Consider the following 56,865-nt stretch of genomic DNA (forward strand, 5'->3'; position numbering starts at 1 on the left):
AGCTATCCGGAGCTCGGGGCGCTGAACGTCATGCGCCTGACCTCGCCGGAAAGTGCCATCCTCTCGGCGGTGATCTTCAATGCGCTGATCATCGTGGCGCTGGTGCCGCTCGCTCTGCGCGGCGTGCGCTACGTGCCGATGGGCGCGGCGGCGCTGCTGCGGCGGAACCTGCTGATTTACGGCCTGGGCGGCATCGTCGCGCCCTTCATCGGCATCAAGCTGATCGACCTCCTGCTCACCTTCATCGGAATCGCCTGACCATGCGCGCCATCCTTCGCCCCGCTTTCGCGGTGGTGGGCCTCTTCACCCTGCTGCTCGGCCTCGCCGTGCCGCTCGGCTTCACAGGCCTGGCGCAACTGGCCTTCCCGGCGCAGGCGAATGGCAGCCTGATCGAGCGCAACGGCCATGTCATCGGCTCGGCGCTGCTCGGGCAGGATTTCGCCGCCGCTCGCTACTTCCACCCGCGCCCCTCGGCCACCACCGAGGCCGACCCGGACCATCCGGGCCAGACCCGCGCCGCACCCTACAACGCCGCCGCCTCCGCCGCCTCGCAGCTCGGCCCGACCAGCGCCGCCCTGCTCGCCGCGGTGCGGGAGCGCGTGGCGGCGCTCGGCGGAGGGCGGGTTCCGGCCGATGCGGCCACCGCCTCCGGCTCGGGGCTCGACCCGCATATCAGCCCGGCCAATGCGGTGGCGCAGATGGCCCGTGTGGCGGCGGCGCGCGGCCTGCCGGAGGCGCGGATCGCCGTCCTGCTGCAGGCGCATACGGAAGGCCGGGAATTCGGCCTGCTTGGCGAGCCGCGCGTCAATGTGCTGCGGCTGAACCTGGCGCTCGACGCCCTGCGCTGAACGGGGAGGGGCGGCACGTCGCCGCCGCCGCGACCAGAGGCTATACTCGCCCGATGCCGCTCCCCAACCAGCCTGCCGGCCGCGAGCCAGGCCGCCCCGACCCCGAGGCGCTGCTCGCGCTGGCGCGGCAGGAGGGGCGCGGGCGGCTGAAGGTCTTCCTCGGTGCCGCACCGGGTGTCGGCAAGACCTTCGAGATGCTGGGCGAGGCGCGCCGCCGCCAGGCAGGGGGCGCCGATATCCTGGTCGGCATCGTCGAGACCCATGGCCGGGCCGAGACGGCGGCGCAACTCGGGGATCTCCCCATCCTGCCGCGGGCCCGCATCGCCTATCGCGGCCAGGTGCTGGAGGAGTTCGACCTCGACGCCGCCCTGGTCCGCCGCCCGGAGATCCTGCTGCTGGACGAGCTGGCCCATGCCAATGCGCCCGGCGCCCGCCACCCCCGGCGCTGGCAGGACGTGGAGGAACTGCGCGAGGCCGGCATCGAGGTCTGGACGACGATGAACGTCCAGCATCTCGAAGGGCTTTCCGAGGCGGTGGCACGGATCACCGGCGTGCGCGTCGCCGAGACGGTGCCCGACCGTGTGCTGGCCGAGGCCGATGCCGTCGAGCTGATCGACCTGCCGCCTGCTGAGCTGATCGAGCGGCTGCGGCAGGGCAAGGTCTATCGCCCGGACCAGGCGCAGCGGGCGCTGCGCGGCTTCTTCCGGGAGGGCAATCTGGCGGCGCTGCGCGAGCTGGCCTTGCGGCGCACCGCCGAGCGGGTGGATGCCGACGTCACCGGCTACATGCGGGCGAATGCCATCGCCGGGCCCTGGCCCTCGGGCGAGCGCGTGCTGGCGCTGGTCGGCGGTGACCCGGGGGCGGAGGCCGTGGTGCGCCATGCCCGCCGCATCGCCGAGGTGTTGCGCGCACCGCTGCTGGCGCTGCATGTCGAGCGCCCCTCCGCGCCGGATGATCGTGGCACCTCCGCCGCCGCGCTGCGCCTGGCCGAGACGCTCGGCGCCCAGGCCGAGACGGTGGTCGCCACCGACCTGCCCGGCGCCATCCTCGCCTTCGCACGCGCGCGCAACGTGAGTCACCTGGTCATCGGCCGGGGCCATACCTCCGCCCTGCGGCGGCTCGCCGGGCGCACCCTCTCGGCGGCGCTGCTGCGGCGGGGGAGCGACTTCGCGCTCCACCTCGTCCCCGGTCCGGTGGGCCCGGAGCGCCGGGAGCGCAGGCCGCCCCGGTGGTCCGAATGGCTGGGCTGGGCGGCCGCGCCGGGGCTGGTCGCCGCGGCGACGCTGATTGCCCATGGCACGGATGGCATCGTGCCCGAGGGGGCCATGGGGATGGTCTATCTGGCCGCCATCGTCGCGGCGGCAGTGGGCTTTGGTGCCCTGCAGGGTCTGCTGGCCGCGGTGCTGTCCTTCCTGTGCTGGAACTTCCTCTTCCTGCCGCCGCGCTACACCTTCGTCATCGCTGGCGCGCAGGATGTCGTCGGCGTCGTCGTCTTCAGCCTGGTGGCGCTGCTGCTGGCGGGGACTACCGGCGGCCTCGGCCGCTCGGTGCGGACGGCGCGGGCGCGGCTGCGCGGGCTGCGGCGGCTGGTGGAGTTCAGCCGCCGCCTCGGTGCGCCCGGCACGCGCGGCGACCTGCTCGACGCGGTGGCGCGCGAGGCCGAGCGGCTCACGCATCACCCCGCCTGCGTGCTGATGCCCCTGCCGCCGGCGCCGGGCGAGACGGCGCCCGAGCCGGTGCTGCGCGCCTCCGTGCCGGTCTCGGCGGAGCCGGACGAGACTGGCATGGCCGCCGCCCGCTGGGCCATGGCGCATGGCCGCGCCACCGGACGCGGCACCGACACGCTCCCCGCCGGCACCGCCTGGCAGTTCCGCCCCATGCGCACGGCGCATTCGGTGGTCGGGCTGGTCGGCATCCGGCTTGACGACCGCACGGCACTGGAGACCGAGACCGACCGCGCGCTGGACGCCATGCTCGACCAGGCGGCGGTGGCCATCGAGCGGCTGGACCTGATGGAGGAGCGCGCGCGCGACACCGCGCGCGCCGAGGCGGAGCGGCTGCGCACCGCGCTGCTCACCTCGCTCGGGCATGACCTGAAGACGCCGCTGACCTCCATCCGCGGCGCCATCGGCACGCTGCGCGCCGCGGGAGGCACGCTCTCCGAGGCGGCACGCGCCGACCTGCTGGCAACGGCGGAGGAGGAGGCTGCGCGCCTCTCCCGCTGGATCGGCAACATCCTCGACATCGTCCGCATCGAAAGCGGCGCGGTGCGGATGCGGCGCGAGCCGGTGGACCTCGCCGAGGCGGCGGAGGCGGCGGCCGGACGCATCGGCCGCGCCACCGGGCAGGCGATCCAGGTCGCCGTAGAGGGAAACCTGCCGCAGCCGAGTCTTGATCCGCTGCTGCTGGACCAGATCCTGGGCAATCTGCTCGACAATGCGGTGAAGTTTGCCGGGCCGGAGGGGAAGGTCACGGTCCGCCTGCGGCGGGAGGGCTATGAAGTGGCGATCCTGGTGGAAGATGATGGGCCGGGAATTCCGCCCGAGGACCTGCGGCGGATCTTCGATCCCTTCTTCCGGGCCACGCGGGCCGACCGGGTCGCCGCCGGAAGCGGCCTCGGGCTCTCCATCTGCAATGGGCTGGTGCATGCCATGGGCGGCCGCATCCAGGCCGAGAGCCCGCTGGCGGCCGGCTGTGGCGCCCGGCTGGCCGTGAGGTTCCCGGCATGAACGACGCCGCCGCGGCACGCATCCTGGTCGTGGATGACGAGCCACAGATCCACCGCTTCCTTGGCCCGGCGCTGGAGGCTGCGGGCTACCTGCCGCTGCGGGCGGAGACGGCGGCCGAGGCCCTGCGGCTGGCCGCCACCCGCAGCCCGGCGCTGGTGCTGCTCGACCTCGGCCTGCCCGATCTCGACGGCAAGGCGGCGCTGGCGCGGCTGCGGGCCTTTTCCTCGGCGCCGGTCATCGTCGTCTCGGCCCGGGACATGGAGGATGAGAAGGTCGCCGCCCTCGACGCCGGTGCCGATGACTACGTGGAGAAGCCTTTCGCCCTGGCCGAGCTGCTGGCCCGCATCCGCGCCGCGCTGCGCCGGGCGGCTGGAGCGGGGCAGGGGGAAGCCGGCGGACGGGTGACGGTGGGGTCCCTTGATGTGGACTTCGCAGGCCGGGTGGCGCGGGTGGAAGGCGGCGAGCCGCTGCATCTGACACCCCGTGAGTGGGACCTGCTGGCGGCCCTGGCGCGCGCCGGGGCCGGGCGGATCGTCACCCAGAGGCAACTCCTGATGGCGGTCTGGGGTCCCGCCCATGCGGAGGATGCGCAGTATCTCCGGGTCTATATCGGGCATCTCCGCCAGAAGCTCGGCCCGGCGGGAGCGCTGATCCGCACCGAGCCGGGCGTGGGCTACCGGCTGGGCGAGCCCTAGAGCAGATCCCGTTCCGATGACATCATCGGAATGGGTGAAGATGCTCGTAAAAGCAAACAGTTAGAGCGTTTTCCGTGAGCCAGAGCGAACGGAAAATGCTCTAGCGACGAAATTCGGCCCTGGTCTTGCATGGCATGTTCCGTGGCGAGAAGGAACTCACCGCTTCAGTCTGCGCGTTCTCCTCGCCCTGGCTGCCATGCCGGAGACGAAGGAGCAGAAGACAGCCAAGGATCTTGCCGCCGCCCGAGGGAGCGGCGGCATCCTGCGGCCGGCGAGCCGTCCCCTGACCCATCATGCCTGGCGCCGCCTTATGCTCTTCCCGCCAGAGGCACGGCCGGGCCGCTGGCGTTTCCCTGCTCATCCTCCTGCCCGGTCTCGTGGAGATCTCCGCAGCGGCGTCGCCGCGGACCGCTTCTGAAATCTCACAGTGAAATTTCACTATTGCGGCCTGCGCCGGTCCGGGCCAAGCTTTCGGCCAGCGACTGGGCTGAGGAAGGGGCGGGCACTTCGCTGCGGCAGGGGTCCCACGCTCGGTTCGATGGTTGCGCTTTACGGGGAGCATCCGACGGAATGCCGAAACAGAAACCGGTTGTCATCGCGGGGGCCGGCCCGGTCGGCCTCGTGGCCGCGGCCGTGCTGGTTGACCACAACGTGCCGGTCCTGGTGCTGGAAGCCGGCCCTGAACTCTCCGGCGAGATGCGCGGCTCGACCTTTCACGCGCCGACGCTCGACCTCCTCGATACCCTGGGGGCCGCGAAGGCGATGATCGCCGACGGCATCGTCGCGCCGCGCATGCAGTACCGCAGCCGCGACCAGGGCATCATCGCCGATTTCGACTTCGGTGTCCTGGCGGATGTCACCCGTCATCCCTTCCGGCTGCAATGCGAGCAGTTCAAGCTGACCCGCATCCTCCATGGCCTGCTGCGCGACAGGCCCGGCTTCGCGCTGCGCTTCGGCGCACGCGTCGCGGCCTGCGCGGATCGGGGGGACGACGTCGAGATCACCCTGGAGGATGGCGAGCGCATCGAGGGGTCCTACGTCATCGGCGCCGATGGCGCGCGCAGCGTCATCCGCAAGTCCGCCGGCATCGAGTTCGAGGGCTTCACCTGGCCGGAGCGCTTCCTCGTCCTCTCCACGCCCTTCGACTTCGCCGAGATCATCCCCGATCTGGCCGACGTCTCCTACTATGCCGATCCGGAGGAGTGGTTCTTCCTGCTGCGCGTGCCCGGCGTGTGGCGCGCCATGTTCCCCGTGCCGGCCGAGGTGGCGGACGAGGCGACCATGACCGACGACTATGCGCGCGCCCGCTACGGCCGCATCGTCGCGGGGCGGGACGACTACCCGATCCGGCACCGCACGCTCTATCGCGTGCACCAGCGCGTGGCGCGGACTTTCCGGCAGGGCCGCATCCTGCTGGCTGGCGATGCCGCGCACATCAACAATCCGCTCGGCGGCATGGGGCTGAATGGCGGCGTGCACGATGCCTTCAACCTGGGCGCCAGGCTCGCACCGGTCTGGCATGGCGAGGCGCCGGCGGATCTGCTCGACCTCTACGACCGGCAGCGGCGCGGCGTGACCGTCGAGCATGTGCAGCGCCAGACCATCGCCAACAAGCAGAACCTGGAAGCCAAGGACCCCGAGGCGCAGCGCGCCTTCCGCGCGCGGATGGCCGAGACCGCAGCCGATCCCGCCAAGGCCCATGCCTATCTGCTGGGCGTCTCGATGATCAACAGCCTGCGCCGCGCGGCCGAAATCACCTGACCGCACCGCGAGAGAAGGCCCCGACATGACCGAGCTCACCTTCGACTTCCACGCCGGCGCGGAGACCACCCGCCGCACCCTCGCGCTGCGGCATTTCGTCATCGCCGGCTGGACCGGGCGCGACATGCACAAGCTGCAGGAGCATATCGAGGAGCTGCGCCTGCTCGGCGTCACGCCGCCGGCCAGCACGCCCTGCTTCTATCCCGGTGGCCGGGAACTGCCGACCACGGCGGGCGAGATCGACTGCCTGGGCGACGAATCCAGCGGCGAGGCCGAGTTTCTGATCCTGGTGGATGAGCAGGGTGCCTGGTGGGTGGGCGTCGGCTCCGACCACACCGACCGCAAGGTGGAGACCTACTCGGTCGCCGTCTCCAAGCAGGTCTGCCCCAAGCCGGTGGCGTCGGCACTCTGGCGCTTCGAGGATGTGGCGGAGCACTGGGACCGGCTGGAACTGCGCTCCTGGGTGCAGGAAGGCGGCGACTGGGTGCTCTACCAGGAAGGCAGCGTCGCCGCGATGCGCGACCCGCGCGACCTGGCGAAAGCCTATCGCGCCCTGGGGCGCGCGTTGCTGCCCGGCACCATCATGTTCGGCGGCACGCTGCCGGCCATTGGTGGTATCCGGCCGCGCGCCGGCTTCCGGATGGAACTGCGCGACCCCGTTCGCGGGCGCGCCATCAGCCACAGCTACGCGGCCAACTGGCTGGCCGAGTAAGGCGGAGACGATCATGCCGATCCAGAAAGAACACCTCGAATTCCACGTGCCGGATATGAGCCAGGGCTGGCAGACGCCGCCCGGCTACCCGGCCGGCATTCAGCAGAAGATCCTGGCCGGCGCGCTGGATGAGCCGAACAAGCGCGGCCACCGCACCCGGCTGCTGCGCTTCGAGCCTGGCGTCTTCACCACCGCGCCCTTCGTGCACGAGTACTGGGAGGAAGTCTGGCTGGTCTCCGGCGACCTGATCGTCGGCAATGACGCGCAGGGCCAGGGCGGGGAGTCCTTCGACAAGGCCGCCTATGCCTGTCGCCCGCCGGGCGCCTATCACGGTCCCTTCAAGTCGGAGACCGGCTGCCTCCTGCTGGAGATCCACTACTTCGACGAGACGCCCGCATGAGCACCGCGCCCGCCCCGACCCTGGACAGCCTGGCGGCGGACCTGGCCGCCGGCCGCACCACCAGCCGCGCGCTGGTGGAGGAGTGCCTGGCGCGGATCGCCGATCCGGCCGGGGAGGGCGGGCGCGTCTTCCTGCAGGTGGATGCCGGGGCCGCCCGCGCGGCGGCGGATGGCATGGACCGGCTGCGCGCCGCGCGGGCCGCGCCCTCGCCCTATGCCGGCATCCCCGTCTCGGTGAAGGACCTCTTCGACATTGCCGGCCAGGTGACCCGGGCCGGTTCCCGCGCGCTGGACGACATGCCGCCGGCGGCAAGCGACGCCGCAGCGGTGGCGCGGCTGCGGCAGGCCGGTTTCGTGGTCATCGGCCGCAGCAACATGACCGAGTTCGCCTATTCCGGCCTCGGCATCAATCTGCATTACGGCACGCCGCGCAACCCGTGGCGACGGGACGAGGCACGGGTGCCAGGCGGCTCCTCCTCCGGTGCCGCGGTCTCGGTGACGGATGGTATGGCGCATGGCGCGCTGGGCACCGATACCGGCGGCTCCTGCCGCATCCCCGCCGCCTTCACCGGGCTGACGGGCTTCAAGCCCACCGCGCGGCGCGTGCCGCTGGAGGGCAGCGTGCCGCTCTCCGGCACGCTGGATTCGATCGGCCCGATCGCCCGCAGCACCCGCTGCTGCGCGGTGCTGGACGCGGTGCTGGCGGGCGAGCCTCTGCGGCCGCTCGCCATCATGCCGCTCGACGGCCTGCGCTTGCTGGTGCCGGAGACGGTCGCACTGGACGGGCTGGAGGACGCGGTGGCCACCGCCTTCGAGGCGGCGCTGGCGCGCCTCTCGCGTGCCGGCGCGCGAATTACCCGCGCGCCGGTGCCGGAATTCGCCGAGGTGGCGCCGATGAACGCCCTGGGCGGCTACACCGCCGCCGAAAGCTATCATTGGCACCGTGCGCTGCTGGAGCGGCGCGGCGCTGAATACGACCCGCGCGTCAGCAGCCGCATCCGTCGTGGAGCCGGCATGGCGGCTGCGGACTATCTGGACCTGCAGCGGGCGCGGCAGGATTTCATCCGTCGTGTCACCGCCCGGATCAGTGCTTTCGACGCGGTGGCCATGCCCACCGCGCCGATCCTGCCGCCGCGCATCGCCGACCTGGCGGATGAGGCTGCCTATACGGCCGCCAATCTCGCGGCCCTGCGGAATCCGACGCTGATCAACATGATGGATGGCTGCGCCATTTCGCTGCCTGCGGCGCGTCCGCCGGAGGCACCGGTCGGGCTGATGCTCGCGGGCCTGGCGGGCCAGGACCGGCGGCTGCTGGCCCTGGCCGCCTCGGCGGAGGCCGTGCTGGCCGCCTGACGGGCGGCTGCATCCCCGTCCCCGGGGGTGACTGCCAGGGGAACGCCAGTCGCACCACGCCGCGAGGAAGGGCCGGCAGAGTCCCGCCGCGGCGCTCATCGATGGACTGCAAGGAGGCGGAACAATGGTTCGTGCAACAGGAGTGATGGCGCGCGTGAAGGCTGGCCGGCGGCGCGGGGCGATGCTTGCCGCCCTTGCCGGCCTGCTGCTCGGGACGGCGGTGGCTGGCCCGGCCGGGGCGGAGGAGACGTGGCCCGGCCGGCCGATCCGCATGATCGTGCCCTTCGCGCCCGGCGGCGTCACCGACAGCATCGGCCGGCTCAGCGCGGAGTGGCTGGGCAAGGCGCTCGGCCAGAGCGTACCGGTGGAGAACCGCAGCGGTGCCAATGGCGCCATCGCCGCCGAGGCCGTGGCACGGAGCGCGCCTGACGGCTACACGCTGTTCACCGCCAGCGCCTCCCAGATGGTGATGCTGCCGGCGTTGATGAAGCTGAACTTCGATCCGGTGAAGGATTTCGCGCCGGTTTCCATTGTGGCCAGCAACCCGATGGTGCTGGCCGTCAGCGCCTCGCTGAAGGTCTCCTCGCTGCAGGACTTCATCGCGCTGGCGAAGACGCGGCAGGGCAAGCTGAACTATTCCTCCGCCGGCATCGGGTCCTCGACCCATCTGGCGATGGCGCTGCTGCTGCAGCGCGCCGGCATCGAGATGCTGCATGTCCCGTATCGCGGCGGTGCGCCGGCGATGCAGGCCCTGCTGGCGGGCGAGGTGGACGCCTATTTCGGCAATCCCTCCGACATGCTGCCGCATCTGGAGGGCGGGCGCATCCGCGTGCTGGCGGTGGCAGGGCCGGAGCGGATCGCCAGCCTGCCGGAGGTGGCCACGGTGGCCGAGCAGGGCTATCCCGGCTTCCGGGCGGAAACCTGGAACGGCATTGCCGCGCCGGCCGGCACGCCGGAGGCGGTCCTCCAGCGCATGAGCGAGGCGCTCGGCAAGGCCTGCGAGGATGCCGCCTTCCGGAGCGCCCTGGAGCGGCTCGGCACCACCCCGGTCTGCAGCAGCCGGGAAGGCTTCGCGGAGGCGATGCGGCGGGATGCGCCGCTTTGGCAGGAGGCGGTCCGCATCTCCGGGGCCAGCCTGGAGTAAGGGCGGCGCGTCTTGCCTCGGCCGGGTCCTTGCCGCACATCCCCCGGCCCGGGCAGGGAGGGAAGGCAGTCAATATGCGCGCACAGGTGATGAAGGGGGCCACGCGGCTCGTACGCGGCGCGGCCGGAGCGTCAGGGCTCCTCCAGGCGGAGGCTCCCGTGCTTCAGCTGAAGGACCAGGCCTATGACGCCATCCGGCACCACATCATCACCTGCCGCTTCGCGCCGGGCGAGAAGCTGAACGAGGCGCAGGTGGCTGAGGCGCTCGGCCTGAGCCGCATGCCCGTGCGGCACGCGCTGGCGCGGCTGCGGCTGGAAGGGCTCGTGACCATCCGGCCGCGCAAGGGCATCGAGGTCCGCCCGATCGATCCCGTCGAATTGCTGCAGATCACCGAGGCACGCACGGTCAACGAGTGCTACTCGACCCGCCTGGCCGCGCAACGCTTCAGCCCGCAGGATGCCGCGGAGATGCAGGCCGTCCTGAAGGAGACGGAGGCGGCCCTGAAGCGGCGCGACACCGAGGCGATGATGCTGCTGGACAAGACCTTCCACGACATCATCGCACGCGCCTCGGGCAACGCGGTCATTTCCGATATCCTCGGCAACCTGCACGACCGGGCGGTCCGCTTCTGGTTCATCTCGCTGGACGAGCAGACGCACCAGGGCAGCGTCCTGCGCGAGCACCGCGCGATCTTCGAGGCCCTGGCGGCGCACGATCCCGAGGCGGCGAACGACGCGATGACGCGGCACATCGAGGCGTTTCGCCGCAACGTGATGCTGCTGATCGGCCGCTGACCGGCAGCGCCGGTCGAGCGGCCGGGCGCGCGCGGCCCTCAGGCCGTCGCCTGGGGCGGCTTGTAGCCCTGGTTGGCGCGGATGCGGCCTGTCACATACTCGCCGGCGAGCACCGGCTCGTACTTGGCCGGGTTGTCCGGCGTGACGCAGGTCGGAATGGCCTCGACCGGCGCGCGGTGGTTCGGGTTGAAGAAGGTCGGGATGGAGAAGCGGTCGCGGCCGAGGCGGTTGACCACCCGATGCGGGTTCGAGCGATAGACGTCATTGGTCCAGCGCGCCATCAGGTCGCCCAGGTTGACCACGAAGGTGCCGGGGATGAAGGGTGCGGCGACCCATTCGCCGTCCGGCTTCTTCAGCTCCAGCCCGCCGGCCGGGTCCTGGTAGAGCAGGGTGATCAGCCCGTAATCCGTATGGTCCAGGGCGCCGATGCCGAATTCCGGATCAGCGACCGCCTCGGGGGCGGGATAGTGGATGAGGCGGGTCAGGATGGTCGGCTTGCTGTAGAAGCGGACGAAGTAGTCCTCCTCCACGCCGAGGCTGACGGCCAGCACCCGCAGCACCCGCATGCCCAGTTCGCGCACGGCGTCGAAATAGGCCTCGACGGCCTCGCGGAAGCCGGGCAGGTCCGGCCACTGGTTCGGGCCGTGCAGCGGCGTGCCGGCGATCACCTCCTCGTCGTCCAGCGACAGGTCCAGGCCGAGATCGAAGCTGTCCTTCAGGTCGGGCAGCTTGCCGGGATAGCGGGTGGTGCCGATCGGCAGATAGCCGCGGTGGAAGCGGTCCTTCACGATCTTCATGCGCTCCTCCAGCGGCAGGGAGAAGAAGCGCTGCATCTGCTGGAAGGTGCCGTCGATCACCGCCTGGTCGATGCCGTGGTTCTTCACGTAGAAGAAGGCCATGCCCTGGCAGGCCTTGCGCACCGTCTGCGCGATGGCGGTGAGGTCGGCGCCCGGCACCAGGGCCGGGCTCATGTCGATGACGGGTACCTCGTCGGCGGTGGCCGGGCGGGGCGGGGTCATGGTTTCGCTCATCGGGAACTCCTGGGCCGGGCGCACCGGCCGGAAGGTTGGTCTTGTCAACTGCGGGGCGTGGCGCCGGCGGGCAGGGGGAGGCCCTCGGCCACCCAGAAGCGGTCGAGCGCGGCGAGCATCCGCCGCCTGTCCGCCTCCGGCACGAAGGCCGCCTCGAACCCGTTGGCGGCGACGCGGTGCAGGTCGGCGACCGTCAGCCCCAGCCCCTCGGCGGTGGCGAGGTAGTTGTCCGTCATGTACCCGCCGAAATAGGACGGGTCGTCCGAGTTCATCGTGACCTTCACGCCGGCATCCAGCAGCCGCTTGAAGTTGTGGTCCTCGATGCGGGCCACCCCGCCCAGCTTCACGTTGGAGAGCGGGCAGACCGTCAGGGGAATGCCATGCTCGGCCAGGCGCCGCACCAGCGCCGGGTCCTCCTCGCAGCGCACGCCATGGTCCACGCGGTCCACGCCGAGGATGTCAACGGCCTGGGCGACGTATTCGGCCGGCCCCTCCTCGCCCGCATGGGCCAGGAGGTGCAGCCCCTCGGCGCGCGCGCGGGCGAAGAGCCGGGCGAAGTTGGCCGGTGGGTGGCCGCGCTCGATGCCGCCGATGCCGAGCGCCGCGATGCGCTCGCGGTAGCGCATCGCGCGGTCATAGGCGGCGGTGCCGGCCTCCTCGCCCTGATGGCGCTGCAGGATGAGCAGCAGCGCCGTGCTCATGCCGAGCTTCGGTCCCCATTCATCCAGCGCGGCGATCACGCCCTCGAAGATGGCCTCGATGGCGATGCCGCGGTCCAGATGCGCCTGCGGGCCGAGGAAGACCTCGGTGTGGATGACGTTGTCCAGCGCCACCCGCTCCAGATAGGCGCGGGTCATGTCGTAGAAGTCCTCGGCCTTCAGCAGCACGCTGGTGCCGGCGTAGTAGACCTTGAGGAAGGACTGCAGGTCCGCGAAGGCATAGGCCTGACGAAGCTGCTCGACGCTTTCGAAGGGGATGCGTACCTTGTTCCGCTCCGCCAGCCGGAAGGTCAGCTCCGGCTCGATCGAGCCCTCCAGGTGGAGGTGCAGCTCGGATTTCGGCATGCCACGGATGATGCGGCTCAACTCGTGCATCGGTTTTGCTTTCCGTTCCGCTCAGGCGCCGACGACGCGGTCCTGCTCGTCATCGATCCAGAAGATGACCTTGCGTTGCACCCAGCGGGTCAGTCCGTGCAGGATCATGCCGATGGCCGCCAGCACCACCAGAATGGCGAACATGCCCGCCATATCCATGGTGAAGTTCCGCTGCAGGATGAGGTAGCCGAGGCCGCCCTGGGCGCCGACGAACTCGCCGACGATGGCGCCGATCACCGCCAGGACGATGGCGATGTCGAGCCCGGCGAAGATGTAGGGCAGGGCGTTTCGCATCCTCAGCTTCCAGAAGATCTGCCCGCGCGAGCCGGCGAAGGCCACCATCATCTCGATCTGCTCGGCCGGGGTGACGCGCAGCCCCACCAGGGTATTCGCGATCACCGGGAAGAAGGCGATCATCGCCGCCATCGCCACCTTCGAGGCCAGGCCGAAGCCGAACCAGATCACCACGATGGGCGCGATGGCCACCTTGGGCACCGTCTGGAAGGCGACGATGCTGGGATAGATCACCCGTTCCAGCAGCGGGAAGCGGCCGATCAGGCAGCCCAGCAGCAGCCCGCCCCCGCCGCCGAGAACGAAGCCGCCCAGCACCTCGGAGAGCGTCACCCAGCCATGGGTGAGGAACTGGCCGGAGCGGAAGCCGTCCAGCAGCGCGAACCAGACGGCGGAGGGCGCCGGCAGGATCAGGGGCGAGACGCCGCTCAGCCGCACCCCCGCCTCCCAGAGGGCCAGCAGCAGGAGGAAACCCAGCAGCGCCCAGGGCGCCGCGAACCGGCGGCCGCTCATGCGTCGAAGCTCCCGCTCGCGCCGAAATGGCCGCGGATCCGCTGCACATAGGCGCCGAACTCCGGCGAGTTGATCATCTCCAGCCGTCGCGGCCGGGGGATGTCCACGGTGATGATGTCGGTGATCCGCCCCGGACGGGGCGACATGACGATGATGCGGTCGGCCAGGAACACGGCCTCCGGAATGGAGTGGGTCACCAGCAGCACGGTCTTGCGGCTTTCCTGCCAGATGCGCAGCAGGTCGAGGTTCATCTGCTCGCGCGTCATCGCGTCCAGGGCGCCGAAGGGCTCGTCCATCAGCAGTACGGCGGGATCGTTCACCAGCGCCCGCACGATGCCGACGCGCTGCTGCATGCCGCCCGAGAGCTCGCGCGGGTACTTGGTGGCGAAGCCGTCCAGCCCCACCATCCGCAGCAGGCCCTCGGCCGAATGCCGATGCCGCCGCATGTCGCGCCGCTGCAGCTCGGCGGGCAGCAGGACGTTGCTCATGACCGTGCGCCAGGGCAGCAGGATGGGCGCCTGGAAGACGACACCCACCTCCGGCGTCGGTCCCTCGATGGGGCTTCCGGCCAGCCGCACATGGCCGCCGGACCGGGCGAGCGTGCCGGCAAGGACCTTCAGCATCGTGCTCTTGCCGCAGCCGGAAGGGCCGACCACGGTGATGAACTCGCCCTCCCGGACATTGAAGCTGACGCGCGAAAGGGCCTCCACCCGGGCACCCTGTCGGGTGGTGTAGACCTTCTCGAGCCCATCGACCTCGATCAGCATCCGGGCTGCGTTCCGCCGCGCCTCACTGCGCCATGGCGCAGGAGCGCGCCTGCTCCTCCACCGCCTTGTGGTCGAAGTCGTTGATCGCCTCGAAGAAGCCGGGGCGGCTGATGACGAAGCTGGCGGGGTCCACCGCCTTGTCGATCAGCCTGGCGTCGCGCATGAAGTCCTGCATCTTCCCGAAGGCGGCGGGGGTCGTGTAGCCCCAGAGCTTGCCGCCATTGCTCGCATAGGCATCGCGCATGGATTGCAGCTGCGCCTTCAGGCTGTTCAGATCCCAGGCGATGGCCGTCGCCTCGTCCGGTGCGCCGGAGGCGCGGGTCTCGGGCCAGCGCGCCCAGTGGATGCGGCGGACGCAGTCCGGGCTGGCCATGGCGAAGACCGTCGCCCGCGCTGCGCCGCGCGCGATCTTCTCGACCAGCGTGGGGTCCTTGTCGATCGTGCCCTGCAGGGCGCTCAGCGTGTAGTCGGGGTAGCCGCCCCAGGCGGGATCGCGGAAATAGCGCAGCTTCGCGCCCTGGTTCTCGAAATTGGCGATCATCGAGCCCCAGAACATCAGGCCCTGCACGCGCCCGCTGCGCAGCGCCTCCAGCGCCGGGGCGCCGGCGCCGGTCGCCACCAGCTGGATGTCGCGGTTGGGATCGAGGCCGTTGTTGGCGAGATAGGCGCGCAGGAAGTGGTTGCCGCCACTGGCGAGGTTGAACACGCCGATGGTCTTGCCCTTGAACTGCTGCGGCGTGGTGATCGGGCTGCTCTCCAGCGTGACCAGGGACCAGTCCACCACGCCGTTCTGCATGACCGCGCGGACGGGCACGTTGTTCATGGCATTGGCCTGGACGATGGCGCTGGAATTCAGCTGCGCGAAGTCCACGCTGCCGGCCACCATCATCTGCACCGCCTGCAGCGAGCCGCCCACCGGCAACACCTCGACATCGAGACCCTCCTGCTTCCACCAGTCGAGCGCGACCGGCATCATCAGCCAGGGATAGGTGAGGTTCAGCACCTGCGTGGCGACGGCGATGCGGACCTTCCGGAGAGGCTTGTCCGGCGTCTGGGCCTGGGTGGGCAGGGCGGCCAAGAGGCCAGCAGCGCACAGGGCCGCAAGAGCGGCACGGCGCGGTGCGCGCGTGGCGGCCTTGAGGAAGCGCATTCTCGGTATCTCCATAGCAGGACGGCAGCCGGATGGCCGCAGGTGGCGTGATCGGAACGGCATGCGGCCCGGCGGCCGGCCGCGGCAGGCGATGCAAGGGTCATGCCATGGCCACAGGCTTGGCAGATCGCCGGCAGCGGACCCGGGCCTGCTCCCATCTGCGGCGAAAAGAGGCGCACTGTTCCTCCGCCGGGCAGGAGGAACGCGAGGCGGCGGCAACCGGCAGCCTCCACGGCGGGGGCGGGCCGGGCGGCCCGCCCCGCGGCATCCTCAGGCCGCGGCCGCGGCGCGCGGGAAGACCAGCATGTGCCCGGGCCGCCAGGAAAGCCCGACACGGCTGCCCTGGCCGGGCGGGCCGCTTCCGTCCGCGTCGTTGGGCATCATCGCGATCAGCGTCGCGCCGCCGCCGATCTCCACATGGTAGTAGGTGACGGCGCCCATATAGACGACATGCCGCACCGTGCCGGGGATGTCGCCAGGCCGCGCCTCGGGCGCGAGGCTGAGCCGCAACTTCTCCGGGCGGATCACCAGATCCACCGCATGACCCGCGGGGAAACCTGCCTCCGCGCCTTCCAGCGGCACGACATGGCCGGAGGCGAGGCGGACCTGCATCGCGCCCTCCCTGATGCCCTCGACGGTGCCGGCGACGGCATTGGTGAAGCCGATGAAGTCGGAGACGAAGCGGCTGCGCGGCCGCTCGTAGATCTCGGCCGGCGTTCCGCTCTGCACGATCTGCCCGGCCTCCATCACCACGACCCGGTCGGAGAGGGTCAGCGCCTCCTCCTGGTCATGCGTGACGAAGACGGTGGTGATGCCGAGGTCACGCTGCAGCGCCCGGATCTCCACCTGCATCTGCTCGCGCAACTTGCGGTCCAGCGCCGCCAGCGGCTCATCCAGCAGCAGCACGCGCGGCCGGGTGACGATGGCGCGTGCCAGCGCCACGCGCTGCCGCTGCCCGCCCGAGAGCTGGGAGGGCCGGCGCCCCTCCATCCCGCCGAGGCGCACCTGCGCCATCGCCTCCCGTACCTGCCGCGCGATCCCGCTGCGGCCCATCCCCTGCATCTGCAGGCCGAAGGCGATGTTCTCCTCCACGGTCATGTGCGGGAACAGGGCGTAGTTCTGGAAGACCATGCCGATCTGTCGCTTCCAGGGGGCGACGTCGTTGACCACCTGTCCGGCGATGCGGATCTCGCCCTCATCCGCCGTCTCCAGGCCGGCGATCATGCGCAGCGTGGTGGTCTTGCCGCAGCCGCTCGGGCCGAGCAGGCTGACGATCTCGCCCGGCGCGATGGCCAGCGAGACATCGCGCACGGCGGCGAAGGAACCGTACCACTTCTTCACGCCGTCGAGCGAGACGCTCACCGGCTCCGCCATGCGCAAGGTCATCGGCCTGCTCCTCAGCCCTTCAGGGTGCGGTTGATAAGGCTGGTCATGCGCGGCATCTGCGGCCCGAGCGCGGCATAATCCGGCCGCACCAGGCGGCTGGCCGCGTCGCTGGCCGTCATGACGGCCGGATTGCCGCGCAGCGCCTCGGGGATCTCGATCTTGGTCGAGGCCGGGGAGAAGAAGCCGCGCTCGATCCAGGCGCGCTGGCACTCGTCAGAGAGCCAGGTGTCGAGATAGCGCTGGGTCAGCTCCGTCACTGCCGGGCTGAAGCCGGCGCAGACCTGCATGTGGCCGGCCCATTGCACGCCGCCCTCCTTCGGCACGGTGAAGGCGACCTTCTTGCCCTGCGCCTTCGCCTGGGCCGCCCAGGCGCCCCAGTGCGGCGCCAGCCAGACCTCGCCACGCGAGACCAGGTCGGCCTCGGCTACCGGCGAGTTCACCCAGGCGCCGATATTGGCCTTGTGCGGCGCCCAGGCCTTGATGCCGGCCTCCAGGTCCGGTCCCTCGCCGGCGGCGACGGCGGCCATGATGTAGCCGTCGTACCAGGCATCCCACATGGAGACGCGGCCGCGGTACTTCGGGTCCCAGAGATCGGCCCAGGACTTCGGCTCCTCGACGTGGTCGGGGTTGTACATGATGCCGACTGGCGAGAGATGGAACGGAATGCCGAAGCCGCCCGGCGTCATGATCGCCTGCGGCACATGCGTGGCGTTCGGCACGAAGTCCGGGTTGAACTTCGTCCACATGCCATCCGCGATGCCGCGCTGGGCGAAGATGTCGTTGAACATGCCGCCGCTGACGACGGGATTGCCGCGCTGCGCCAGCATGCGCGGGTAGCCGGCCGCGTTGGAGCCGATCTCGAAGCGGATCTCCGTCTTCGGGAAGCGGTCGCGCGCCATTGGCAGGGTCGCGTCGCGCAGGATGTCCGGGACGATGCCGGGCTGCGAGAAGATGGTGAGCTGGGCGACCTCCGCTGCGCTCGCCTGCGCCAGCGCCTCGGAGAATCGCAGCAGCGACGCGCCGCCCGCGCCCAGAGCCAGCAGCCCCTGCAACAGGCTGCGGCGGCGCGGATGGCGGCGGAATTCGTGGAGCAGTTCGGAGCCGGTCTCGGTGGTCATGCTCGCCTCTCTGTCGCGGTGATTCGTGGCACCCGCGCGGCGGTGCCGCTCAGGTGAAATGCCTGCCGAGGCCGACGAACCGCTCGATCAGCAGCACCGCCACGACCGTCATGCCGATCAGCACGGTCGAGAGCGCCGCCAGCGTCGGATCGAGGCTGAACTCGGCGTAGTTGTACATCTCCAGCGGCAGGGTCATCATTCCCGGCCCGACGAGGAAGAGCGAGATGGTGAACTCGTCGAAGGAGATGATGAAGGAGAAGGTGACGCCCGCCAGGATGCCGGGCCGCAGCAGCGGCAGGGTGACATGGCGGAAGCTGCGCCAGGGATTGGCGCCCAGCGTCAACGCCGCCTCCTCGCAGGCGCGGTCGATCTCGGCCAGCGTCGCCGAGGTGGTGCGGATGATGTAGGGCAGCGTGATGACGACATGCGCCAGCACCAGCCCCCAGAAGCTGCGCACCAGCCCGAGCGGGCTCAGCACCATGGCGACGGCGACCGCCAGCACGATGGCCGGGAAGACCAGCGGCGTCAGGAACAGCATCCGCAGCGCCTCCCGCCCGGGAAAGCGGTAGCGGCCGAGCGCCAGCGTGACGCCGAGGCCGGCGACCAGCGAGACCGCCGTCGCCACGCCGGCCACGGCGGCGCTGATGCCGGCGGCCCGCACCAGTTCCGGCCGCGCCAGGATGTTGGCGAACCAGCGCAGCGAGAAGCCCTGCGGCGGGAAGGCGAGGGTGGAGCCGGCGCTGAAGGCCGAGGGGATCACCACCAGGATGGGCAGGGCGAGGAAGGCCAGGATCAGCCCGACATAGAGGCCGAGGAGCCGCTCGCCGGCGAGAGCGCGCTGGGTCATGGCGTCGGTGTCTCCCTAGCGCCGGGCATGGCGCGCGAAAGCCAGCCCGTAGAGGGCCAGGATGACGAAGGTGCCGATGGTCAGCACCATCGAGGCGGCGGCCCCGGTCGGCCAGTCCACCAGCACCACCATCTGCTCGTGGATGCTGATGGCCAGCACCGTCACCTGCCCGCGGCCGAGCCAGAGCGGCGTGATGTAGGCGCCGATGCTCAGGCAGAAGACCACGACCGAGCCGGCGGCGACGCCCTGCGCCGAGAGCGGCAGGGTGACGCGCAGAAAATTCCGCACGGGATGGGCGCCGAGCAGCGCGGCGGCCTCGCTGAGCGAGGGGTCGATCTTGCCGAGCACCGTGGCGATGGAAAGCACCATGAAGGGCAGCAGGATGTGCACCATGCCCAGCACGACGCTCCAGAAGCTCTGCATCAGCGGCAGCGGCGTGTCGGTCAGGCCGAGCGCCATCAGTGCGCTGTTCACCAGCCCCTCGTTGCCGAGCAGGATGGTCCAGCCCATGGTCCGCACCACGATGCTGACCAGCAATGGCGCGATGACGCCGAGGAAGACGAGATGCTTCCAGCGCGAGCGGCTGCGCGCCAGATACCAGGCGACAGGATAGCCCAGCAGCGCCGTGATCGCCGTCACCACCAGGCCCAGGCCGAAGGTGCGGAGGATGATGCGCAGGAAGTAGGGGTCGCCCAGGACGTCGCGGTACTTGTCGAGCGTCAGCGCCGCGCCGTTCGGGTAGCGGTCGGTGAAGGAGATGCCGAGCATGGTCAGGAAGGGCCAGACCAGCACCAGCGCCAGCAGAACGGCGCCGGGCAGCAGCAGCAGGACCGGTGCCAGGACCTGGCGCAGGGCGCGCCAGCGGCGGCGCGGGGCGGCACCGGCCGCCGGCTGCTGCATGCGGGGCACCGCCGCCGTCTCCTCGGTGAGCGCGCGCGTCATTCAGACGGTGGTCTTGCCGTTGCGCCGGTCGGCCTCGCCCGCCGCCGCATCCCGCTCCGCCGGCGGGCCATAGCCGGCGCCGCCCGCCGTCTCCACCAGGATGCGGTCGCCGCGCCGCATGCGCGTGACGATCTTGGAGCGGATCACCTCGGTGCTGCCATCGGCGCGCAGGATGGTGCCGCGTGCCATGGCGCCGTCCGCGCCGCCGGCGACACCACGGGCGGCGCTGAAATGCCGCTCGCCGCGATAGCTGACGGCCACGTCCTCGCCCAGCACCTCGTATTCGCGGATGGTGCCGAGGCCGCCGCGCCAGGTGCCGGCGCCACCCGAGCCGGGGCGCAGCGTGACGCGGTTCAGGCGGATCGGCGTCTCCATCTCCATGGCTTCCGCCGGCAGGTTCATGCCGTTGGTGGCGTCCGTCTCGATCACGTCCACGCCGTCGCTGCCGCGCGCGGCGCCGCTGCCGCCGGCGATCTGGTCGCCGGTGACGAATTGGCTGCCATCCCCGCGCTGGCCGCCGAAGGTCAGCATCACCATCTCCCCGGCCGAGGCGGCGGGCACGCGCTCCGGCATCACCTCGGCGAAGGCGGCCAGGATCATGCCGGCGACCCGTTTGATGGTGGCGGTGCGCGCATTCACCGCCGCCGGCTCGCGCGGGTTCAGGATGGTGCCTTCGGGGATGTGCAGGCTGATCGGCCGGAAGCAGCCGCCATTGGTGGGGATCGAGGAATCCGTCAGCGCGCGGATGGCGAAGCAGGCGGCGGCCAGCGTACCGGACGGCACGCAGTTCAGCGGGCCACGCACCTGCGGGCTGGTGCCGGTGAAGTCGAGATGGATGGCGCGGTCACGCAGCGTCACCGCCACTTCCAGCCGGATCGGCCGGTCGAGGTCCACGCCGTCATTGTCCAGCCAGTCCACGGCACGGTAGGTGCCTTCCGGGATGCGGGCCAGGGCCTGGCGCGTCATGATCTCGGAGCGGTCGAGCAGGTCGGCGAAGATGGCGGTGAGATGCTCCGCGCCGTAGCGCCCGGCCAGCGCCGCGAGCCGGCGCGCGCCGACCGAGCAGGCCGCCATCTGCGCGTTGACGTCGCCCATCACCGTGTCGGGGATGCGGACATTGCTGCGCAGGATGCGCACCAGCGTCTCGTTGACGCGGCCATCCTCGCGGTAGCGCAGCGGCGGCAGGCGCAGGCCTTCCTGGTAGATCTCGGTGGAATTGGTGGGAACCGAGCCGGCGATCATGCCGCCCATGTCCTGGTGGTGCGTCAGCGCCGCGCTGAAGGCAATCAGCCGCCCTTCCACCAGGATCGGCTGGATCAGGGCGATGTCGGGCAGATGGGTGCCGCCCTCGTAGGGATCGTTCAGCAGGAAGGTGTCGCCCGCGCGCATCTCGGCGACGGGAAAGGTCTCGATCACCTTGCGCACCATCGGGATCAGCGTGGCGAGGTGGATCGGGATGGCGCAGGCCTGGGAGAGGGTCACGCCTTCCGCCGTGAACAGCCCGGCCGAGGCGTCCAGGCCTTCCTTCACGATGGGCGAGAAGGAACTGCGCAGCAGGGTGGACTGCATCTCGTTGGCGATGCCGTCCAGCTTGTGGCGGACAACCTCGACGGTGATCGGGTCCAGGCTCATGCCGCGCTCTCCTTCTCGATCAGCAACACGCCCTCGGGGCCTACGCGCAGGCTCCAGCCGGGCTCGACCAGGGTGGTGGTGTCCTGCTGCTCCACGATGGCGGGGCCGGAGACGCGCAGGCCGGGGCGCAGCGCCGCGCGCGGCCAGATCTCGGCCTCCACCGGCGTATCGGAATGCCGCACCCAGATGGCGCGCCGGCGCGGCCCCTCCTCGGAGGACGCCCAGCTCGCCCCGCCCGCCGCAACGCCCGCCGCGGCGCGCTTGACGACGCGCAGGTTGACGACGCGCGCTGGGTTTTCCGTGCTGTGGCCATAGACGCGGTCATGCACGGCGAGGAAGTCGCGATAGGCGCGCGCGATGGCGTCCGGAGCGGCAGGGTCGAAGGGCACTTCCAGGTGGTAGGACTGGCCGGTGTAGCAGAGGTCGAGGAAGTGCCGCGTCTCCACCGCTTCCGGCGCCACGCCTTCCTGGGCCATCAACGCGCCGCTGCGTGCCTCCAGCTCGTCCAGCGCGGGGCGCAGCGTCGCCAGGGCGGCTTCGTCCAGCGGCATCGGCACGGAGAGCGAGACCTCGTGCTCCACCGGGGCGCCCAGCGCGCCGGCGGCGGCCAGCACGCCCGGATGCGGCGGCACGATGATGGTGGTGACGCCCAGCTCCTCGGCCAGGGCCGTGGCATGCATCGGCCCGCCGCCGCCAAGCGGCAGCAGCGCGAAGCCGCGCGGGTCGATCCCGCGACCGATGGAGACGAGGCGGATCGCCTCCGCCATCTGCGCGTTCACAACACGATGGATGCCGAGCGCCGCCTGCTCGACCGAAAGGCCCAGCGGCTCCGCGGCGTGCCGGCGGATCGCCTCCACCGCAAGCTCGGGGCGCAGGCCGATGGTGCCGCCGGCGAAGCGCTGCGGGTCGATGTAGCCCAGGGCCACCGAGGCATCGGTCACCGTCGGCCGCTCGCCGCCGCGCCCGTAGCAGGCGGGGCCGGGCTCCGAGCCGGCGGATTCCGGCCCGACGCGCAGCGTGCCGGCGCCGTCCAGCCAGGCCAGGCTACCGCCGCCCGAGCCGATGGCGGTGACATCCACCATCGGCACCCGCACGGTATAGCCGTCGATATAGCCCTCGGCGCGGATCAGCGGTTCGCCCTCGGCGATCAGCGCGATGTCGCAGGAGGTGCCGCCGATATCCACGGTGATCAGGTCGCGCAGCCCGGCCATGCGGCCGATCTCCAGGCCGCCGACCACCCCGGCGGCGGGGCCCGAGAGGAAGAGCCGCACCGGCCGCTGCCGCGCGATGGCCGAGGACATCAGCCCGCCGCGCGACTGCATCACCTGCATCGGCGCCGGCACGCCGGCCGAGGCAAGGCCCTGCTCCATATCCGCCAGGTAGTTGGCGACAACCGGCTTCACGTAGCTGTCGAAGGCGGTGACGCAGCTGCGCTCGTATTCGCGGAAGGCCGGGTCCACCTCGCAGGAGAGCGAGACCGGCAGGCCCGGCTGCCGCTCGGCGATCAACTCCGCCACGCGCCGCTCATGCGCCGGGTTGCGGAAGGAGAAGAGCAGGCAGACGGCGATTGCCTCGGCCCCCTGCGCCACCAGCTCGTCCGCCGCTCGCCGCACGCTGTCCTCGTCGAGCGGCGTGACGACGTGGCCCTCGGCGTCCAGCCGCTCGCGCACCTCCTTGCGGAAGGCGCCGGGCGCGAGGAAGACCGGCGTCTGCGGGCGCAGCACCAAGTCGTACATCTCGGCGCGCTTCTGGCGGCCGATCTCCAGCACGTCGCGGAAGCCTTCGGTGGTGATGAGGCCGATGCGTGCGCCCTTGCGCTCCAGCACCGCGTTGGTGGCGACGGTGGTGCCATGCGCCAGGCGGCGCACGGCCTGCGGCGGCAGGTTCCAGTCGGTGCGCGCGCGCTCCAGCGCGGCCAGCACGGCGCGGCTCGGATTGCCGCGCGTGGAGGGCACCTTCATCAGGCGGATGCGGCCATCGGCGCCGCGGCAGACGATGTCGGTGAAGGTGCCGCCGATATCGATGCCGATCTCGCAGTCCAGCACCGCGCCGCGATCTCCATCCATGCCGATATCCGCCTCTTTCATGGGCCTCCGGAGGGGAAAGCCGCGGCCGCCGCGCTTCCGGTCTTCAGGAGGTATTCACTTCAGGTGATGAACTCGATGGGAAGCTTCACTCCTGTTGAAAGAACCTGTCAATCCGATTTCGGCTCTTCACTCCAGGTGAAGATCTCTTGCCGCCGGACAACCAGACCTGCCAATGAGGAAAAAACTGAGGAAGAGCCATCGCATGCGTGAGAGCGGCACCATATTGCGGCGCCGGGCAGCGACCGAGGAGGAGCCATCCGCCATGGCGGCGGATCGCGCCTTCGACCAGAGGATCGGAGCCATGGCCCGGCTGCTGCGCAGCCAGCGTGGCTGGTCCATCCAGGAACTGTCCAGCCGGTGCGGCCTTTCCACCGGCATGATCAGCCAGATTGAACGCGGGCTCTCCACCCCCTCGCTGCGCTCCCTGCGCGTGCTGGCCGCGGCTCTGGAGGTTCCGGTCGGCCAGTTCTTCGAGAACGGGGAGAGGGGCGGCGCCGGGGCCGCGGCCTATGTGGTCCGCCGTGCCAGCCGGCGGGTGATGAACCTGAACAACCGTGGCGTCACCAAGGCCTTCCTGATGCCGCCAGGGGCTGGCCTGCTGGACATGTGGGAGTTCCGCATCGCCCCGGGCGGCTCCTCGGGCGGGGATCTCGCCCAGCACGAAGGTGAGAAGGCGGGCGTGGTGCTGGAGGGGCGGCTTCAACTCTGGCTGGATGGGGCGCCGCTGGAACTGGAGGCGGGTGACAGCTTCCGGTTTTCCGGCCTGCAGCCGCATCGTGTGGACAATCCCTATGCAATGGAGGCGGCCGCCATCTGGATCATCGTTCCGGCGCGCGACAGCGCCGGGGGCAAGGCCGCCCTCTGAGCTTCCGGCGCGGGCTCCGGCTCCGCGGCCATGGGCGGGGCGAATCCACGGCCCCGCCGAGTCGGTCCGGCAAGCGAGCGCGGGGCTGCGCCGCATTTTGCGGCACAACCTCGGCCGCCGTCACTCCAGCACGATCTTCGCCTCCCTGATCACACTCGCCCATTGCGCGGTTTCCTTCATCATCCGGGCGTGCATGGGCTCCGGTGCCGCATAGGTCGGGAAGAAGTTGCTGGCGGCGTAGAAGGATTGCAGCTCCGGTGATTCGAGTGCCTGCCGCAGTGCGACGGAGATCCGCCGCGCCAGGGCCGGGTCCATTCCGCCCGGTGCCACGAAGGCCTGCCAGCTTTCCGTCGCCGCGCCCGGCAGGCCGGCCTCGGCGAAAGTCGGCAGGTCGGGCAGGGAGGGGGCGCGGGTCGGCGCCGCGGTGGCCAGCATCTTGACCTGGCCCGCATCGAGATAGGGCTTGGCGAAGCCGGGCGTGTCCAGCATCAGCTGAATGCGGCCGCTGATGAGATCCGTCATGGCCGGCGCCGCGCCGCGATAGGGCACATGGGTCAGTTGCACGCCAGCCTGCCGGGCCAGCAGCTCGAAGCCCAGATGCGTCACGCCGCCCGCCCCGCCGGAGCCGTAATAGACCTCGCCCGGCCGGGTGCGCGCCATCTCCAGCACGTCGCCCAGCGTCCTCGCCGGCAGGTTCGCGGGGGCCAGCAGCAGCAGGTAGTCGGTCGTGACCTGGCCGATCGGCGTCAGGTCCTTCAGCGGATTGATCCGCAGACTGGGGTAGAGGGTGGGGTTGGTGGTCAGCATGCCGGAATTGGCGTGCAGCAGCGTGTAGCCGTCGGCCGCCTGCGTGGCGGTGTACTCCATGCCCAGATTGCCGCCGGCGCCGGGCCGGTTCTCCACCACGAAGGACTGGCCCAGCATGGCGGAAAGCCGCTGGGCCAGAGGGCGGCAGACCACGTCCACCCCGCCGCCCGGCGCGAAGGGCACGATGATGCGCACCATTCGCTCCGGCCAGGCGGGGGCGTCGGCGGCGGCACGCCGCGCGAGCCAGGGCAGCGCGAGCGTGCCGGCGGCCGCCACAAGGGCGGCGCGGCGGCCCGGTCGCGGGGTTCCGGCGGGGGTCTTGTCTTTCATGGTTCGTTTCCTCCTGTCCTGTGTCATGCGCCCCCGCGCCGGTGCGGCGTGAAGGGGTTAGGCGCTGGCTGGCCTCGGGGTGAGGGCTTCCAGCCAGATCGCGGCCGCCACGGCGCCGCCGTCCGGGATGCCGAGGCTGCGGCCGCCGAGATAGGCGGCGCGGCCCAGGCGGGGGTGCATCCCGGCCGTCGCCTCGGCCCCGGCCTGCGCGGCGTGCGCGGCGCCGGCCCAGGCCTCGGCCGGCGGAAGCCCCTCGGCGAGGCCCTTGGCGAAGGCCTCCGCCGCCGGGCGCAGCGCGTCCACCATCGTGCGGTCCCCGGGACGGGCGCCGCCCAGTTCCGAGATGGCGTCCACCGCCGCGGCGAAGGCGTGCGACCAGTCCGCCGCCGAAGGGGTGCCCTCCGGCAGGCTGCGCGCGGCGCGCAGCAGCGCCGTGGCGTAGAAGGGGCCCGAACTGCCGGCGATGGCGCGGCGCAGCGCCTCGCCCATCCGCGTCAGGGCGGTTGCCGGGTCGGTCCAGGCGGCCTCCGGCAGCGCCCGCAGGGCGCCGGCGCCGCGCGCCATGCTGATGCCGAGGTCGCCGTCGCCCGCCGCGCTGTCCAGCTCGGTCAGCCGTGCCTCCTGCGCCTCCAGCGCGGCGGCGGCGGCCAGCGCCGCATGCTTCACCGCCTGGCCGGCCGGGGTGGCGGGCCGGGCCGCCATGGCCTCGTTGGGCGGGGCGGGGACGCGCAGGCTCTGCCGCGCCGCACCGATGCGCCCGCTGCCCGGCCAGGCCGGCGCATCCGTGGGCGCGTCCAGCCGGGCCAGGCGGGCATCGTCCAGCGTCAGCACCGTCAGGGAGACGCCGGGCATTTCCAGCGCCGTCAGCAGGTTGCCGCTCCAGACGCGTTCCACCGCCAGGCCGCGCTCGCGCAGGCCTGCCAGGGCCCGGCGCGCCACGATGGCCAGCTCCATCGGCGGCGTGCCACCCAGCCCGTTCACCAGCAGCGCGACGCGGTCGCCGCCGCGCAGGGTGCGATCCTCGGCGATGGTGGCGAGCATCTCGTCCACCAGCGCGTCGGCAGGGCGCAGGTTCACCCGGCGGACGCCCTGCTCGCCATGGATGCCGAGGCCGAGCTCCACCTCGTCGTCGCCGAGCAGGAAGCCGGGGCGGCCGGCGGCCGGCACGGTGCAGGCGCCGAGCGCCACGCCCATGGTGCCCATCGCCGCGGCGGCAGCGCGCGCCTCGGCCGCCACCTGCTCCAGCGGCAGGCCGGCCGCGGCGGCGGCGCCCGCCACCTTGTGCACCAGCACCGTCCCGGCGATGCCACGTCGCCGCTCGGGCGGCACCGTGTCTCGCAGGGCCACGTCATCGGCCACCACGACGAGTTCGGTCGGGATGCCCTCGGCGCGCGCCAGCTCGGCGGCGAGGCCGAAGTTCAACCGGTCGCCGGTATAGTTCTTCACCACCAGCAGGGCGCCGCGCGGCCCGGCCACGGCGCGGATGCCGGCCAGCACGGCATCGACACTCGGGGAGGTGAAGACATCCCCGGAGATGGCCCCCGCCAGCATGCCCTCGCCGACATAGCCCGCATGCGCCGGCTCATGCCCGCTGCCGCCACCGGAGAGCACGGCGACGCCGCGCGCCGCCGGGGCGGCCGGCAGGCCGGCGCGCACCACCACATCCTCCTCCGCCAGCAGCGCCTGGCCGGGGGCGAGGTCCACCAGGCCCTCCAGCATCTCCCGCACCACGCCGCGCGGATCATTGACCAGCTTCTTCATTTGTCTTTCCTTCATCACCACCCGGCGAGCGGCTTCAGCAGCTTCCCCGGGTTCATGATGCCGCGCGGGTCCAGCGCCCGCTTCACGGCCCACATCAGCGCCAGGCCCTCGCCGTGCTCCAGCGCGATGAGGTCCAGCTTGTGCAGGCCGATACCGTGCTCGCCCAGGCGGCTTCCGCCAAGGCGGGACGCCCGGCCGCCTGCCCGGCAGGCCAGTCCTTCCGCGCAGCGCCTGCAGGCAGAGGTCCAGCAGGCCGCCTGTATGGGAGGGGCGCATGCAGATGCCGCCGTGGCGCACTTGCCGAGAAGGCGGCGCAGATCCGGCGGCGGCGCCGCAGCGTCGGGGCGGCCTGTGACGTGCCTGGGCATGGGGCTTCCTGGGGTGCGGTTCTCTCGGGCGGGGGAGGCAGGGCGCCGGTAAGCGCCCCACCCTCCGCTGTCAGGCGCTGCGAGCCGGGCGCAGAGCCAGGGCGCAGGCGCCGGAGAAAAGCGCCATGGCGGCCATGTAGGCGGCGATCATTGCCGTGCTGCCCTGCTCAGCCAGCAGCGCCGTGGCGATGAGCGGGGAGAGGCCGCCGCCGAGGATCGGGCCGATCTGCTGCACCAGGGAAAGGCCGCTGTAGCGGATGCGGGCGGGGAACAGCTCCGAGAAGAAGGCACCCTGCGCGCCGAAGACCGAACCATGGCCCAGCGCCAGGCCCAGTGCGATGGCAAGCCAGACCATGCCGGTGTGGCCGCTGTCGAGCATTGTGAAGAAGACCAGCGCCAGCAGCGCCTGGAACGCCATGCCGCCGAGATAGACCGCGCGGCGCCCGATGCGGTCGGAAAGGGCACCGAAGAAGGGCAGGGTGAGGCATTCCAGCGCGCAGCCGACCAGCACGCCGTTCAGGATCTCCTGCCGCGGCAGGCCGAGCCGGCTGACGCAGTAGGTGATGGCGAAGACGGCGTAGATGTTGAACAGCCCGCTCTCTGCGACCTTGGCGCCGATGCCCAGGAGCACGTTGCGGCGGTGGTCGCGCACCGCCTCGACCACCGGCAGGCTCGCCGCCTGGCCTTCGCGCAGCACGCGCTGGAAGGCGGGCGTTTCCGAGATCTGGAAGCGGATGAACAGGCCGGTGCCGACGAGCACGATGCTGAACAGGAAGGGCAGGCGCCAGCCCCAGGAGAGGAACTGCGCCTCCTCCATCTGCGTCGAGAGCACGCCGAGCAGCACGATCGGGATCAGGAAGCCGGCCGGGACGCCGACATGCACAAGGGCGCTGAAGAAGCCCCGTCGCTCGGGTGGCGCATGCTCCACCGTCATGACCATGCCGCCGCCATATTCGCCGCCGATGCCGATGCCCTGCGCCATTCGGAGCACCACCAGCGCGATCGGCGCCAGCACGCCGATGCTGTCATAGGAAGGCACGAGGCCGATCAGGAAGGTGCCGATTCCCATGATGAGCATGGTCATCAGCAGCGCGGTCTTGCGACCGGCGCGGTCACCGAAATGGCCGAAGAGGATGCCGCCCAGCGGCCGCGCGCAATATCCGACGAAGAAGGTGGCGAAGGCGGCCAGTGAGCCGACCAGCGGATCGAAGCTGGGGAAGAAGATCTTGTTGAAGACCAGCGCGGTGGCGGTGGCGTACAGGGTGAAGTCGTAATACTCGATGGTATTGCCGATGGCGCTGGCGAACGCGACCTTGCGCATGTCGCTGCTGCTGGCGTGTCGGACCGATGCGACGGGCTCCGCCGCCGTACCGATATTGGCTGACATCCTGTTCCCTCCTTATTTCCGGCGCCCTCCTCCGCTGGCGGCGGCGGGGCGCATCGAGTTTCATCGGGTGCCGGATTCATATGTCCGTATTCCGGACATTACGTTGGGCGGGAACCGAACCTCCTGTCAATCGCATTCCTGCGCCCATCAGAGAGATGCTGTTCCCTCCGGGACTTCCAGACGATTTACGACAAGGCTGCCAAAACGGGCATTGACCATCTTGTGGAAATACCGAACCATGTCCGTTATCCGGACAGTCAGTGGTGATGAGGCCGGGACCCGCTTGGAGGAAACCATGCAACGCAAGCTGATGGGCATCATCCCGCCCATGACCACCCCCTTCGATGCGAACGGCGAAATCGATGAAGCCGCCTACCGCGCGCAGGTGCGCTTCTTCCTGGGCAAGGGTGTCCATGGCATCTGCGTGGGCGGCAGCACCGGTGAGGGCCACACCCTCACGCGCGACGAGTTCAAGATGCTGATGACCGCCGCGGCGGAGGAGACCGACGGGCAGGTTCCGCTCGTTGCCGGCATCATCGCCAACAGCACGCGCGAGGCCATCCTGCGCGCGCGCGACGTCGAGCACCTGCCGATCGATGCGCTGCAGATCACCCCGGTGCACTATCTCTTCAAGCCGGATGAGGAAGCGACCTACAACCACTTCAAGACGCTGACCGAGGCCGTCAAGCAGCCGGTCATCATCTACAACGTCATCCCCTGGAACTATCTGAGCCCCGCGCAGCTCATCCGCATCATGCGCGAGATCCCGGGCGTCATCGGCGTCAAGCAGAGCCAGGGCGACATGAAGCTGATGGCCGACCTGCTGCTCGATGTGCCCGAGGGCAAGCTGGTCTTCTCGGCGGTTGATGCGCTGCTCTATCCCTCCTTCGCCCTCGGCTCGCCCGGCACCATCGCGGCCAATCCGGCGGCAGTCCCGGGTGTCTGCGTGGCGCTGTGGGATGCCGTGCAGCGCGGCGACCATGCGGCGGCGATGGAGATCCACACGCGCATGCTGCGCTTCTGGAACACCATCGTCGGCGACAACCTGCCGGCCTGCGTGAAATACGCGCTGGGGCTGCAGGGCTGCCCCGTCGGCCTGCCGCGCGCGCCGATGCCGCCCGCCAGCGCGAAGCAGAAGGCGGCCATCGAGCCGGCGCTGCGCCACCTGCTGGAGCTTGAGCCGAGCGGGATCCGCGCGGCGGCGGAGTGACCGCTTCCGGGAGACCGGAGAGCGGGTCCGTGCCGGGTGCGTTTTTGGCTTGCACCCGGCGCGGCACCCGCCTACGCCACTCCCATCATGCCCGATGACCTGAGGACATCCACGCCGCTGCCGGGAGGCGATGCTGGCCGCCCGAGCGTGAAATCCCTGTTCAAGATGCTTGAGGTCCTGGAGTGCTTCTCCGCCGTGGACCGTGAGCTGTCCGTGGTCGAGATCGCGCGCCGCACCGGCATGCCGCGGACCACCGTCCACCGCATCGTGGACAGCCTGCGCAGCGTGGGGCTGATCGAGCAGGAGGCCAGCCGCGAGCGCTACCGCCTCGGCATCAAGCTGTTCCAGCTCGGCAATACGGCTCTACGGAACCTGCCGCTCTACCGCGAGGCGCCCCCCTTCGTGGATACCCTCGCCAAGCTGAGCGGCGAGGTCGTGCATCTCTGCGTGTTCGACGGCAATGAGATGGTCTTCGTCGAGCGCTCCGAGCGCAGCGCCCGCACCAACAACGCTCTCGTCACGATGGAAGCGAGCCCGGCGTACAGCACGGGCGTGGGGAAGGCGGCCCTGGCCTTCCAGGATGAGATCGTCATCGAGCGCATCCTGCGCCAGGGCCTGACGCGCTTCACCGCGCACACCCTGGTGGAGCCTGATCTGTTGCGGGCCGAGCTGGCGAAGATCCGCGCCCGCGGCTATGCCGTCGATGATTGCGAGCACGAGCCGGACCTGCGTTGCGTTGCCGCGCCGATCCGCAATTCCGCCGGCAAGGTCTTCGCCGGCATCAGCGTCAGCGGCCCCTGCCGCCGCATTCCCCACAGCCGGGTGGAGGAACTCGCCCGGCTGGTCATTGCCCATGCGGAGATGATATCGGTCCGGCTGGGCTATACACCCTCGCGGAGCTGAGCCGCCCGCCCTGCCGGGGGGGGCAGCATGCACCCGGCAGAAACTCATTGCTTTGCTGTCATGTGAGGGGCTTTCGCCGCCGCGCTGGCTTGTGGCGGGAGAGAGTGCATGGTTGTCTTTCGCGCATGGAACGGATCTCCTTTCGTGCGATGGCTGCCGTCATCGCCGCATTCGCCGCCGGCCTGGCAAACCAGGGCGCAGCCAGGGCGCAGGACCTGCGGATCGGTGTGCGCGCCGCGCTCGACACCGCGGACCCCGCCAGCTCCTATTCGCCCAACCGCAACATCACGCTGCAGATCTATGAGCCACTGCTGCTGCAGGATGCCACGCTGAAGCCGGTGGCCGGGCTGGCGGTGGCCTGGCGAATGCGCGACCCCACCACCTGGGAGTTCACCCTGCGCGAGGGCGTCAAGTTCCATGACGGCTCGCCGCTGACGCCGGAGGACGTCGCGGCGACCATCGCCCGCAACATGGCGACCGAGGTGCCACAGACCTACAAGTCCGACATCCGCGAGATCGTCTCGGTGGAGGCGGAAGGGCCGCGCACCGTCATCCTGCGCACGCGCGCACCCTCGCCGCAGTTGCCCTTCAGCGTCGCCACCTTCGGCATCGTCTCCGCCCGCGCCACCAAGGACGCCACGCCGGAGGATTTCCGCGGCAAGGCGGCCATTGGCACCGGCCCCTATCGCTGGAGCGAGTGGACGCCGGGCCAGGGCGTGACGCTGACGCGCAACCCGGACTACTGGGGCGCGAAGCCGCATTGGGAGAAGGTGGAGTTCCGCTTCGTGCCGAACGACAGCGCGCGCGTCGCGTCGCTGCTGGCCGGCGACCTCGACGTGATCGACGCCGTGCCGCCGGGGCTGACGCAGCGCATCGAGGCCTCGAGCAACGCGCATCTGCTCTCCACCACCGCCATCATGATGCTCTACCTGCAGCTTGAGATGGGGCGGGAGCAGTCGCCATACGTGACGGACGCCGACGGCAAGCCGCTGCCGAAGAACCCGTTCCAGGACATCCGGGTGCGGCATGCGCTGAGCTACGCCATCAACCGTGCCGCCATCGCCGATCGCGCGATGGAGGGCGCGGCGGAGCCGGCCGGGCAGTTCATGGCGCCGGGGCTCGACAACCACGATCCCGCGCTGAAGCCGCTGCCCTATGATCCCGCGAAGGCACGCGCGCTGCTGGCGGAGGCCGGCTATCCCAAGGGCTTCAACATCACCCTGGCTTGCTCGAACGACCGCTACCCCGGCGATGCGCGGGTTTGCCAGGCGCTGGGGCAGATGCTGGGCGCCGTGGGCATCAAGACGCAGGTGGAGACGGTGCCGATCTCCATCCTGTTCCGCCGCCGCTCGGCCGGGGCGGACGGACGGCCGGACGTGGCGGCCTTCATGCTCGGCTACGGCGCGCCGAACGGCCTGGCAACCTCGGCGCTCACCTCGCTGGTGCAGACCCAGGACCGCGACCGCGGCCGTGGCGGCAACAACTACACCGGTTATTCGAGCCCGAAGCTGGACGCCATGATCGAGTCCGCGATGGTCGAGTCCGATGAGGCGAAGCGCGCCGCGCTGGTACGCGAGGCGACGCATCTCGCGATCGGTGACGCGCCGGTGGTGCCGGTCTATTTCACCAAGGCGATCTGGGGCCTGCGCCGCGACCTGACGCTGACGCCGCGCGCTGACTCCTTCACCTTCGTCGATACCATCAAGCCAGAGAAGTGAGTTGCGCGCTGGGAGGCGCTGCCTCCCAGACCCTCCGCCGGGGTGGCAACGGCCACCCCGGACCCCGCGATCAGTTTCGGCAAATGGAAGATCCAGATGCCCCGGGATTCCTGGCGGTGGGTCCGGGAGGCGAAGCCTCCCGAGCTTCCGGCGTGCGGGACTACGAACTGGCCGCGTAGCGGCTGGGCGGCACCGGGACGCCCAGGTGCTCCCGCAGCGTGCGGCCGGCATAGTCGGCGCGGAACAGGCCACGCCGCTGCAATTCCGGCACGATGTGCTCGACGATGTCCTCCAGCGGCTTCGGGTAGTAGGGGAAGAGCAGCATGAAGCCGTCGCAGGCGCCGGCGCGCAGCCATTCCTCCATCACGTCCGCCACCTTCTGCGGCGCGCCCACCAGCAGGTGGTGTCCGAGCGAGGCGCCGAGATAGCGCGCCACCTGCCGCACGGTCAGGTTCTCGCGCCGGGCCTTGGCGACCAGATGCTCCTGCCGCGCGCGGGCGGCGTTGCTCGGCGGCAGGTCGGGCAGGGGGCCGTCCAGCGGGAACTGCCGGATGTCGAGGTCGCCGCAGAGCCGGGAGAGCAGGTTCACCGCCGTCTCGTCGTCCACCAGCGCCTCCAGCGAGCGATAATGCGCCTGCGCGGCTTCCTCGGTGGGGCCGGTGACGATCAGCAGGCCGGGCATGATCTTCACATGGGCGGGGTCGCGGCCATGCGCGGCGGCACGGGCCTTCACGTCGCGGTAGAAGGCCTGCGCCTCGGCCAGGTCGCTCTGCGCGGTGAAGATCATGTCGGCGACGCGGGAGGCGAGCCGCTTGCCGGGTTCGGAGGAGCCGGCCTGGGCGATCACCGGGCGGCCCTGCGGGCAGCGCGGCAGGTTCAGCGGGCCGCGTACCCGGAAGTGCTTGCCGATGTGGTTCAGGATGTGCCCCCTGGCGGGGTCGAGGAACTGGCCGGTCCGCTTGTCGCGCGGGAAGGCGCCTTCGTCGAAGCTGTCCCACAAGCCCGTGGTGACGTCGAAGAACTCCTCGGCCCGTTCATAGCGCTCGGCATGGTCGGGGTGGCGGTCGAAGCCGAAATTGCCGGCCTCGTCCTCGATCTGCGAGGTGACGAGGTTCCAGCCGGCACGCCCGCCGCTGACATGGTCCACCGTGCCGAAGCGGCGGGCCAGGGTATAGGGGTCGCCATAGGTGGTGGTGGCGGTGGCCACCAGGCCGATATGCGCGGTGACCGGCGCCAGCGCGGCGATCAGCGTCGCCGGCTCCGGGAAGACCTGCCGCGCGGCGGTCGGGCGCCAGGGGCTGCCGCCATGCAGGGCGGCGCTGCCGTTCACCGCCGCCGTGTCCTGGAAGAAGACGCAGTCCAGCTTGCCGCGCTCGGCGGCCTGCGTCATCGCGACGTAATGCGCGAAGGACATGTCGGTCTCCGGCATGGCGTCGGGATGACGCCAGCCGGCCGAGTGGCTTCCGGGGGTGAAGAAGAAGGCCCCCAGATGCATGGTCGGGCTCACCGGCCGGGCCAGGGCGTCTCGCCCAGGTCCCAGAAGACGCCGGCGGCGATCTCCAGCCCCTCCCGCACCAGCGGGAACAGCGCATGCTCGTTCGGCGCGTGCTGCGAGCAGCCGCTGTAGGAATGCGGGATGTAGATGGTGGGCAGGCCCAGCGTCACCGCGAAGCTGTCATTCGGCAGCGAGCCGCCGGCATTCGGCACGATCATCGGCGCCTTGCCCGTGGTGCGGCGGATGCTCTCCGCCACCAGCCGTGGCCAGGGGCCGTCCGGGTCCATGCGGGTGGCCTTCCACTCGGCGCCCGCCTTCACCGGCTGCACGGCGACGTCGGTGAAGCCCTGCGCGTCCAGGTGGCGGCGGATGGCGGGGAGGAAGGTTTCCACGTCGCGGTCCACGGTGTAGCGGATCTGGCAACGGGCGAAGGCCTCGGGCGGCACGGCATTGACCGGCGCCGCAGGGTTGCCGGTGGAATAGGCCAGCACCTCGAAGGTGTTCCAGCCGAACACCTTCTCGGCGGCGGAGAGGCCCGGCTCGCCCCACCAGGCGTTGATCTCCGGCCCGTCGCTGCCGCCATCCACGCGGCAGTCGGCGAGCGCGCGGCGGACGTTGTCGGGGATGCGCTCCGGCACGAGGTCGCGCAGCAGCACCTCGCCGGTCGGCCCGACGATGCTGGCGATGGCATGGGCGAGCCGGATGCCGGGATTGGCCAGCAGCCCGCCCCAGTTGCCGGAATGATGCCCGCCCTCGCGATACTTCACCCGCAGGTCGAAGGCGATGGCGCCGCGCGTGCCGAGGGTCAGGGTCGGCACATCGGGCGCCAGGCGCGGGCCATCGGAGGCGATCAGCACGTCGGCCTTCAGCAGGTCGCGCTGCTGCTGGCAGATCTCCTCGATGCCGGGGGAGCCGACCTCCTCGCTCATCTCCAGCAGCAGGGTGACGTTGTAGCCGAGCTTGCCGCCGCGCTGCTGGCGCACCGCCTCCATGGCCATCAGGTTGCCGGTGTGCTGGCCCTTGTTGTCCACGATGCCGCGGCCATAGATCCGCTCGCCGCGCCGGGTCAGCACCCAGGGGGAGAGGCCTTCCTCCCAGCCGTCATCCAGGCCCAGCACCGTGTCGCCATGGCCGTAGGTCAGCAGCGTCGGCAGGGAAGGGTCCTCGATGCGGCGGGCGATCAGGAAGGGGCCGCCCTTGCCGGTCGGGTTGTCGAAGATCCGGCCAGTGAAACCCTGGCGCTCCAGATCCGGCAGGATTTCCTCCGCGAGATAGGCGTGGAGATGCGGGGCGCTCTCCGGGTCCTGGCTGGCAGTCGGGATGGCGACGCGGCGTGCTATAACCTCCAGATAGGGGCCATCCTCCAGCAGGGCGCGGGCGGCGGCGACGGCGGCTTCACGGGTCATGCGGCATTCTCCTGCCGGCGCAGCACCAGGGCGCCGGAGGCGTCCATCTGCGCCTCCCAGCCGGGCGGCACCAGGGTCGTGGCGTCGAGTTGGGTGACGATGGCGGGGCCGGCGAAGTGGTCGCCGGCCCCGAGGGCTGCGCGGTCGTAGAGCGCCGCCTCCCGCGTGCCGCTGGCGAAATGCACGGTGTGGTGGCCCATCGGCGCCGCGCCGCGTCCGGGTGGCAGCGGGGCGGTGATGGTGCCGCTGAGCTGGCCAACCGCCTCCAGCCGCAGCGTCACCAGCTCCGCGGTGCCCTCCGGCAGGTCGAAGCCGTAGAGCGCCTTGTGCTGCGCGGCGAAGGCGGCGGCGGCGGCGGACATGCCGCCGGGCCAGGGCACGGCCAACTCGCCGCCCTGGCCGGCATAGCGCATCAGCGCCACCCGGTGCGTCTCGCGGCGGGCGGGGGGAACCTGCTCCTCGGCGAACCAGGCGGCGGCCTCCTCCTCCAGCGCGGCATAGCCGGCCTCCACCACCTCGGGTGTGGCGTCGGATAGGCTGCGGCTGAACTCGGCCTTGAGGTCGGCGGCGAGCAGGCCCTGGGCGCAGAGCACGCCAGGGGAGGGCGGCACCAGCACGGCGCGGATGCCAAGCAGATCGGCCAGCGCACAGCCATGCAGCGGCCCGGCACCGCCGAAGGGCACCAGCGCGAAGTCGCGCGGATCATGCCCGCGCTCCACCGAGACGACGCGCACCGCGCCGACCATGTTGGAATCGGCGATGGCCAGGATGCCACGCGCGGCGGCGTGCAGGTCGAGGCCGAGCGGCGTGGCGACGTTGTCCTGCACCGCCTGCCGCGCGGCGGGGACGTCGAGCGTCATGCGGCCGCCGAGCAGGCTGGGCGGGAGATGGCCGAGCGCCACATGCGCGTCGGTGACGGTGGCGCGGGTGCCGCCGCGCCCGTAGCAGGCCGGGCCGGGGACCGCGTCGGCGCTTTCCGGGCCGACCGCCAGCGCGCCCGCCGCCGTGACGCGCGCCAGCGAGCCGCCGCCGGCGCCGATCGTCACCATGTCCACCATCGGCAGCGGCAGTGGCCAGTCGCCGATATGGCCGGTCTGGGTCAGGCGGATCTCGCCGCCCTTCATCAGGCAGATATCGGCGCTGGTGCCGCCGATATCGACGGTGATGATGTCGGGGAAGCCGGCCGCTGCCGCGATGGCGCGCGCGCCCACCACGCCGGCGGCCGGGCCGGAGAGCGCCGTGACGGCGGGGGCGCGGCGGATGGCGGCGGCGCCGGCCACGCCGCCATTGCTCTTCATCAGCAGCAGCGGCGCCGCGACGCCCTCGCCCTCCAGCCGCTCCTCCAGCCGCTGCACATAGGTGGAGACGGCCGGCATCACCTGCGCGTTCAGGATGGTGGCCAGCGAGCGCTCGTATTCCCGCACCACCGGCAGCACGTCGGAGGAGGCGGTGACGGCGACACCCGGCAGCGCCGCGCGCAGCATCTCCGCCACCCGCCGCTCATGCTCCGGGGCGGTGAAGGCGTGCAGCAGGCAGACGGCGACCGCGGAGACGCCGGCGGCGCGGCAGGCCTCGGCGGCAGCGCGCACCGTAGCCTCGTCCAGCGGCACCAGCACCTCGCCCTGGGCGGAGACGCGCTCCGTCACCTCGAAGACGCGGGCGGGCGGCACCGGGCGCTCGGGCTTCACCCAGGCATGCAGGTTGACGCGGCGGGGGATGTCCTGCCGGCCGATGTCGAGCACATGGCGGAAGCCGGCCGTGGTGACCAGCGCCGCCTTCGCGCCCTTGCCCTCCAGGATCATGTTGGTGGCGACGGTGGTGCCGTGCAGCACGCGGCCGACGCCCGAGGCGGCGCCCTCGGCGGCCTCCAGCGCCAGGCGCACGCCGGTCAGGAAGGCTTCCGAGGGATCGTGCGGGGTGGAGGGCGTCTTGGCGGTCCAGGCGCGGCCGCTGGCGGTGTCCTGGATGGTGATGTCGGTGAAGGTGCCGCCGATATCCACCGCGATGGACCAGGGGCGCGCCAAGGCGTCAGTCGAGGACATGCGCATAACTCCCGCGATGGAATTCCTTTGCCGCCGGGCGATCGGCCCGCAGGCCTTCGGTGGCAGCGGCATCCACGGCGCCCTCCCGCACCGCCACGCCATAGTCGCGCGCTGCGGCATCCATGCTGACGAAGCCGCCCAGCACGTCGGCCAGCACCGCCTCGGCCGGCCGGTCGAAGGGATGTCCGCGCCCGCCGCCGCCGCCGGTCTCGATGCGCAGGATATCGCCGCGCACCAGCCGGTTACCGTCCGAGAGCGGTCGCAGCACACGCTCCTGCGGCGTGCCGGGATTGACGGTGACGCGCCCGGGCCGGCCGGACATGCCGCCGCCCGCGCCCCAGGGCGGGTTCTCCACGCCGTCGATGCGGATGGCCATGACGGCCTCCTCGGCCATCACCTCGTATTCGCGCACGATGCCGCAGCCGCCGCGCCAGCGCCCCGGCCCGCCGCTGTCGGCATGAATGCCGTAGCGCCGCATCCGTACCGGATATTCCTGCTCCAGGAACTCGACGGGGTAGTTCTCCTGCGCGACGAAATAGACGGCGTCGATGCCGTCCGCGAAGGCGCGGGCGCCGTAGCCGACGCCGATGCCGTCGCTCATCAGGAAGGGCTTGCCGCCCGCCGTGCCGCGCAGCAGCATGATGACATAGGCCGCATGCGCCGCCGGAGCCTCGCCGCCGGCCACCGAGACCAGCCCGTTCAGCGCCGCCAACACGCGCATCATGGTCAGGCCGCGCATGCCCAGCGCCGCCGGGAAGCGCGGCTGCACCAGCGAGCCCTCGCGCAGCCGCACCTCGTCGAGCGCGCGCGGGCCGCCGGCATTGACCACCTGGGCCGCCTCGCCGCCGAGGAAATAGAGGCCGAGCGCCATGCCCGGCACGTCCGGGTTCATCAGGAAGTTGACGGGGCCGACCGACTGGTCGTCCGTTTCCGTCGCGTCCAGGATGAAGCGGTCGTCGGGCGTGCGGGTCAGGGCGAAGCGGATGCGCAGCGGCCCGGAGCCATGGCCGTCGCCGTCGATGCGATCGGTGAAGCGCCAGGTGCCGACGGGGAAGGTCTGCTTCAGCCGTTCGCGCACCGTCTCGCGCGTGCGCTCAAAGAGCTGGCGCAGCGCGTCGGCCAGCACCTCGGCGCCGAAGCGGCCGGCGATCTCCGCCATGCGGGCGACGCCCAGTTCCACGCTGGCCATCAGCGCCCGCGTGTCGCCCTGCGCCGCGCGCGGGAAGCGGGAGTTGCGGTAGAAGATATCGAGCGCCGCCTCGTTGATCGTGCCGGCCGCGATCAGCTTCGTCGGCGGCACGATGATGCCTTCCTGGAAGATGTCGGTGGCGTCCGGCGAGATGGAGCCGGGGCGCAGTCCGCCGATATCGGCGAAATGCGCCCAGCCCATGACGAAGGCAACGCGCCGGCCCGCGTGGAAGACCGGCGCCAGGAAGACCTGGTCGTTGGAGTGGCTGACGGCGCCGCGCGAGCCGTAGCAGTCGTTGTACCAGTAGAGGTCGCCGGGCTGCATCGTGTCCGGCGCGAATTTGCGGAAGACGGGGCCACAGATGTCGCCGAAGACCGGCACGTTGGAGCCCACCGCCATGACGCCCTCGGCGTCGAAGAGGGCGGTGTAGAAATCCTTCTTCTCGCGGATGAAGGCGGACATGGCGGTGCGCTCGATCAGCGCCTCCATCTCCGCCTGGGCGGCGCGGATGGCGCCGCGCACGATCTCCAGCGTGACCGGGTCGCAGAGCCGCGCCGGCGGGGCGAAGTCGGTCACGCGAGGGTCTCCATCAGCCGCAGCATCAGCCGCGCGCGCGGCACCAGGGACGAGATGTTGATCTGCTCGTAGAGGGTATGGCCGCCCTTGCCGTCCACGCCGAGGCCGTCCAGCGTCGGCACGCCGAGGGCGGCGGTGAAATTGCCATCCGAGCCGCCGCCGGTCTTCAGATCCTGCAGCTCGAAGCCGATCTCGGCGGCGAGGCCGCGCGCATGCTCGAAGAGTTGGGCGATGGCGGGCGACTTCTCGTAGCCCGGGCGGTTCAGGCCGCCGGTGATCTCCAGCGTCACGTCGGGGTCATAGGGCTTGAGGGCCAGCACGCGTTCGATGGCGGGGTTGCCGATCTCCTGGTTCGGCACGCGCATGTCGATCTCGGCCCAGGCGTGATCGGCCACGACATTGGCGCGGGTGCCGCCGCCGACATGGCCGACATTGACCGTGACGCCGGTCGTGTAGTCGGTCATGGCCTCAAGGTCGAGAATCTGCCGTGCCAGTTCCTTCACCGCACTGCGCCCATCCTGGTGGCGCGAGCCGGAATGTGCGGCCTGGCCACGGATTTTCAGGTCGAAGCGCGCCGTGCCCTTGCGCGCGGTGACGATGCGGCCGCCCTCCCGCGCTGGCTCCGTCACCAGCACGTAGCGCGCCCGCCGCGCCTCGCGCTCGATGTGCTCCCGCGAGGTATGGCTGCCGACCTCCTCATCGGAGACAAAGAGGTGGCGCACCGGCAGCGGCGTGCGCTGGCCGCCGCGGATCAGGTGGCGCAGCGCCGCGAGCGCGATCAGCGCGCCGCCCTTCATGTCGTAGATGCCGGGACCATAGGCGAGGTCGCCCTCTACCTTGAAGGGAAGAGGGCCTTCCAACGTGCCCAGGCCATGCACCGTGTCGAGATGGCTCAGCACCAGGATGCCCGGCTCGTCCTCCTCGCCCCAGGGCGAGCTGACCAGCAGATGGCCCCCATAGCCGTCGCGGCCAGGGATGCGGGCGATGCGGGCGCCGGCCGCCTCAGCATCGGCGGCGGCCTTGTCCATGACGCGATCGACGGCGGCGGCGTCGGTGGTCGGGCTCTCGATCTCGACCCAGGCGCGGATCTCCTCCAGCAGCTCCTCGGCCACGAAGGGCGGGGTGTTGGCGTGGCTCATTGGTGCGTGCTCCGGTCAGGCAAGGGGATCATGCGGCGGCCTCCTGCCAGCCGAGGCGAGCGGAAATCTCGCCGGCGGCATTCAGCAGCATGCGGACATAGAGACGCTCAAGGTCGTCGGTCAGCCGCGACTGCGGCCCGGCAACGGAGAGCGAGGCGACGACGCGGCCCAGATGGTCGCGCACCGGTGCGGCGATGGAGAAGGCGCCGGCATCCTGGTCGCCATGGCTGATGTTGTAATCCTGCGCGCGGATGCGTTCGAGCAGTGTGCGCAGCTGCTCCCCGTCGGTGATGGTCTCCGGCGTGAAGCGCTCCAGTGGGCCGGCGGCAACGGCGGCCTGCACATCCTCCGGCGCGAAGGCGAGCAGCAGCTTCGGGCCGCCGCCGACATGCAGCGGCCCTTGCCGCCCAAGCTCGGCATAAAGGCGGATCGGTTGCGGCGACTGGCGAATGCCGATGCAGACGGATTGCCGTCCATCACGCACCAGCAGCGAGACATTCTCCCGCGTGCGCGCCACCAGGTCGTCCAGCACCGGGTTGGCGACGCGCAGCAGTGGCATCTGGTGCTGCATCTTCTCAGCCAGGAGCAGCGGCTTGTGACCGAGCGTGTAGCCGCGCGTCTCCTCGTCCTTCAGCAGGTAGCCGCGTGCTTCCAGGGTCGAGGCCATGCGGAAGGCCAGTGTCTTGGTGCTGCCGGTCAGCCGCGCCAGCTCGCTGAGGCCGACACCGGGATGGGCGGCCACCGCCTCCAGCAAGGCCAGGGCGCGGTCCACCGCCGCGATCGTATAGTCCATGGCGTCATCCTCAGCTCTTCTTCCTTGTGGTTCCCGCATCAGGTGGTGTGCAGGTGGCAGGCCACGCGGTGGCCGGGGGCGATTTCGGCCAGCGGGGGGGTCTCGGCGGCGCAGCGGTCGAAAGCATGCGGGCAGCGGTTGCGCAGGCGGCAGCCGGTGGCGAGGCTGGCGGCATCGCCCAGCGCGCCGTGCAGTGGCAGCGCGTCACGTGGCTGGTCCACATAAGGGCGCGGCACCGCGCGGATCAACGCGCGGGTATAGGGATGCGCCGGTTTCGCGATGATCTGCGCCGTCGGTCCGTCCTCAACCACCTTTCCCAGATACATCACCAGTGTCCGCTCGCAAACATAGCGGACCAGCGTGAGGTCGTGCGAGATGGCTAACGTTGTCAGGCCCAGCGTGTCGCGCAACTCGCGCAGCAGGTTCAGGATGCCCGCGCGCACGGAGACATCGAGCATCGAGACCGGCTCGTCCGCCACCAGGAAGCGTGGGCGCAGCACCAGCGCCCGCGCCAGCACGACGCGCTGCAACTGGCCGCCGGAGAGCTGGTGCGGCATCCGCTCCAGCACGCGCGCCGGGTCGCCCAGATGCACGTGGCGCAGGCTCTCCGCTACACGGTCGGCATGCTCCACCTTCGGCACGCCGGTGTTGGAGAGCGGCTCGGTCAGGGTGCGGCCGATACTGAAGCGCGGGTTCAACGCGTCGAAAGGGTTCTGGAAGACAAGCTGCGCCCGCTGGCGGAAGCGCAACGTCGCGCTGCGGCTCAGGCGGCCGAGATCCTCGCCCTCGAAGGCGACCTGGCCGGCGCTCGGCTCGGTCAGCTTCAGCAGCAGGCGGCCGATGGTGGTCTTGCCGCTGCCGGATTCGCCGACGAGGCCGACGCTCTCGCCGGGGCGCAGCGCCAGGTCCACGCCGTCCACGGCGCGCAGCACCGGGCGCTCACCGCGCAGCGCCTGCCGAAGGCTGCGGCCGACCGGGTAGTGCTTGGTCAGCCCATAGGCGGCGACCAGCGGCTGCTCCAGGGTCGTGCTCATGCCGCCGCCTCCGCCACGTCGCGCCAGGTCAGGGGGTCGCGCGCCCGCTGCCGCAGGGCAGCAGCTTCCGGCGCGCGGTGGCAGGCGGACCAGTGATCCGGCGCCAGCGTCACGGGCGGCGGCACCTCACGGGTGCAGATGGCCTCGGCGAAGGGGCAGCGCGGCGCGAAGCGGCAGCCGGGCGGCGGGTCTGACAGTGGCGGCGGTGAGCCCTCGATCGGCGCCAGCACCGCCTCGTCGCTCTCCAGGTCGGGGAAGGCGTTCATCAGGCCCATGGTGTAGGGGTGGGAGGGCTGCTCCAGCACAGCGTCCGTGGGGCCATGCTCGACCACACGGCCGGCATACATCACCGCCACCTGGTCGCAGAGATAGGCGACGACGCTGATGTCATGCGTGACGATGATGGCGGAGAGGCCAAGCTCGGCGCTGAGGCTGCGGAAGGTGTCCAGCACCTGCCGCTGTACGATGACGTCGAGCGCCGTTACCGGCTCGTCGGCGATGACGAGCTTCGGGCGGAGCGCCAGCGCCAGGGCGATGGCGGCGCGCTGGCGCATGCCGCCGCTGAACTGGTGCGGATAGTCGGCCAGCCGGCGTGGGTGCAGACCCACCGCCTCGAACAGTTCCGCCGCGCGCATGTCAGCTTCGGCGCGGGAGAGCCCGCCGCGATCACACAGCACCTCGCGCATCTGGTCGCGCAGGCGATAGACGGGGTCGAGCGCACTCATCGCCGTCTGCGGCACGAAGGCGAGGTCGCGCCACAGCCGCGCGCGGCGCTCGGCCGGGGCGAGGGCGACGAGGTCCGTGCCGTCCAGCCGCGCCTCGCCACGGGTGATGCGGGCGCCGCCGGGCAATACGCCCATCAGCGCGCGCGCCAGCGTGGTCTTGCCGCAGCCGGACTCGCCGACCAGGCCAAGCATGCCGCCGCGCCGGAGGGTGAGGTTGGCGCCGTCCACCGCATGGACCGTGCCATTGGCATAGGCGACGGCGAGGTCGCGCACCGCGAGCAGTTCCGTCACTTGTCGTCCCTCAGCTTGGGGAAGAGCAGGTCCTCGTAGCCGCGGCTGACCAGGAAGCCAGCGAGCACCACCAGCACGATGCAGAGGCCTGCCGGCATGAACCAGAAGAACTGGCCGCGATCGAGCGCCTGCGAGGCGTAGGCATCCTGCAGCATGGTGCCCCAGGAGATGGCAGAGCTGTCGCCGAAGCCGAGAAAGGCGATGCTGGCCTGGGTCAGGATGGCCCAGCCTACCGCGAAGGCGCCGTAGAGCGCCGAGAAGGGCAGCACACTTGGTGCCACATGCACGAAGAGAATGCGCCACTCTCCGGCGCCGGTGACGCGCGCCGCCTCCACGAACTGCCGCTGCGACAGCGTCAGCACCTGGCTGCGGATGACGCGTGCCGCATTCGGCCAGAGCATGATGGCGACGGCGAGGACGATGTTGTGCAGGTCGGGCCCCAGCAGCGCCGTGACGACGATGACGAAGGGCAGGAAGGGCAGGCCCAGCACGATGTCGGTCAGGCGCATCAGGAGCTGATCGGCCCAGCCGCCGAAATAGCCGGCCAGCAGGCCGACCACGGTACCTATGGAGGCCACCGCCACCGCCGCCGAGAGGCCGACGATCAGCGAGGGGCGCGTGCCCATCACGAGCTGCGAGAAGATGTCGCGGCCGAGATTGGTGGTGCCGAGCCAGTGATCCGACCCCGGCGGCAGCGAGGCGGCGAGGCCGCCTTCCGGCGTGAACAGGATTTCCATCGGGTCATAGGGCGCCAGCCACTCGGCAGTAAGGCCGACAACCAGGAAGACGACATAGATGGAGATGCCCGCCAGCGCGTAAGGATCGCGCAGCAGATGGCGCGCGAAAGCCGACCAGGCGCCGCGGCGCGGGGCGACAGGGAGGGAGGGTGCGGCCGGTGCCGCGCGGGCTTCAGCCACGGCCATGAGCCACCCGCGGGTCCAGCAGGCCGTAGAGCAGATCGGCCAGGAAGTTCATCAGCACCAACACGAAGGCAATCAGCAGGAAGGCGCATTGCGCCAGGGGATAGTCGCTGTTGGCAATGGCATCGGCCAGCAGCCGACCCAGGCCGGGCCAGCTGAACACGTTCTCCACCACCACATTGCCCCCGACCGACTGGCCGAAGCCCAGTGCGAAGGCGGTGACCAGCGGCAGCAAGGCGTTGCGCGCAGCATGCCGGAGCATGATGGCACGCTCGGAGAGTCCCTTCATGCGGGCCATGGTGACGAACTCCTCCTGCATCACCTCCAGCATGGAGGAGCGCATCAGCAGCGCCGGGAGGCCCTGCAGATAAATGGCCAGCGTCAGCGCCGGCAGTGCCAGGTGACGGAGATAGTCGAGGGACAGGATGCGGTCCCATTCCGACGTATATTGCGCACCGGCCGTGTTCGCGCCGCCGGAGGGTAGCCAGCCCAGGCCGAAGGCGAAGATCGCCAGCATCACCATGCCGACCCAGAACTCCGGCGCCGCGCGCGTCGTCAGCACCAGGGGGACGCTGACCGCCTCGAACCGGCCGCCACGATTCCAGGCCATCAATGCGCCGAGCAGGGTGCCGAAGGCATAGGCGATGAGCAGCGCCGTCAGCGTCAGCAGCAGCGTATTCGGCAGCACGTCCAGCACCATGCCGATCACCGGCTGGCGCTGGCGGAAGGAGAGGCCGAATTCGCCACGCGCCAGATTGCCCAGATAGATCAGGTACTGTTCCGGCAAAGGCCGGTCGAGGCCGAACTGGGCGCGGATCTCCTGCTGTTGCTCCACCGTGAAGGTGGGGTCGATGAAGGCGGCGCTGGGATCGCCGGGCATCAGCCGGAACATCAGAAAGACGATGGTGGCGACCGCCCAGAGCACGAAGGCCATGTGCAGCAGGCGACGGATCAGGTAGGGCATGGCTCCGGCCTCAGGCGCCCTCCAGGGTTTCCTTCACGCCTTCAGGGTAGTGCAGCTTGCCACGAACGACGACATAGCCGGCCTCCTCCAGGATCTTCTTGGCTTCGGCCATGTCCATCTTCAGGTCGTTGATGCCGGGCTTGCTCCAGTAGGGCAGGGCGGGCGAGACGAAGGAGTTGGCTGGCGTGGCGAAACCGTTCCAGGCGGCGGCGGCCATCAGTTGGCGGTTGATGGAGAGCGAGAGGGCACGCCGGAAGCGGGCATCATCGAAGGGCTGGCGGCGCTCGTTCGGGGCGACGAAGCGGAAGCCCATGTCGGTGGTCGCCACCACGGTGATGTTCGGGTTGTTCCTCGCCATGTCGGTCAGCAGCTTCGGGTCACCCCGGTAGTCGGTCAGGAAGTTGATCTCGCCGCGCGGAAGCATGCCCAGTGCCGCGCCGGTGTTGGTGATGACCCGCAGGATCCAGCGGTCCATCTTCGGCTTCTCCCAGTGGTCCGGGTTGGCCTCCAGGACGATCTCCTCATTCAGCTTGAAGCGGGCGACCCGGAAGGGGCCGGAGCCGACCGGCTGTTCCTCCTGCACCGTCTCCGCGTTCTCCGGCTTGCCCGCCAAACCCGCCAGAATCGGCTCCCAGACATGCTTCGGGACAAGATTGATCTTGGCGAGGGTGGAGGTGGTGAAGGCGGCGCTTGGCGTCTTCAGCACGAAACGGACGGTGCGGTCATCGGTGGCCTTGACCGAGGCGATGTTGGCCACGAAGGGCTTGTACATCGGCGACTTGTCGCTGGTCGCCGGCGCCTCGAAGGAGAAGACCACGTCCTCCACCGTCACCGGCTTGCCGTCATGCCATTTCTGGCCGGGGCGCAGCACGACGTCGAGGGTGGTGGGATCAACCTGCGTGACCTTCTCCGCCGCCCAGGGCTCGGGCAGGCCATCGGGGCCGACGCGCATCAGCCGGTCCCAGACCAGTTCGGTTACCCAGCTGTCGATGGCACCGCTGATGTAGAGCGGGTTGATGGCAATCATCGATTCGGCGGCGTTGCAGATCATGTCGCGCTTGGCGCCGGCCGGCTCGGCGCGCAGGAAGGTCCAGAAGCAGCGGATGCCGATGCCGCTCTGCTCGACCACGCTCTCCGGCTTCCAGACGCTCTTGTCGAAGGCAAGCACGTTCTTCGGATAGACCAGGAAGAGATAGGGCTGGTCGCGGTTGATGACGTCCTGCGCCTCGTAGAGGAGTTCGCGACGCTTCTCCCGGCTGGTCTCGGCGCGCTGCGCCTGGGCGATCTTCTGGAAGTCTGGATTGTTGTAGGCGATGAAGTTGTAGCCGGTCTCGATGGTGGCCGGATTGTAGAGGTTGAAGGTGAACTCGTCCGGGTCGCTGCGCTCGGGGCGGCCGACCATGCGCCACATGGTCATGTCCCACTTGCTGCGGTTGTTCCAGACAACATCCGAAAGCTGCGGCCGCGGCAGGCCACGTACCTCCACATCCAGGCCAAGCTGGCGCCAGGATTGGGCGATCAGCTGCGCGGCCTGGAATTCCTGTGGATCGCTTGCCTGCGCGGCGCAGAGCAGGGTGAGCTTGCGGACCTTGTCGCCCGGGGTTGCTGCCCAGGCGGGCGCGGGAGCGATCGTGGGGAGCAGCGAAAGCGCGGAGCTGGCGAGCAAGGCACGGCGCGAGAGCGTGGTGGCGGTCACGGCGGCATTCTCCAGGATGAGGGGCGCCTTTCCGCGCCCGATATCGGGACAGCCTAAACCGGTGTTTCGTATTGACTCAACTCCCTACCGGCAATTTTTGCCTCGAAAAGGAGCACTTAAGAAGAAATCGATGCCAAGAGGCTCGCATCTTCCAAGAGACTACAGCTTTAAGCTCAAAAAAAGGGCATAATGGAACGTTTTCTTGCCGCAAGAGGTTGACGCTCCTGACAAACGGGAGAAACATCGGTTCGACTGCCGTACCGCGCAAGGGAGTGCCCAGAGTGCCCATCACCGATCTCGAACGCCGGTTCCTGGAAGCCGTCAGCCTCGATCAGCCCTGGAATCTGGTGGAGACCTTCTCCACCATGCCGCGCTGGCGGCCCGAGGACGTCAATGCCGCTGCGGATGTGATCGCCAGCCGGCTGACAGCCCTTGGCGTCCCGGTCGAGGTGCACCAGCCGGAGATCTGCCTCTCCGTGCCACTCTCCGCCTCGGTGCAGGCTGGTGGCAAGACTTATCGGGCCAAGCCGCCGTCCTCCTCGCTACCGGTGCCGCAGGGGCGCCGCGCGAAGCTGGTGAAGCTGCAGGCGAACCCGAAGGCCCTGCGCAGCTATAACCGCGACATTGCCACCCTCTTCGGCGGCAGCATCCGCTCCATCGAGGAGGTGCGGGCGCTGGTGGCAGGCAACATCGTCGTCATGGCCGGCTTCGGCAATCCGGCGCTGACCTCGCTGATCGAGGAATGGGGCGGCGTCGGCCTGATCGCCGTCAATCCCGGCGTGGACATCCACTGGGGCACCTGCACCACCATCTGGGGCAGCCCCGATCTCGCTGATCTGCCGCGCAAGCCGAAAATCCCCGTCGTGGCCGTCAACAACCCCGATGGGCAGGAGTTGATGGCGCTGGCGGAGCAGGGTGGCGAGGCTGCCATCTTCACCGAGATGCTGGAAGGCTGGTTCCCGCAGAAGATCCCGGTGGTGACCATCCCCGGCAGCGTTGAGCCGGAGAAGTTCGCGCTGGTGCACGGCCACTACGACAGCTGGGACGTGGGTGTCGGCGACAATGCCACCGGCGACGCCACGCTGCTGGAACTGGCGCGCGTGCTGTGGAACGGCCGCGCCGACCTGCGCCGCTCGGTGAAGATCGCCTGGTGGCCGGGGCACTCCACCGGGCGCTATGCCGGCTCCACCTGGTTCGCCGACCGCTTCGCGGTGGACCTCGATGAGAACTGCGTCGTGCAGATCAACTGCGACAGCCCCGGCTGCCGCTGGGCGACCAGCTATCACGACACGCGCGCCTTCACCGAGAGCGCCAAGGTGGCCACGCAGGCCATCCTGGACGTCGTGCCGGACGCCGAGGTGAAGACGTTGCGGCCGCCGCAGGCGGGCGACTACTCCTTCAACAATATCGGCCTGCCCAGTTTCTTCATGCTCTCCTCCACCATGCCGGAGCACCTGCGGAAGGAGAAGGGCTACTACGACGTCTCGGGTTGCGGCGCCAACATCGCCTGGCACACCGAGAACGACACGATCGAGATCGCCGACCGCGACATCCTGCTGACGGATATGCGCATCTACCTGCTCTCGGTGCTGCGCATCGCCAATGCGGAGGTGCTGCCCTTCGACTGGCTTGCCACCTGCGACGAGTTCCTGGCCACTATCGCGCAGTACGAGGCGGCTTCGGAGGGCATGGCCGATCTATCCACGGCGCGCACCGAGACCGAGGCGCTGCGGGCGGCGGTCGGAAAGCTGGCGACGGCCTCGGCCGCCGCACGCAATGCGGCAAGCCTCGGGCTGGCGCGCGTCCTCGTGCCGCTTAATGCGACGCGAGAGCCGCGCTTCCGGCATGATCCCGCCTATACTGTGCCCCCGCTGCCTACGCTGGCCATTGCCGCCGAATTGCCGAAGCTGCCGGAGGCACTGCGCCGCAGCGGCGGTGTCGAACTGATGCGGGGCCAGAACCGCTATGTCGCCGCCATTCGCGCCGCGACGCGGCTGGTGCGGGAGGCAATGGCATGAGCGGGGCCGTTGCCGCGTTGAAGGAGGCCGTCACGGGCCCGGCGCTGATGCGTCATGTGCAGGAATTCGCCCGCCGCGTGAAGCTCTCCGGCACGCCGGAGGAATTGGAGAGCTTCCGGTACCTGAAGGCGCAGCTCGATGGCTTCGGCTACCGCACGCGCCTGCTGATGCACGACGCCTATATCAGCCTGCCCGGCCCTGCGCAGGTGCAGGCGGGTGGCGAGATGGTGAAGGCCATCACGCAGTCCTTCTCGCGCCCCTCGCCGGCGGGCGGGCTGCGCGGGCCGCTGGCCGATCTCGGTCGCGGCACCGAGGCGGATTTCGCCGGGCGTGACGTGAGGGGTTGCATCGTGCTGGTGGAGGGCATCGCAAGCCCTGCGGTCGCGGCGCTCGCCTCCGCCGCCGGCGCCGCCGGGCAACTGCATGTCAGTCCGCAGCAGCACCTGCACGAGATGTGCATCTCGCCCGTCTGGGGCAGTCCTTCCGATGCCACGCGGCCGGCGCTGCCGGCGGCAGTGGTCTGTACCATCTCGCAGGAAGATGGTCAGATGCTGCGCGCGCGGCTTGCCGCCGGCGAGGCGCTGGAGGCCGTGCTGCACGCCGAGGTGGACACCGGCTGGCGGCAGACCCCGCTGCTGGAGGCGGAACTGGACGGGCAGGGCGGGGCGGAGGCGCCCTTCATCCTGTTCTCCGGCCATCACGACACCTGGTACGAGGGCGTGATGGACAATGGCTCGGCCAATGCGACCATGCTGGAGGCGGCGCGCGTGCTGGCCGAACGGCAGGGCGAGTGGCGGCGCGGGCTGCGGCTGTGCTTCTGGTCCGGCCATTCGCATGGCCGCTACTCCGGCTCTGCCTGGTATGCCGACACGCATTGGGAGGAGCTGGATCGCCGCTGTGCCGCGCATGTGAACGTCGATTCCACTGGCGGCATCGGCGCCACCGTCCTTACTCAGACCGGCGTGACGCCGGAGCTGGTTGCGCTCGCCGCCGATACCATCGCCGCAGAGACCGGGCAGCACTACACGGGCAAGCGGCCCTCGCGCAGCAGCGACCAGTCCTTCTGGGGCATCGGCATCCCCTCAATGTTCGGTGGACTGAGCACGCAGGTGCCGGGCACGCCGACCTTCGGTCCGCCCACCATGCGCAACGCGCTGGGCTGGTGGTGGCACACGCCGCACGATCTGATCGATAAGATCGACGAGGCCTTCCTTGTTCGTGACACGCGCGTCTTCGTCCACACACTCTGGCGCCTGCTGGCCGAGCCGGTACTGCCGCTGAACCCGGCCGCCACGGCTGCGGCGCTGCTCGAGGAACTGCGCGGCCTGTCGGCGGAAGGTCCTGCCGTGCCGCATCTGGCCCGGGCCGCCACGGCGGCGGAAGCTCTGGCGACTGCACCCCCTCCGTCCTCTGACCGTGCGGCGATGCTGGCCTGCCGTGCCCTGGTTCCCCTGCACATGACGGAAGGGGACCGGTTCGTGCATGATCCTGCGCTGCCGCAGCCGGCCTGGCCGCTGCTGCGCCCACTGCGGGCCTGGGCGCAGGCACCGGCGGGATCGGACGAGGCACGCTTCCTGGGAGTGGCGGCAGTCCGCGCCTGCAACCGCCTCGTCCACGGGCTGCAGCAGGCGCGCGAGGCATTGCGGGGCTGAGGCCGGGAGGCGCTGCCTCCCGGACCCTCTGCCGGGGAGGCAACAGCCTCCCCGGGCTCCGCGATCCGTTTCCCGCGCCTCAGACGAGGTCGGCCATCGTGATCGGCAGTTCGCGCACCCGCTTGCCGGTGGCGTGGAACACCGCATTGGCGATGGCCGGCGCGACACCGACGATGCCCAGCTCGCCCACGCCCTTGCCGCCCAGCGCCGAGGCGTGGGGGTCGGGTTCGCCCACTGAGATCACCTCGATCGACGGTACATCGGCATTGGTCGGCAGCAGGTAGTCGGCAAGGTTGTTGTTCAGCACACGGGCCTGGCGCGGGTCGATCATGCCGCCCTCCAGCAGCGCCTGGCCGATGCCCATGATGATGCCGCCCTTGATCTGGCTTTCCGCCAACTTCGGATTGTAGAGCCGCCCGGCATCGAAGGCGGTGACGATGCGGCGCAGGCGGATGCTGCGCAGCGCCTCGTCCACCGCCACCTCGACGAAATGCGCGCACCAGCTGTGCATCGAATAGTCACCGTCGGTCGGCGGCCGCATGCTGGAGACGGTGGTGAAGGCGCGGTAGCGGTCCTCCGGTGTCAGCCCGTTTTCCGACAGCGTGTCGCGCAGCGCCTCGATCCTGTCGCGCCCGAGGGCAGTCAGCAGCGCGCCGATCGGCAAAGGCGGCGCCTCGCCGCGCGGCGGTACGAGGTGGCCATGCTCCACCGCCAGGGTGTTCGCCACCCCGCGCAGCGGCGAACGCGGATCGGTCAGCGCGAGACCGATCAGCTCCTCCCGCGCTGCGCGGGCGGCCTTGTCCACCGCACCGGTCATCAACCCCGCCATCTGCGAGCCCCCGGTGACGGGCGCGCGCGGCAGGCTGGAATCGCCGAGCCGCACCCGCACCTGCGCCAGCGGCACGCTGAAGACCGCGGCCGCCGTCTGCGCCAGGATGGTGTAGGCGCCGGTACCCATGTCGCTGGTGCTGCTGGCCACCTCGACGGTGCCGTCGGCCAGGACGCGCACCATTGCCTCGCCGGGGCTGCGGCGCACCGGATAGGTGCCGGCCGCCATGCCCCAGCCGATCAGCAGCCGCCCCTCCCGCAGCGAGCCCGGGGCCATGCGGCGTCGCGCCCAGCCGAAGGCCTCCGCACCGGCGGCGAAGGCTTCGCGCAGCCGGCGCGTGGACCAGGGCTTGCCGGATTGCGGGTCCCGCTCGGCATGGTTCCGCAGGCGCAGGGCGAGCGGATCGACGCCGACCGCATAGGCCAGCTCGTCCATTGCGCATTCCAGGCCGAAGGCGGAGGGGTTCTCGCCGGGTGCCCGCTTGGCGAAGGGCAGCACCGTGTTCACCGGCACGAGGTGCTGCTGGCTGCTGAAATTCGGCAGGTCATACATCAGCGCGGTGACGGAGCTCAGCGGCTCGATCCAGACACCGTCCACCGAGGTCTCGTTGCAGCCGCGCTGACGGATGGCCAGCAGCCGGCCCTCTGCCGTTGCGCCCAGTTCCAACACCTGCCGGGTCGCCGCGCGGCCGCCGAAGGCGGTGAAGGTCTGCGGCCGGGTCAGCGCCAGTTTCACCGGCCGGCCGAGCTGCCGCGCGGCGAGCGCGGCGAGGGCGCCATGCGCCAGGGCCAGCGCCTTGGAGCCGAAGCCGCCGCCGATATAGGGCGAGATCAGCCGCACCTTCTCGAAGGGAATGCCGAACCACTCCGCATAGGTCCGTGCCATGCCGTCGAGCCACTGGCTGTGCTCCCAGATGGTGAGCGCATCGCCCTCCCAGCGGGCGATCAGCCCATGCGGCTCGATGGGCATCTGGTACTCGCGCGGGGTACGGTACTCGGCCGTAAGCCGCACCGGTGCCCCGGCGAAGGCCAGCGCCGCGTCGCCCCGCTCGATCGCCAGCGGTGGCAGCGGGTTGCCCTCGCCGGCGGCGGGGTCGTCCATGCCGGCGACCGCGGGCTCCCTGTCATAGGCGACGCGCAGCAGCGCGGCGGCCTCGGTCGCCTGCTCCAGCGTCTCCGCCACCACGGCGGCGATCTGCTGGCCGGTGTAGCGGATGGTGTGCTCCAGCGGCCGGTACTCGGGTTGCGTGGGCGCCTCCCCGGTCCAGGTGGAGGCGGCGCGCAGGGGCGGCGTGCTGTCCGGCGTCAGCACCAGCAGCACGCCGGGGGCGGCGCTGGCGGCGCGCGTGTCAATCGTGCGCACCCGGCCGGCGGGAATAGTGGATTGAACGATCACCGCATGCGCCACGCCCTCCACCGGATGGTCGAGGGCGTAGCTGGCCGCGCCGCGAACCTTGGCGCGGCCATCAATACGCGGCAGGCGGGCGCCGAGGCCGTCGCCGGCATCGCCCCGCCGGGGAGTGGGATCCAGGGGCGTCATGCGCGCTCTTCCCAAAGCAGCGTCTCGATGGCGCGGGCGACCAGGCGCGGCGCCAGCTCCAGCTTGTGGCGATTGTCGGGCCGGGGTGTGGCACCCTGCATGGCCAGCAGGCACGCCTCGCGGACCGCCTCGGGCGTCGGCTCCCGGCCGGTCAGGGCCGCCTCCACGGCGCGGGCGCGCCAGGGGATGGTGGCGACGCCGCCGAGCGCCACGCGCAGGGTGGCAACCCGGCACTCCGCATCCAGTTCCAGCCCGGCCGCGACGCTGACGGTGGCGAACTCGTAGGAGGCGCGGTCGCGCAGCTTCAGGTAGGTCGAGCGCCGCGCCGCCCGGCTGGCGGGCAGAGTGACCGCCGTGATGATCTCGCCCGGAGCGAGGGCGAACTCGCGCTCGGGCGTGGTGCCGGGCAGCAGGAAGAAATCGGTGGCTGCGACCTGTCGCTCGCCAAGATGGATGATGGCATCGAGCGCGACGAGCGCCACCGCAAGATCGCCGGGATAGGTGGCGATGCAGGCCTCGCTGGTGCCCAGCAGGGCGTGGTTGGTGGTGATGCCGTCGAGGGCCGCGCAGCCGCTGCCGGGGGTGCGACGGTTGCAGGCGGGAAAGCTGGCGGGGTCGCGGAAATATGCGCAACGGGTGCGCTGCAGCAGGTTGCCGCCGATCGTCGCCATGTTGCGGATCTGCGCCGAGGCGGAAAGCGAGAGCGCCTGCGCCACGGCGGGGAAGGCCGTGCGCACCGCCGCATCCTCGGCCACGCGCGCCATCCGCGCCAGGGCACCGAGCCGCAGGCCCTGCGCATCGACGGTGATTTCGTCCAGGCCGGGCAGGCGGGTGATGTCGATCACCTGCTCCGGTCGCGCCACCTCGCACTTGGCCAGGTCGAGCAGGGTGGTGCCGCCGGCCAGGATGGCGGCGTCGGTCGTTGCCGCCTGCTGTCGCGCGGCCTCCAGGCCGCTGGCCCGGTGATAGGAAAAGGCCTTCATGCCAGCCCCTCCGCGGCCCGGCGTACGGCGGCGACGATGTGCGGATAGGCGCCGCAGCGGCAGAGATTGCCTGCCATGTACTCGCGGATCTCCGCCTCCGAGCCGGCATGGCCCTCACGGATGCAGGCGACGGCGGACATGATCTGTCCGGGCGTGCAGAAGCCGCACTGGAACGCATCCTCTTCCAGGAAGGCGGTCTGTACGGCGTGCAGCGCGCCGTCCGGCCCGGCGAGCCCCTCGATGGTGGTGACGGCGCGGCCTTCGGCCTGGCAGGCCAGGGTGAGGCAGGACAGCACCCGCTCGCCGTCGAGATGCACGGTGCAGGCGCCGCATTGGCCCTGGTCGCATCCTTTCTTGGTGCCGGTGAGATGAAGCTGCTCGCGCAGCGCGTCGAGCAGGGTGGTGCGGCCTTCGGCCTCGAACACATGGTCCTGGCCGTTGATCGAAAGCGTCAGGAGGGTGGTCACGGACGGCATGGCGGCGCGTCCTGGCGGCAGGGAAGGGGCATGACAATGGCTCCCGATGGTCGGATACTGCGCCTTGGAAGGATAAACGGAGGGTTCCTCCGTTTATCCAAACTAAGGTCCCGGCGGGCCTGGTCAAGGGTGAGGCATGTCGGCGGCTGGAGAATGTGATCGGGAGCCCCGCAAGCGGGCCGACGCGCGGCGTAATCGCGAGCGCCTGCTGATGGCCGCGCGAGCGCTGGTCGCGGAGCAGGGCATGGCGGCCTCGCTGGAGGCCGTGGCGCGTCAGGCCGGACTGGGCATCGGAACGCTGTACCGGCACTTCCCGACGCGGGAGGCGCTGGTGGAAGCGCTGTTCCGCGAGGAGCATGCCGCGCTGGTGGCTGCTGCCGACGATCTGGCGGCCCGGCTGCCGGCCGATGAGGCGCTGGCGCGGTGGCTGCAGCGCAGCCTGGACTACCTGGCCACCAAACGCGGCCTTGGCGACAGCCTGCACCAGCTCCTGCAGGCGCGGCCGGACATCGTGGCAGCCGTGCAGGGGGGCTTCCCCAGCGCCGTGGCGCGGTTGCTGGCTGCGGCCATCGCGCAGGGGAGTGTCCGGCCCGATGCCGAGCCGGAGGACATTCTGCACACGTTGACCGGCATCTATTCCGCCCCGGCCGGGCCGGATTGGCGGCGCCGGGCGGGCCGCATTGTCGGCCTGCTGATGGACGGGCTTCGCGCCAGGCCGGAAAAGGCCCTTCCGCGGGGATGAACCGGCCGGGCGCCCGCGCTATGCCTCCTGCCAGCGCAGCTGCATGAAAGGTGCGGGCACGAGCAGCTTGTTCTCCTGCGTAAACACCATGGGCCGGACCTTGGCGGCATAGGCCTTCCAGGTGGGATCGGCGAGCAGGCGCGCACGCCGTTCGCGGCGCTCCTCCAGGCTTTCATAGGCCCAGAGATGGATCACCTGGTTCAACGGCCCGAACTCGGTTGTGTAGTAGCCGACCATCCGCCCCAGGATTGGCCGCTGGATCGCCATCCCCTCCGCTTCATAGGCCCTGATGTAGGCGGCCGCCTCGCCGGCGCGCAGCGTATAGATCCGTTCCTCGACGATCATCGGTACCCCCCCCCTGAATTGCGGCCTTGTGGTCCAACCAGATTGGCCTTACCAATTTGGTAGATCCAGTTTTCAGGGGTGTCCAGTCGCTCATGCGGAGCAAACAACGCGAACCCGTCCTGCCGCCTTCCACCGGGGAAGATGCCGCAATCGCGCCCATGGACGAGCGCACCAGCCTGATCGGTCGCCTGCTGCCTTTCATTGCGCATCGCCGGCTGGAGCCGGGGGACCGGCTGCCGTCGGAGCGGGAACTGGCGGAACGCTTCGGGGTCAGCCGTGGCGCGTTGCGGGAAGCCATCGCGGTGCTGGAGACGCTGCGCATGGTGGAGCGCCGGCCCAATTCCGGCATCTATCTCCGTGCCGTGGACAAACAGGGCAGTCTGGACGCGATCGTGCTGCAGGCCGAACTGGGGATTCCGCTGACCGAGACGGAGGTGCGGGAGGTGGTGGAACTGCGCCGCATCCTCGAACTCCAGGCCGTGCGCCTGGCAGCCGAGCGCCGCGACGCAGCCGACCTGGCACGGATCGACCAGGTGCTGGCGGAGAGCGCGCGCGTCATCGGCGCGGGTGAAAACCTGGCCGACCAGGATGCGGCCTTCCACCTCGCAGTGGTGGAGGCGGCGGGCAACCACGTCTTCCTGCGGGTGGTGAACTCCTTTTATCTGCTCTCCCGCACGCGGCGGCGCCACTACTTCGCCGATGGCCAGCGCGCGCCCCTGTCGCACGCCCAGCATGTCGCGTTGCGCGATGCTCTCGTCGCGCGCGACCCGGACCGTGCCGAGGCGGCGATGGGCGGTCATCTGCGGGGCGTCGAGAGCTACTGGATGGAGCTGCTGCAGCGACGATCGCGCACCGACTGACCGGCCGCAGAACGGCGCCAGGGAGGAGGACAAGAATGAAGATCACCGATTTAACCTGCCATGTGCTGCAGTCGAAGGTGGAGCAGCCCTTCACCTCGGCGCGCGGCTGGCTCTATACGACGCGGGCCTCCTGCATCGTGGAAGTTTCCACCGACGCAGGCATCACGGGATGGGGCGAGTGCTACGGCCCCGCAGCGGTGAATCGCAGCATCATCGAGACGCAATATCGCAACCGCGTGATCGGCCGTGATCCCTTCGATGTCGAGGTGATCTGGGAGGATCTCTACAACCGCATCAAGGATTATGGCCTGACCGGCATGACCATCGCCGCGCTGTCGGGCATCGACATCGCGTTGTGGGACATCATGGGCCACGCGGTTGGCAAGCCCGTGCACAAGCTGATCGGCGGGGCGCACCGCACCGAACTGACCGCCTATGCCACCGGCCTCTACTTCATCGACATGGACCGGCTGGTGGAGGAAGCGGCAGAGGAGGCGCGGAAATACGCC

The 56,865-nt window shown here is 70.5% G+C and carries 49 protein-coding genes (2 of these 49 cut by a window edge); 19 read left to right on the top strand and 30 right to left on the bottom strand.

The window, feature by feature from the left end:
* From kdpB to QMO56_RS11615, 10 genes are all read left to right on the top strand, one after another.
* On the top strand, window positions 1–258 hold the 3' end of the coding sequence (gene kdpB / locus QMO56_RS11570) for a potassium-transporting ATPase subunit KdpB (protein ID WP_283525867.1). Its footprint begins 1,824 nt before the window's first position; only the last 258 of its 2,082 coding nucleotides appear in the window; its start codon lies off the left edge, out of view; it ends in the stop codon at window positions 256–258.
* Between the two features lie 2 nt (window positions 259–260).
* Window positions 261–848 (top strand): potassium-transporting ATPase subunit KdpC, encoded by a 588-nt coding sequence (gene kdpC / locus QMO56_RS11575; RefSeq protein WP_283525868.1) that lies wholly within the window; start codon window positions 261–263, stop codon window positions 846–848.
* 53 nt (window positions 849–901) lie between these two features.
* Window positions 902–3,577 carry a sensor histidine kinase KdpD gene (locus QMO56_RS11580; RefSeq protein WP_283525869.1) on the top strand — a complete coding sequence of 892 codons (2,676 nt, stop codon included), beginning with the start codon at window positions 902–904 and terminating at the stop codon, window positions 3,575–3,577.
* Complete coding sequence (locus tag QMO56_RS11585) at window positions 3,574–4,272, top strand: response regulator (protein WP_283525870.1); 699 nt, start codon at window positions 3,574–3,576, stop codon at window positions 4,270–4,272. Before QMO56_RS11580 ends, QMO56_RS11585 begins: the two co-directional genes overlap by 4 nt.
* Before the next feature lie 570 nt (window positions 4,273–4,842).
* Window positions 4,843–6,033, top strand: coding sequence for an NAD(P)/FAD-dependent oxidoreductase (locus QMO56_RS11590; protein ID WP_283525872.1), 1,191 nt, complete (start codon window positions 4,843–4,845; stop codon window positions 6,031–6,033).
* A 25-nt stretch (window positions 6,034–6,058) separates the two neighbouring features.
* Window positions 6,059–6,745, top strand: a complete 687-nt coding sequence (locus QMO56_RS11595; RefSeq protein WP_283525874.1) for a DUF2848 domain-containing protein — start codon at window positions 6,059–6,061, stop codon at window positions 6,743–6,745.
* Window positions 6,746–6,758: 13 nt separating this feature from the next.
* Window positions 6,759–7,145, top strand: coding sequence for a cupin domain-containing protein (locus tag QMO56_RS11600; protein ID WP_283525875.1), 387 nt, complete (start codon window positions 6,759–6,761; stop codon window positions 7,143–7,145).
* On the top strand, window positions 7,142–8,497 hold the full coding sequence (locus QMO56_RS11605) for an amidase (RefSeq protein WP_283525876.1): 1,356 nt from the start codon (window positions 7,142–7,144) through the stop codon (window positions 8,495–8,497). The genes QMO56_RS11600 and QMO56_RS11605 overlap by 4 nt, the downstream gene beginning before the upstream one ends.
* Window positions 8,498–8,621: 124 nt before the next feature.
* Window positions 8,622–9,641 carry a tripartite tricarboxylate transporter substrate binding protein gene (locus tag QMO56_RS11610; protein WP_283525878.1) on the top strand — a complete coding sequence of 340 codons (1,020 nt, stop codon included), beginning with the start codon at window positions 8,622–8,624 and terminating at the stop codon, window positions 9,639–9,641.
* Window positions 9,642–9,799: 158 nt separating this feature from the next.
* Window positions 9,800–10,435, top strand: a complete 636-nt coding sequence (locus QMO56_RS11615) for a GntR family transcriptional regulator (protein ID WP_283525880.1) — start codon at window positions 9,800–9,802, stop codon at window positions 10,433–10,435.
* Window positions 10,436–10,473: 38 nt separating this feature from the next.
* Here the strand turns inward: QMO56_RS11615 and QMO56_RS11620 are convergent, their stop codons facing one another.
* From QMO56_RS11620 to QMO56_RS11670, 11 genes are all read right to left on the bottom strand, one after another.
* Window positions 10,474–11,466, bottom strand: coding sequence for an isopenicillin N synthase family oxygenase (locus QMO56_RS11620; protein WP_283525881.1), 993 nt, complete (start codon window positions 11,464–11,466; stop codon window positions 10,474–10,476).
* Between the two features lie 44 nt (window positions 11,467–11,510).
* On the bottom strand, window positions 11,511–12,560 hold the full coding sequence (locus tag QMO56_RS11625; protein ID WP_283525883.1) for an adenosine deaminase: 1,050 nt from the start codon (window positions 12,558–12,560) through the stop codon (window positions 11,511–11,513).
* Between the two features lie 21 nt (window positions 12,561–12,581).
* A complete protein-coding gene (locus QMO56_RS11630; protein ID WP_283525884.1) occupies window positions 12,582–13,364 on the bottom strand; it encodes an ABC transporter permease in 783 nt (260 codons plus the stop codon).
* A complete protein-coding gene (locus QMO56_RS11635; RefSeq protein WP_283525886.1) occupies window positions 13,361–14,131 on the bottom strand; it encodes an ABC transporter ATP-binding protein in 771 nt (256 codons plus the stop codon). The genes QMO56_RS11630 and QMO56_RS11635 overlap by 4 nt, the downstream gene beginning before the upstream one ends.
* Before the next feature lie 22 nt (window positions 14,132–14,153).
* Window positions 14,154–15,281, bottom strand: a complete 1,128-nt coding sequence (locus QMO56_RS11640) for an ABC transporter substrate-binding protein (RefSeq protein ID WP_283525888.1) — start codon at window positions 15,279–15,281, stop codon at window positions 14,154–14,156.
* Window positions 15,282–15,551: 270 nt separating this feature from the next.
* On the bottom strand, window positions 15,552–16,667 hold the full coding sequence (locus tag QMO56_RS11645) for an ABC transporter ATP-binding protein (protein WP_283525889.1): 1,116 nt from the start codon (window positions 16,665–16,667) through the stop codon (window positions 15,552–15,554).
* An 11-nt stretch (window positions 16,668–16,678) separates the two neighbouring features.
* Window positions 16,679–17,785 (bottom strand): PotD/PotF family extracellular solute-binding protein, encoded by a 1,107-nt coding sequence (locus tag QMO56_RS11650; protein WP_283525890.1) that lies wholly within the window; start codon window positions 17,783–17,785, stop codon window positions 16,679–16,681.
* Between the two features lie 49 nt (window positions 17,786–17,834).
* Window positions 17,835–18,632: an ABC transporter permease gene (locus tag QMO56_RS11655; protein WP_283525891.1), complete on the bottom strand. Its 798-nt coding sequence runs from the start codon at window positions 18,630–18,632 to the stop codon at window positions 17,835–17,837.
* 15 nt (window positions 18,633–18,647) lie between these two features.
* A complete protein-coding gene (locus tag QMO56_RS11660; protein WP_283525892.1) occupies window positions 18,648–19,574 on the bottom strand; it encodes an ABC transporter permease in 927 nt (308 codons plus the stop codon).
* A complete protein-coding gene (locus QMO56_RS11665) occupies window positions 19,575–21,206 on the bottom strand; it encodes a hydantoinase B/oxoprolinase family protein (protein ID WP_283525893.1) in 1,632 nt (543 codons plus the stop codon). It lies immediately after the preceding gene.
* Window positions 21,203–23,293, bottom strand: coding sequence for a hydantoinase/oxoprolinase family protein (locus QMO56_RS11670; protein ID WP_283525894.1), 2,091 nt, complete (start codon window positions 23,291–23,293; stop codon window positions 21,203–21,205). Before QMO56_RS11670 ends, QMO56_RS11665 begins: the two co-directional genes overlap by 4 nt.
* Window positions 23,294–23,495: 202 nt before the next feature.
* Here QMO56_RS11670 and QMO56_RS11675 point away from each other — a divergent pair, with 202 nt between their 5' ends.
* Window positions 23,496–24,158 (top strand): helix-turn-helix domain-containing protein, encoded by a 663-nt coding sequence (locus QMO56_RS11675; RefSeq protein ID WP_283525895.1) that lies wholly within the window; start codon window positions 23,496–23,498, stop codon window positions 24,156–24,158.
* Between the two features lie 120 nt (window positions 24,159–24,278).
* On the opposite strand, the gene QMO56_RS11680 is transcribed toward QMO56_RS11675, so the two are convergent.
* The 4 genes from QMO56_RS11680 to QMO56_RS11695 all read right to left on the bottom strand — a co-directional run bounded on the left by QMO56_RS11680 (window position 24,279) and on the right by QMO56_RS11695 (window position 28,745).
* Window positions 24,279–25,295, bottom strand: coding sequence for a tripartite tricarboxylate transporter substrate binding protein (locus QMO56_RS11680; protein ID WP_283525897.1), 1,017 nt, complete (start codon window positions 25,293–25,295; stop codon window positions 24,279–24,281).
* A 57-nt stretch (window positions 25,296–25,352) separates the two neighbouring features.
* Entirely contained in the window at window positions 25,353–27,056 is a 1,704-nt protein-coding gene (locus QMO56_RS11685; RefSeq protein WP_283525899.1) for a dihydroxyacetone kinase family protein, read from the bottom strand.
* A 14-nt stretch (window positions 27,057–27,070) separates the two neighbouring features.
* Window positions 27,071–27,424, bottom strand: coding sequence for an FAD-binding oxidoreductase (locus QMO56_RS11690; protein ID WP_283525901.1), 354 nt, complete (start codon window positions 27,422–27,424; stop codon window positions 27,071–27,073).
* A 70-nt stretch (window positions 27,425–27,494) separates the two neighbouring features.
* Window positions 27,495–28,745: an MFS transporter gene (locus QMO56_RS11695; RefSeq protein WP_283525903.1), complete on the bottom strand. Its 1,251-nt coding sequence runs from the start codon at window positions 28,743–28,745 to the stop codon at window positions 27,495–27,497.
* Window positions 28,746–29,106: 361 nt separating this feature from the next.
* Between QMO56_RS11695 and QMO56_RS11700 the strand changes: the two genes are divergently transcribed.
* From QMO56_RS11700 to QMO56_RS11710, 3 genes are all read left to right on the top strand, one after another.
* Window positions 29,107–30,021, top strand: a complete 915-nt coding sequence (locus QMO56_RS11700) for a dihydrodipicolinate synthase family protein (protein ID WP_283525904.1) — start codon at window positions 29,107–29,109, stop codon at window positions 30,019–30,021.
* Between the two features lie 165 nt (window positions 30,022–30,186).
* Entirely contained in the window at window positions 30,187–30,924 is a 738-nt protein-coding gene (locus QMO56_RS11705; RefSeq protein WP_283525906.1) for an IclR family transcriptional regulator, read from the top strand.
* A 149-nt stretch (window positions 30,925–31,073) separates the two neighbouring features.
* Complete coding sequence (locus tag QMO56_RS11710) at window positions 31,074–32,642, top strand: ABC transporter substrate-binding protein (protein ID WP_283525908.1); 1,569 nt, start codon at window positions 31,074–31,076, stop codon at window positions 32,640–32,642.
* Between the two features lie 160 nt (window positions 32,643–32,802).
* Here QMO56_RS11710 and QMO56_RS11715 read toward each other — a convergent pair whose 3' ends face one another.
* The 11 genes from QMO56_RS11715 to QMO56_RS11765 are packed head-to-tail and all read right to left on the bottom strand — an operon-like array spanning window position 32,803 to window position 46,912.
* Window positions 32,803–34,149: an LLM class flavin-dependent oxidoreductase gene (locus QMO56_RS11715; protein ID WP_283525910.1), complete on the bottom strand. Its 1,347-nt coding sequence runs from the start codon at window positions 34,147–34,149 to the stop codon at window positions 32,803–32,805.
* Window positions 34,146–35,543, bottom strand: a complete 1,398-nt coding sequence (locus QMO56_RS11720; protein ID WP_283525911.1) for a M20 family metallopeptidase — start codon at window positions 35,541–35,543, stop codon at window positions 34,146–34,148. Before QMO56_RS11720 ends, QMO56_RS11715 begins: the two co-directional genes overlap by 4 nt.
* Complete coding sequence (locus QMO56_RS11725) at window positions 35,540–37,585, bottom strand: hydantoinase/oxoprolinase family protein (RefSeq protein WP_283525913.1); 2,046 nt, start codon at window positions 37,583–37,585, stop codon at window positions 35,540–35,542. The genes QMO56_RS11720 and QMO56_RS11725 overlap by 4 nt, the downstream gene beginning before the upstream one ends.
* Entirely contained in the window at window positions 37,572–39,350 is a 1,779-nt protein-coding gene (locus tag QMO56_RS11730; RefSeq protein ID WP_283525915.1) for a hydantoinase B/oxoprolinase family protein, read from the bottom strand. The genes QMO56_RS11725 and QMO56_RS11730 overlap by 14 nt, the downstream gene beginning before the upstream one ends.
* Window positions 39,347–40,489: a M20/M25/M40 family metallo-hydrolase gene (locus QMO56_RS11735; RefSeq protein ID WP_283525917.1), complete on the bottom strand. Its 1,143-nt coding sequence runs from the start codon at window positions 40,487–40,489 to the stop codon at window positions 39,347–39,349. Before QMO56_RS11735 ends, QMO56_RS11730 begins: the two co-directional genes overlap by 4 nt.
* A gap of 28 nt (window positions 40,490–40,517) precedes the next feature.
* Entirely contained in the window at window positions 40,518–41,282 is a 765-nt protein-coding gene (locus tag QMO56_RS11740; RefSeq protein WP_283525919.1) for an IclR family transcriptional regulator, read from the bottom strand.
* A 38-nt stretch (window positions 41,283–41,320) separates the two neighbouring features.
* A complete protein-coding gene (locus QMO56_RS11745; protein ID WP_283525921.1) occupies window positions 41,321–42,316 on the bottom strand; it encodes an ABC transporter ATP-binding protein in 996 nt (331 codons plus the stop codon).
* Window positions 42,313–43,332, bottom strand: coding sequence for an ABC transporter ATP-binding protein (locus tag QMO56_RS11750; RefSeq protein WP_283525923.1), 1,020 nt, complete (start codon window positions 43,330–43,332; stop codon window positions 42,313–42,315). Before QMO56_RS11750 ends, QMO56_RS11745 begins: the two co-directional genes overlap by 4 nt.
* A complete protein-coding gene (locus tag QMO56_RS11755) occupies window positions 43,329–44,249 on the bottom strand; it encodes an ABC transporter permease (protein WP_283525925.1) in 921 nt (306 codons plus the stop codon). The genes QMO56_RS11750 and QMO56_RS11755 overlap by 4 nt, the downstream gene beginning before the upstream one ends.
* Entirely contained in the window at window positions 44,242–45,216 is a 975-nt protein-coding gene (locus QMO56_RS11760; protein WP_283525927.1) for an ABC transporter permease, read from the bottom strand. Before QMO56_RS11760 ends, QMO56_RS11755 begins: the two co-directional genes overlap by 8 nt.
* Window positions 45,217–45,226: 10 nt before the next feature.
* The gene (locus QMO56_RS11765) at window positions 45,227–46,912 is read right to left on the bottom strand and encodes an ABC transporter substrate-binding protein (RefSeq protein WP_283525929.1); all 1,686 of its coding nucleotides are present in this window, start codon (window positions 46,910–46,912) and stop codon (window positions 45,227–45,229) included.
* Window positions 46,913–47,193: 281 nt separating this feature from the next.
* On the opposite strand from QMO56_RS11765, the gene QMO56_RS11770 reads away from it, so the two are divergent.
* Together QMO56_RS11770 and QMO56_RS11775 are read left to right on the top strand one after the other, a co-directional pair.
* Window positions 47,194–48,930, top strand: coding sequence for a M28 family metallopeptidase (locus QMO56_RS11770; protein ID WP_283525930.1), 1,737 nt, complete (start codon window positions 47,194–47,196; stop codon window positions 48,928–48,930).
* Entirely contained in the window at window positions 48,927–50,582 is a 1,656-nt protein-coding gene (locus tag QMO56_RS11775; protein ID WP_283525932.1) for a M28 family peptidase, read from the top strand. Before QMO56_RS11770 ends, QMO56_RS11775 begins: the two co-directional genes overlap by 4 nt.
* Before the next feature lie 79 nt (window positions 50,583–50,661).
* On the opposite strand, the gene QMO56_RS11780 is transcribed toward QMO56_RS11775, so the two are convergent.
* Genes QMO56_RS11780 through QMO56_RS11790 form a run of 3 tightly spaced genes read right to left on the bottom strand, consistent with a single transcriptional unit; the run spans window position 50,662 to window position 54,409 of the window.
* A complete protein-coding gene (locus QMO56_RS11780) occupies window positions 50,662–52,950 on the bottom strand; it encodes a xanthine dehydrogenase family protein molybdopterin-binding subunit (RefSeq protein WP_283525933.1) in 2,289 nt (762 codons plus the stop codon).
* The gene (locus QMO56_RS11785; RefSeq protein ID WP_283525935.1) at window positions 52,947–53,933 is read right to left on the bottom strand and encodes a xanthine dehydrogenase family protein subunit M; all 987 of its coding nucleotides are present in this window, start codon (window positions 53,931–53,933) and stop codon (window positions 52,947–52,949) included. Before QMO56_RS11785 ends, QMO56_RS11780 begins: the two co-directional genes overlap by 4 nt.
* On the bottom strand, window positions 53,930–54,409 hold the full coding sequence (locus QMO56_RS11790) for a (2Fe-2S)-binding protein (protein ID WP_283525937.1): 480 nt from the start codon (window positions 54,407–54,409) through the stop codon (window positions 53,930–53,932). The genes QMO56_RS11785 and QMO56_RS11790 overlap by 4 nt, the downstream gene beginning before the upstream one ends.
* Window positions 54,410–54,620: 211 nt before the next feature.
* Between QMO56_RS11790 and QMO56_RS11795 the strand changes: the two genes are divergently transcribed.
* A complete protein-coding gene (locus QMO56_RS11795; protein ID WP_283525938.1) occupies window positions 54,621–55,151 on the top strand; it encodes a TetR/AcrR family transcriptional regulator in 531 nt (176 codons plus the stop codon).
* Window positions 55,152–55,169: 18 nt separating this feature from the next.
* Here the strand turns inward: QMO56_RS11795 and QMO56_RS11800 are convergent, their stop codons facing one another.
* Window positions 55,170–55,496 (bottom strand): NIPSNAP family protein, encoded by a 327-nt coding sequence (locus QMO56_RS11800; protein WP_283525940.1) that lies wholly within the window; start codon window positions 55,494–55,496, stop codon window positions 55,170–55,172.
* Between the two features lie 158 nt (window positions 55,497–55,654).
* Between QMO56_RS11800 and QMO56_RS11805 the strand changes: the two genes are divergently transcribed.
* Window positions 55,655–56,356, top strand: coding sequence for a FadR/GntR family transcriptional regulator (locus QMO56_RS11805; protein WP_283525941.1), 702 nt, complete (start codon window positions 55,655–55,657; stop codon window positions 56,354–56,356).
* A 35-nt stretch (window positions 56,357–56,391) separates the two neighbouring features.
* Window positions 56,392–56,865, top strand: the 5' end (the start) of a protein-coding gene (locus QMO56_RS11810; RefSeq protein ID WP_283525943.1) for a mandelate racemase/muconate lactonizing enzyme family protein. Its footprint extends 666 nt past the window's final position; the window shows 474 of its 1,140 coding nt (coding positions 1–474); it begins with the start codon at window positions 56,392–56,394; its stop codon lies off the right edge, out of view.

Origin of the sequence: Roseomonas sp. E05, from assembly GCF_030063475.1 — a bacterium.
Taxonomy (GTDB): Bacteria; Pseudomonadota; Alphaproteobacteria; order Acetobacterales; family Acetobacteraceae; genus Pseudoroseomonas.

Bases quoted from the DNA above. Each gene is read 5' to 3' on its own strand.
- QMO56_RS11790 (WP_283525937.1), bottom strand. From the start codon at position 54,409: ATGCCGTCCGTGACCACCCTCCTGACGCTTTCGATCAACGGCCAGGAC.
- QMO56_RS11725 (WP_283525913.1), bottom strand. From the start codon at position 37,585: ATGTCCTCGACTGACGCCTTGGCGCGCCCCTGGTCCATCGCGGTGGAT.
- QMO56_RS11665 (WP_283525893.1), bottom strand. From the start codon at position 21,206: ATGAGCCTGGACCCGATCACCGTCGAGGTTGTCCGCCACAAGCTGGAC.
- QMO56_RS11775 (WP_283525932.1), top strand. From the start codon at position 48,927: ATGAGCGGGGCCGTTGCCGCGTTGAAGGAGGCCGTCACGGGCCCGGCG.
- kdpC (WP_283525868.1), top strand. From the start codon at position 261: ATGCGCGCCATCCTTCGCCCCGCTTTCGCGGTGGTGGGCCTCTTCACC.
- QMO56_RS11645 (WP_283525889.1), bottom strand. From the start codon at position 16,667: ATGACCTTGCGCATGGCGGAGCCGGTGAGCGTCTCGCTCGACGGCGTG.
- QMO56_RS11655 (WP_283525891.1), bottom strand. From the start codon at position 18,632: ATGACCCAGCGCGCTCTCGCCGGCGAGCGGCTCCTCGGCCTCTATGTC.
- QMO56_RS11625 (WP_283525883.1), bottom strand. From the start codon at position 12,560: ATGCACGAGTTGAGCCGCATCATCCGTGGCATGCCGAAATCCGAGCTG.
- QMO56_RS11670 (WP_283525894.1), bottom strand. From the start codon at position 23,293: ATGAAAGAGGCGGATATCGGCATGGATGGAGATCGCGGCGCGGTGCTG.
- QMO56_RS11580 (WP_283525869.1), top strand. From the start codon at position 902: ATGCCGCTCCCCAACCAGCCTGCCGGCCGCGAGCCAGGCCGCCCCGAC.
- QMO56_RS11635 (WP_283525886.1), bottom strand. From the start codon at position 14,131: ATGCTGATCGAGGTCGATGGGCTCGAGAAGGTCTACACCACCCGACAG.
- QMO56_RS11695 (WP_283525903.1), bottom strand. From the start codon at position 28,745: ATGCGCAAGGTCGCGTTCGCCAGCGCCATCGGCAATACCATCGAGTAT.
- QMO56_RS11620 (WP_283525881.1), bottom strand. From the start codon at position 11,466: ATGAGCGAAACCATGACCCCGCCCCGCCCGGCCACCGCCGACGAGGTA.
- QMO56_RS11745 (WP_283525921.1), bottom strand. From the start codon at position 42,316: ATGAGCACGACCCTGGAGCAGCCGCTGGTCGCCGCCTATGGGCTGACC.
- QMO56_RS11600 (WP_283525875.1), top strand. From the start codon at position 6,759: ATGCCGATCCAGAAAGAACACCTCGAATTCCACGTGCCGGATATGAGC.
- QMO56_RS11710 (WP_283525908.1), top strand. From the start codon at position 31,074: ATGGCTGCCGTCATCGCCGCATTCGCCGCCGGCCTGGCAAACCAGGGC.
- QMO56_RS11795 (WP_283525938.1), top strand. From the start codon at position 54,621: ATGGCCGCGCGAGCGCTGGTCGCGGAGCAGGGCATGGCGGCCTCGCTG.
- QMO56_RS11760 (WP_283525927.1), bottom strand. From the start codon at position 45,216: ATGCCCTACCTGATCCGTCGCCTGCTGCACATGGCCTTCGTGCTCTGG.
- QMO56_RS11735 (WP_283525917.1), bottom strand. From the start codon at position 40,489: ATGAGCCACGCCAACACCCCGCCCTTCGTGGCCGAGGAGCTGCTGGAG.
- QMO56_RS11720 (WP_283525911.1), bottom strand. From the start codon at position 35,543: ATGACCCGTGAAGCCGCCGTCGCCGCCGCCCGCGCCCTGCTGGAGGAT.
- QMO56_RS11785 (WP_283525935.1), bottom strand. From the start codon at position 53,933: ATGAAGGCCTTTTCCTATCACCGGGCCAGCGGCCTGGAGGCCGCGCGA.
- QMO56_RS11605 (WP_283525876.1), top strand. From the start codon at position 7,142: ATGAGCACCGCGCCCGCCCCGACCCTGGACAGCCTGGCGGCGGACCTG.
- QMO56_RS11690 (WP_283525901.1), bottom strand. From the start codon at position 27,424: ATGCCCAGGCACGTCACAGGCCGCCCCGACGCTGCGGCGCCGCCGCCG.
- QMO56_RS11705 (WP_283525906.1), top strand. From the start codon at position 30,187: ATGCTTGAGGTCCTGGAGTGCTTCTCCGCCGTGGACCGTGAGCTGTCC.
- QMO56_RS11610 (WP_283525878.1), top strand. From the start codon at position 8,622: ATGGTTCGTGCAACAGGAGTGATGGCGCGCGTGAAGGCTGGCCGGCGG.
- QMO56_RS11700 (WP_283525904.1), top strand. From the start codon at position 29,107: ATGCAACGCAAGCTGATGGGCATCATCCCGCCCATGACCACCCCCTTC.
- QMO56_RS11805 (WP_283525941.1), top strand. From the start codon at position 55,655: ATGGACGAGCGCACCAGCCTGATCGGTCGCCTGCTGCCTTTCATTGCG.
- QMO56_RS11630 (WP_283525884.1), bottom strand. From the start codon at position 13,364: ATGAGCGGCCGCCGGTTCGCGGCGCCCTGGGCGCTGCTGGGTTTCCTC.
- QMO56_RS11585 (WP_283525870.1), top strand. From the start codon at position 3,574: ATGAACGACGCCGCCGCGGCACGCATCCTGGTCGTGGATGACGAGCCA.
- QMO56_RS11650 (WP_283525890.1), bottom strand. From the start codon at position 17,785: ATGACCACCGAGACCGGCTCCGAACTGCTCCACGAATTCCGCCGCCAT.
- QMO56_RS11780 (WP_283525933.1), bottom strand. From the start codon at position 52,950: ATGACGCCCCTGGATCCCACTCCCCGGCGGGGCGATGCCGGCGACGGC.
- QMO56_RS11685 (WP_283525899.1), bottom strand. From the start codon at position 27,056: ATGAAGAAGCTGGTCAATGATCCGCGCGGCGTGGTGCGGGAGATGCTG.
- QMO56_RS11590 (WP_283525872.1), top strand. From the start codon at position 4,843: ATGCCGAAACAGAAACCGGTTGTCATCGCGGGGGCCGGCCCGGTCGGC.
- QMO56_RS11740 (WP_283525919.1), bottom strand. From the start codon at position 41,282: ATGGACTATACGATCGCGGCGGTGGACCGCGCCCTGGCCTTGCTGGAG.
- QMO56_RS11675 (WP_283525895.1), top strand. From the start codon at position 23,496: ATGCGTGAGAGCGGCACCATATTGCGGCGCCGGGCAGCGACCGAGGAG.
- QMO56_RS11800 (WP_283525940.1), bottom strand. From the start codon at position 55,496: ATGATCGTCGAGGAACGGATCTATACGCTGCGCGCCGGCGAGGCGGCC.
- QMO56_RS11640 (WP_283525888.1), bottom strand. From the start codon at position 15,281: ATGCGCTTCCTCAAGGCCGCCACGCGCGCACCGCGCCGTGCCGCTCTT.
- QMO56_RS11660 (WP_283525892.1), bottom strand. From the start codon at position 19,574: ATGACGCGCGCGCTCACCGAGGAGACGGCGGCGGTGCCCCGCATGCAG.
- QMO56_RS11680 (WP_283525897.1), bottom strand. From the start codon at position 25,295: ATGAAAGACAAGACCCCCGCCGGAACCCCGCGACCGGGCCGCCGCGCC.
- QMO56_RS11595 (WP_283525874.1), top strand. From the start codon at position 6,059: ATGACCGAGCTCACCTTCGACTTCCACGCCGGCGCGGAGACCACCCGC.